Source organism: Comamonas sp., from assembly GCF_036643215.1.
In the GTDB taxonomy this organism is placed as follows: Bacteria; Pseudomonadota; Gammaproteobacteria; order Burkholderiales; family Burkholderiaceae_C; genus Comamonas.
The window spans coordinates 59,902-117,572 of record NZ_JAVXSJ010000013.1 but is presented as its reverse complement, the minus strand read 5'-3'; the positions used below and the strand labels follow the sequence as shown (position 1 = coordinate 117,572).

Genomic DNA, 57,671 nt, shown 5'->3' with positions numbered 1-57,671 from the left:
TCAGTACATAGAGCAAAGGCGCAAAGGTTTCGTGCTGGACGATGGCGGTTTGCGCGGGCATGTCCACAATGGCGGGCGCGGCGTAAAAGCCTTGGGGAAAGGTTTGCTCCAGCTGGCGCTGGCCGCCGACGAGCAACTGCCCGCCTTGCTGCTGGGCTTGCTCAATGGAATGCTGCATGGCTTCAAACGAAGCCCGGTCAATCAGCGGGCCGACCAGCGTGCCCGCCTGCAGCGGGTTGCCAATGCGCAGGCTGCGGTAGGCGGGCAGCAGTTTATCCAGTAGTGCCTGTTTGATATCACGGTGCACGATGAGCCGGCGCAGCGTCGTACAGCGCTGACCTGCCGTGCCCACGGCGCTGAAGACGATGGCGCGCACGGCCAGATCGAGATCAGCGGCGGGCGTGACCACCATGGCGTTGTTGCCGCCCAGCTCCAGAATGCGCTTGCCAAAGCGTGCCGCCACCTTGGGGCCAACGGTGCGGCCCATGCGGCTGGAGCCCGTGGCGGAAACCAGTGCGATTTGCGGACTGTCTACCAGAGCCTCGGCCACATCGCTGCCGCCTAGCACAATTTGAGCCAGCCCGTTGGGTGCGCGGTCGCCAAATTGCGCAATGGCACGCTCCAGCGCCTTGAAGGTGGAAAGGCCAGCCAGCGGCGCCTTTTCAGATGGCTTGAAGATCACCGGGTTGCCGCAGACCAGCGCAATGGCGGCATTCCAGGCAAACACGGCGCTGGGGAAGTTGAAGGCCGTGATGACCGCCACCGGCCCCAGCGGGTGGTACTGCTCCATGATGCGGTGGCCGGGCCGCTCTGAAACAATGGTCTTGCCATGCAGCTGGCGCGACAGGCCAACGGCGAATTCGCAGATGTCCACGCCTTCCTGTACCTCGCCCAGACCTTCCTGCACGATCTTGCCGACCTCGCAGGAGATCACATGGCCGATATCTGCCTTGGCGCGGCGCAGCTCCTCGCCCCACAGCCGCACCAGCTCGCCACGCACGGGCGCGGGCACCAGCCGCCATTGCTGAAAGGCCTGCGTGGCACGGTCAATCACCTGCGGCATTTGCGCCGTGGGCAAGGCAGCCAGTCTGGCAATCTCTGTGCCATCAATGGGCGAATGCACGGTGATGTCATTGCCGCTGTAGCGGGGCAGATCAATGCCGCAGCGGCTTAGTGCAGTCTGAAGGTCGGCGGTGGTGGTCATGGCTTTGAGATGTGAATGGTTTAACTGAGCAGGCTTTGAAAGTACGCGCCTGAGCGGGTGGCCAGCAGGGCGGGCAGCGTGCATTGCTCTTGCCGCACAAAGCCTTGCTGCGGCAGCTGGCCGGTGGCAAATAGCTCAACTGTGCCCAGCATTCCGGCGGCGGTGGTCAACTCAATCGCGGTGCGCTGCTTGCCGCGCAGCAGGCCGCCGAAGATGCGGGCGGTGTGGGTCAGCTGCTCCAGCCGACCGGCGCGCATGCCGTTGGCCATGGCGGCGATGATCACCATGTCGTCGCGGCTGTGGGGCACGGCACCCTCCAGCACTTCACGCAGCAGGTCGCGCCGCTCAATCAGGCGCAGGCCGTGCAGCAGCAGGTGCATGGCGTCGCGGTGGCCGGGGTGGCGTATGGTTTTGTAGTTGAGGTTGCGCACGCGGCCTTGCAGCGTCTCGCACAGCGTGCCAAGGCCGCCCGAGGTGTTGAAGGCCTCAAAGCTTTCTCCATCCAAAATCAGCGTTTCCACATTTTCAAGCGGCGGCACGGTGACCTGCTGGCCGTTGGCGATGGTGTTGCAGGGCTTGCAGTACTCGTTGATGACGCCATCCACACTCCAGGTGAAGTGGTAGCGCAGCGCATTGGTAGCGTGACGGGTGAGAGCGCCCACGCGCAGGTGCAGGTCGTACAGCTCATCAAACTGCTGGGCCAGATGGCCGCCCAGAATGCCGATCAGCCCCGGGGCCAGCCCGCACTGCGGCATCAGCACGGACGATGCCTGCGGCACCAGTGCCTGAATGGTGCGCATGGCGGCCACGTCTTCGGTCAGGTCAAAGTAGTGCACGCCTTGCTGCGCTGCAGCTTGAGCCACGCGCGCGGCGCAGAAAAAGGGCAGGGCGTTGATGACCAGAGTGTGTTTTTGCAGGGCAGCGGCCAGCGCTGCGTCATCTTGAATATCCAGCTGCAAGGGCTGAATCTGCGCATCACCGCTGGCAGGCGGGGGGCGCATATCCGCCAATGTGACGGTGGCGCCATGCAGCTCGGCGGCCATATCGGCAATGGTGGAGCCAATCTTGCCGGCGCCGAGGATGAGAATGTTCTGTTCGGTCAGCTTCATCATGGATAACTCCTTGAGAGCAACGCAACTGTCATTTCCTCTGCGACCATCTTAAACACAGGGCAGCGTTTTGCACCATGGAGACAAGCGTCAGCAGCAGCCGATTTGCAGGGGCGGACGAGAAGCCTGATGGCGACCGATATCTTCAAAAAGAATAGCTTTCAGCGCTTTATGAATAAGGGCTGGAAGCTGAAAAGACTGAAAATCAGAGAGTTGAGTCGTGCAGTGCTGCTAGTGACCGTGCAAAGCGATGGTGAGCAAGGCTGAGGAATCGAGCTCAGCCTCGACCTCATGCATAGTCCTGGCCGGCAGAAACAGCAACTGCCCTGCCGAAAGCGTCTGGCGCTTGTCGCCCACGCTGACAATGAGTCGGCCCTCCAGGCATTGAATCGTCATCTCGCCAGGGGTTTGATGCGCAGGCAGGCGCTTGCCTGCCATGAGCACCAGACGAATCACTTCCAGGGCTTCGGACTTGAAAAGCGCACAGGTCTTCTGGCTCCCCAGCAAAACGCCATGGGGTTGCACTTCGACAGGAACACCGGGTTGAGCGTGGGGCAGGGCCATGATTTCAGCCCTTTTTTTGCAGCATCTTGATGACGCTGGAGAAGTCTTCACCGCCATGACCGGCCAGACTGTGCGCAGCGTAGATGGAGCGGGCCATGCCGCCCAGCGGTGTGCTGGCGCGGTTGGCCGTGGCGTTGTCCTGTGCCAGGCCCAGGTCCTTGAGCATCAAATCCGTGCCAAAGCCGCCTGCATAGCCTTTGCTGGCCGGTGCATTCTCATGCACGCCGGGGTAGGGGTTGTATTTTTCCAGCGCCCAGTTGCCGCCAGAGCTGCGGCGCATGATTTCGCTCAGCACCTTGGGGTCCAGCCCGTTGGCCACGCCCAGCGCAATCGCTTCGCTGGTGCCCACCATCAAAATGCCCAGCAGCATGTTGTTGCAGATCTTGGCCGTCTGGCCTGCACCCACGCCGCCGGCGTGAAAGATGTTGGCCCCCATTTTCTCCAGCAGCGGCTGGGCACGTGCCAGTTGTGCGTCGCTGCCGCCGACCATAAAGGTCAACGTGCCCGCAATCGCGCCGCCTGTGCCGCCGGAGACGGGGGCGTCCATAAAGTCAATGCCCAAGGCCGTAGCCGCCTTGGCCACCTTCTGGCTGGTGGCTGCGGCGATGGTGGAGCTGTCTATCACCAGCGTGCCCTTGGTGATATGTGCCAGCAGACCTTGCTGATCGGCATTGCCCAGAAACAGCGATTCCACATGCTGGCTGGCGGGCAGCATGGTGATGACGACCTCTGCCCCCTGCACCGCAGTGGCTGCGCAGGATGCCGCCTGGCCGCCCGCTGCGACCACTTTGGCAATGGCGTCATGGCTCAGGTCAAAAGCTTTGACGCTGTGGCCGGCCTTGGCCAGATTGATGGCCATGGGCGCGCCCATATTGCCCAGACCGATAAAAGCGATTTGCATACTCTGTCTCCTTGTCGTTATGAATTTGATAGCTGCTTACGTTTGATCTGTATGCGTTTGCGGTGGTTTATCCTTGATTTTTCAGGCTGGCACCTTTGTCCACCAGCAGGCTGCGCAGAATGCTGCGATGGCATTGCGATTCGGCCTCGCAATAGCAGCCTATGGAAAACGCGCTGCTGTGCGACAGGGCCGCCAGCAGACCCAGTGTGCGGTCCGTTGCAGGTTCGGCCAGTTGCTTGCGAAACTGCTTTTCAAACAGCTTCCAGAGCTTGTCGGCCTCGGTCGTCTGGCCTGCGGCGCGCAGCTTGACGGATTCTTGCGCCTGCGCCATCAGCTCTGCTTCGGGCGAGAGTTCTGGCAACCAGCAGTCGTAATAGTTGCGGCTGGCAAATTCGGTCTTGGGCACGCCACGCGGCGGGCGGCGCACGGTGCCTATGCGCAGGCCTTCGTCGGGGGCGCGGTCGCTGCCTAGCTGAACAATGCGGATGGCCATGGCGTGCTTCCTTCAGGGCTTAGTCGCTGTCAAAAATGGGATGCTTCTTCGGGGTCTCGGCTGCATCTGCTACTTCAAGCGTTTTAGTGCTCTTGCGATTGCTGGATGTGCGCTGGCTGCTATCTTTTTCAGTAGCAGAAGCCTTTTTTCTGCGTGGTGATGCCTTGGCCTGCGGGTTGTAGGCCAGCGCTTCACGGAGCCAGAAATTCCAGTGTTCGCGGCTGGCATAGCCGTCGCTGCTGATCCAGAAGTAGCCCTGCATGCCGCCGCCCGGCGACAGCTCGCGCAGGCCTTGCATCTCCAGAAATTCGCTGTGCCGTACAGGTGGCAGCCGCACCAGCAGTTCTTCGTGCTTGACGCCGAGGCACAGCTTGCCATCCACAAAAAAGCAGTAGCTGCCAAACAGCGTGCGCTCTTCAAGCTGTTCAATGCCGCCCAGCGCCTGCTCCAGACTTTCACGCAGGGCGTGAATCAGCTGCAGGCTTTGGTCGGAGAGCGGGCGGGCGGGCATGGTGCGTTGTCTGGGTTAATTTTGTGGCTTAGCGAATCACATCAGGCGCATCGCCATCCAGCATGCGGCGGGCGATGATGACGCGCATGATCTCGTTCGTGCCTTCCAGAATCTGGTGCACGCGCGCGTCGCGCACCAGTCGCTCCAGCGGAAAGTCGCGCAGATAGCCGTAGCCGCCGTGCAGTTGCAGCGCCTCATTGCAGACCATAAAGCCAGCGTCTGTGGCAAAGCGCTTGGCCATGGCGCAATAGGTGGATGCATCGCGGGCCCCTGCGTCCAGCTTGGCTGCAGCCAGCCGCACCATTTGCCGCGCGGCCACCAGTTCGGTGGCCATATCGGCTAGCTTGAACTGCAGGGCCTGAAAGCTGGCGATGGGCTTGCCGAACTGTTTGCGCTCTTGCATATAGCTTTGCGCCTGGGTCAACGCGCCTTGCGCTGCGCCGACCGAGCAGGTAGCGATGTTGATGCGCCCGCCGTCCAGTCCCTTCATGGCGATCTTGAAGCCTTCGCCTTCCCGGCCCAGCAGATGATTGGCGGAAATGCGCACCTTGTCGAAGTTGATGACGCGCGTGGGTTGGCTGTTCCAGCCCATTTTTTCTTCTTTTTTGCCGTAGCTCACGCCTTCGGCATTGGCGGGCACGACAAAGGCAGAAATCCCGGACGCGCCAGAGCTTGCATCCCCGGTTCTGGCCATCAGCACCAGCACGTCGGTGCTGCCTGCGCCGCTGATAAAGGCTTTGCTGCCGTTGAGGATGTATTCGTTACCGACCAGCTCGGCCCGGGTCTTGAGCGATGCGGCGTCTGAGCCTGCTCCGGGCTCCGTCAAGGCGTAGCTGGCCAGTTTCTGACCGCTGGTGAGTGCCTCGCCCCATTGTTCGCGCACGGCATCTGTGGCCCAGGTGCCCAGCATCCAGGTCGCCATGTTGTGGATGGTGATGAAGGCGGTGGTGGATGGGTCAACGGCGGCCATTTCTTCAAACACTAGCGTCGCATCGAGCCGGGGCAGGGCCAGACCCCCCGCATTTTCAGGCGCATACAGGCCGCAAAAGCCCAGTTCGCCCGCCTTGGCAATGGCTTCGCGGGGGAAGATGCCTTCGGCATCCCACTGAGCGGCGTGCGGGGCCAGTTCAGCCTGCGCAAAGGCGCGGGCGGTATCGGCAAAGGCGCGCTGGTCTTGGCTGAGTTCAAAGTCCATGGAATGTCTCCTTTATTGTTTTATGTGTCTCTGGCGCTTGCTGGATATGCGCTGGCAGCTATCAAATTTGCATTCTTCAGTCAGGTGGCCCCAGATGCAGCCAGCGCTTGAGCACCGCATCGCGGGCCTTGATCTGCTGCACCAGACAGCCGTGATAGCGGCTGGGCCAGTCGGCCTGTGCTTCAAACGCCTTGGTGCTTTGCTTGCACTGGGTCACGCGCTGGCGGCTCCATTCGTTTTGTTCTTTGCGTAGGGCGGGGCGTTCATGGGCGGACAGGGATCGCATCACATCACCGTAGAGAATCTGACTGTCGGTATCGGCTTCTTGGAAATTTTTGATGGCGCAGGCATTGGTCTGCTGCACGGTTCCGCCTACCACGCAGTCACCGCCCGCCTGAGCGTTGGAGGTGCTTGGCAGCAGCAAAAAAGCGAGCGCGAGAGCATTAAACTGTATTGGTATCCATAGGTTTCTCATGCGCTCACTATGACATACGCAAAATGTGTTGCTCGCTTGGTTTAAGAGGCTGAAAACCGGCGCTCCCCCTCTCCCGCGAAGCGAGAGAGGGGGGAAGGCGTGCAACGCCTCAGGGGGTCACTTCAAGCTAATGGTGGTGTTCACACCGTGGCTGGTAGTCGAGTCATCAAACCAGCGCGCTGTAATCGTCTTGGTCTGCGTATAGAACATCACCACCTGCTTGCCGTAGGGGCCCAGATCGCCGAGCTTGGAAGCGCGGCTGCCGGTGAAGGAGAACAGGGGCACGGGCACAGGAATCGGCACATTGATGCCGACCTGGCCCACGTCGATATCTTCCTGGAAGCGGCGCGCAGCTGCGCCTGACTGCGTGAAGATGGCTGTGCCGTTGCCGTTAGGGTTGGCGTTGATGAACTCAATGGCCTGATCGATATCGTCTGCGGCTACAAGGCAGAGCACGGGGCCGAAGATTTCCTGCTCGTAGATGCTCATGCCGGGTTTGACGCCGCTGAAAACGGTGGGGCCGACAAAGTTGCCCTTGTCGTAACCGGTCACCTGGGGCTTGCGGCCATCCAGCTCCAGCACCGCGCCATCGGCAATGCCGCGCTCGATCAGGCTTTCTACACGCGACAGGGCTGCGCAGGAAACGACCGGGCCCACATCGGTGCCCGCCTCGGTGCCGCCGCTGACCTTGAGGGTCTTGGACTTGGCCACCAGATCGGGAATCCACTTCTGCGCATCGCCTACCAGCACGGCCACTGAAACTGCCATGCAGCGCTGGCCTGCCGCGCCAAACGCCGCGCCCAGCAGGGCGTTGAGCGACTGCTCTTTGTTCGCATCAGGCATGACGATTGCGTGGTTCTTGGCGCCCATCATGCATTGCACGCGCTTGCCGTTGAGCGAGGCGCGGTTGTAGACATGGGTGCCGACCTTGGTCGAACCCACAAAGCTGATGGCCTTGATATCAGGGTGATCGCAGATGGCGTTGACCACATCCTCGCCACCATGAATGACGTTGAGCACGCCGGGGGGCACGCCGGCCTCCAGCGCCAGCTCGCACAGGCGCATGGTGACCATGGGGTCTTGCTCGGAGGGCTTGAGCACAAAGGTGTTGCCCGTGGCGATGGCCATGGGGAACATCCACAGCGGAATCATCGCCGGGAAGTTGAAGGGGGTGATGCCCGCGCACACGCCCAGCGGCTGGTTCAGCGTATAGGTGTCGACGCCATTGGCCACGTTGTTGGCCAGCTCGCCCAGTTGCAGGTTGCCTATGCTGGCGGCGTGCTCCACCACTTCCAGGCCGCGGAAGACATCGCCCTCTGCATCGGGCAGGGTCTTGCCTTGCTCGGCAGTCAGGATGGCGGCCAGTTCCTTCATGTTTTCACGAATCAGCTGCTGCAGCTTCAAGAAGACGCGGGCACGTGCACCGATAGGTGTCTTGCGCCAGGTTTTGAAGGCCTGCTTGGCATTGGCTACAGCAGCGTTGACTTCATCGGGCGTGGCAAACGGCACACGCGCCAGCACTTCCTGCGTTGCAGGGTTGACCACATCGCGCCACTGGGTGGTTTTGGATTCGACCATCTGCCCATTGATGAGCAGCTTGACCGTAGGCGCCAATACCTTGGCGGAAGTGGGTGCGTTCATGAAATGTCTCCGTTGGTGGTGAATTTGCTCCCCATGGTATGTGTGCGGTTTTGCTCAGGCAATAGGATTTGGTGCACATAGGGTGTGCAAATGTGCACAATCATCCGCTACGTTCGCCAGCCCGCTCCAGCCCGCTCCAGCCCGCTCCAGCCCGCTCCAGCCCGCTCCAGTCGGCCTGCGGCATACTGCCTGCGTCACGGTTTCAAGGATTGAACATGGGTCTGATGAACTGGATTCGGCAAAAGCTGGGTACTGTTGCTCCGCAATCCACAAGCGCCGGTGCATTGGTGGCTACGCCCCTCACACAGCTGGCAGAAGCTCCTATGCCTGCACGGCCAGGCGACTGGAAGGCGCTCAGCGATGCTTTGGCCCAGATCCTCATGCCCGAGCAAATGGACAGGCTTGGTGCCGAGGTACAACTGGCGCTGATTCAGTCCGACCAGTATTTCTCGCGCTTTGCCAACGATTTGACGCAGCGGGGCATCGATTCGCCGCAGGAAGTCAGCGCTTGGCTGGCGCTGGTCGATGGTCTGCAGCGGCGTGAACAGAATGTTGAGCTGGACTGGCGCCTAGACCTGGATGAGCTGATTTCCAGTCTGTCACAGCTGCGCACCGTCAAGGAGCTGGGCCTGGTCTTTGACGACCTGATGGCAGATGACGCCGCCAGCGAGATGGCAGGTGAGGATGCGCTGGGCAAAGCAGCTATCTGGCTGCGCAGCAAGGGACTCGCCTTGGTGTGCATGGACATCGATAGTGACAGCTACCCGCTAATGCTGCTACCGCTGGAGCGAGTGGATGCCATCAAGGTGCTGGCTGAGCGCGTGGGTCAGAAACTGATGCAGTTTGATGTCGCGTAAAACACCAAAACGACAAGGCCAGCAGACTCACAGCAGCCCCCAGCTGGCACACGCCTTGCCAGCCCGCGCGGGCGTAAGCCATGGTGCTGGCGATGGCCCCCAGACCGCTGCCTGCAGCGTAAAACAGCATATAGAGGCCGATCAGGCGGCCACTGGCCTCGGGCCGGGCTCGCAAAATCATGCTCTGGTTGGTCACATGCAAGGCTTGGCCGCCCAGGTCCAGCAAAACAATGCCCAGCATCAAGGCACCCAGCGAGGTGTGCAGCAGCGATAGCGGCCCCCAGGCCAGCAGCAACAAAATCAGTGCGGCGCAACTGGTGCGCTGGGCATGACCGCGATCAGCCCAGTGCCCGGCGCGCGCAGCCATCAGTGCGCCGATCACGCCCACCAGCCCGAATGCACCGACGGCCGTGCGCGAAAAGTGAAACGGCGCGGCACTCAGCGGTAGTACCAGGGCGCTCCAGAAGATGTTGAAGGCCGCAAACATCAGCAGAGCCAGCAGACCACGTATCTGCAGCAGGCGCTCCTGGCGCAGCAGCGTGAACATGGATGCGATCAAGTCGCGATAACGCAGCCCGCTGGCGGCGGTGGGCGAGGGTGGTAGTACTGGCAAACGCTTCCATAACAATAGCGCCATGCACAGCATCAGAAAGGCGGAGCACTGATAAACACCGCGCCATCCAGCCATGTCGCTCACGGCCCCGGCAAAGACCCGCGCCAGCAGCAGGCCGACAAAGACGCCGCTTTGCGCAGCCCCCACAACGCGGCCTTGTTCATGGGGCGCTGCGGCGCTGGCGGCATAGGCAATCAGCCCTTGTGTCATGGCTGTGCCCAGCAGGCCGACCAGCAGCATGCCCGTCAGCAGTGCAGAAGGCGCTGCAGCCTCCGACACCAGTAGCAGCGCTGCCACCAGCGCTAGCAGTTGCAGCTGCATCAGACGTCGCCGCTCCAGCAGATCACCCAGAGGCACCAGCAGCAACAGCGCCAGTGCACAGCCGATTTGTGCGGCGCTGACCACGCCGCCCACGGTGGCCAGCGGTATCTGAAAGTCGCTGGCCAGCGCCTCCAGCAAAGGCTGGGCGTAATAGACATTGGCCACGCTCAGCCCGCTGGCGGTGGCAAACAGCAGCATCAGGCCAGAAGGCAGCTCGGGGGCGGGGCTTGCTGAAGCAGAGCAAGTGTTGGCGGGCATGGCGTGGTCTTTCTGGTTTTAAAACAAAACCAGATAAATGTTAATTTATTTGGTTTTGAAATGAAACTAGAATGACTTGCCAGCGCTTTCAAGGAGAACCATGACCACTGCTGAACCCGTGAATGACCAGCCTTGTCCTGTGGCACGGTCGGTCGATCTGATTGGCGACCGCTGGTCTCTGCTCATCGTGCGCGATGCTTTTGACGGCATGCGCCGCTTCAGTGACTTTCAGCGCAGCCTGGGCGTGGCGCGCAACATCCTCTCGGACCGCCTGAAAAAGCTGGTGGATGCTGGCGTTCTGCAAACCGAAGCCGCTGCCGAAGGCTCGGCCTATCAGGCCTATGTGCTCACGCCGCGCGGCGAAAGCCTGTTCCCCGTGGTGCTGGCATTGCGCCAGTGGGGCGAAGGAAATCTGTTCAAACCGGGCGAGGCGCATTCGCTGCTGCTGGACAAAGCCACCGGCCAGCCCGTGCCGCCCCTGCGCGTGCTGGATACGCAAGGCCATGAGTTACGTCCCGCTCAGACGTGGGTGCGCAAGCTGGATTCAGCCGATGAAACCTGACTTGAGGGCTGACTCGGGCGCTGTCGCTAGCAATGTTTCCCTCGTTATGCGCGTGGTGGTCATCGGCACCAGTGGCGCGGGCAAAACCACGTTTGCGTCGGATCTGGCTGAGGTTTTGGGGCTGAACCATACCGAGCTGGATCAACTGCACTGGGGGCCTGGCTGGAAGCCTGCGCCGACCGAACAGTTTGTCCGTGGCGCTGCACAGGCTGCAGCAGGCCAGCGCTGGGTGATGGATGGCAATTACAGCGTGGTGCGCGATCAGCTGTGGCCGCGTGCCACGCATGTCGTGTGGCTTAACTACGGGCGCTGGACGGTATTTTCACGCGTGCTGTGGCGCACCATTCGCCGCGCCGTGCTGGGCACGCAGCTGTTTCACGGCAACCGCGAGAGCTGGCGCAGCGCGTTTTTCTCCAGAGACTCCATCTTGCTGTGGTCGTGCCAGACCTTTGCCAAAAACCAGCGCAAATACCGCGACTTGCGCGCCAGTGGGCAGTTTGCGCAGGCGCAGTGGCTGGAGTTCCGCACGCCGCAGCAGACCCGGCAATGGCTGGAATCACAGAGGCCCGCAGCAGGTGCGAAGAACAAGCCCGAATGCTGATCGGGGCAGGGCGGACTGCGTATGGCTGTGTCGCCTTGGGTTGTCTCTTTAAAATGCGGCAATGCACTATCAAAAGTGATAGCTGTTAACGCTTTTCAGATAGCGGGTTGAGCGCTGTTGAGTGCATAAACAAGAAAGGCGATGCCAGTGGATTGGGACCACCTGCGTTTTTTTGGGGAACTGGCCCGCAGCGGCAGCATGGCAGCGGCTGCGCGCAAGCTGGGGGTGGAGCACACTACGGTGTCGCGCCGCATTCAGGCGCTGGAAAAGCAGCTGGGAGCCGTGCTGTTTGCCCGCGAAGCCGGGCAATGGCGGCTGACAGAAGCCGGGCGCCAGTTGCTGGCCGTGAGCAACGCCATGCAAAGCGCTGTGGATGGGCTGGAGCACGGGCCGCTGGCGCAGGCTGCGACCAGCGAAGGCCCGGCGGGCCTGGTACGCGTGGGCGCGACCGAAGGCTTTGGCACGCAGATGCTGGCGTCTGAGCTGGCCAAGCTCACGCTGCGCTATCCGCTGCTCAGTGTGGATTTGCTGGCGCTGCCGCGCATGCTGCATCTCTCAAGCCGCGAGGCTGATATCGTTATCTCGCTAGAGCGGCCCAAACGGGGCTCAGTCATCGTCACCAAACTCACGGACTACCGGCTCTACCTTTATGGCCAGCGCGAATACCTGGCGCGCAAGCCGCTGGTGGCGCGCACCGAAGACCTGCGTCACCACAGCTTTGTGCACTACGTGGACGATTTGCTGTTTACGCGAGAGCTGCAGTTGCTGGACACTTTGCATAGGCCCGAGCGCTTTGCGCTGCGCAGCACCAGCATCACCGCCCAGTACGAAGCGGTGCGCGCCGGTGCGGGTCTGGCCGTGCTACCGGCCTTTGTGGCAGACAAAGATCCCATTTTGAGCCGAGTGCTGCCTGATCAGGCCTGCTTTACCCGGACCTTCTGGATGAGCATGCCCGTTGAGTCTCGCCAGATTCCGCGTATCTCAACCACCTGGAGCTTTTTGCGCGATGCAGTGCAGGGCATGCAGCCCTTGCTGTGCCCGCCGCAATAGTCGGGTGCTGCGGTATTGATAGCTGTAAGCGCATGTTTAATAAGCGCTGGAGCCTGTTTTTTACGAAGTTCACCTGCGCGCTTGGCCTACCATGGCAGCTTGTTGAACTCAGAGGACTGCCATGATTGTGACAACGACTCCCAACATCGAAGGCAAGCGCATCATCCGCTACTGCGGCGTGGTGGCGGGCGAGGCGATTCTGGGCGCCAATGTGTTCAAAGACTTCTTTGCGGGCATTCGCGACATCGTCGGCGGCCGTTCGGGCACCTATGAGCGAGAGCTGCAAAAGGCCCGCGAAATAGCGCTCAAGGAGTTAGAGCAGCGCGCAGCAGAAGCCGGGGCCAATGCCGTGGTGGGTGTGGACCTGGACTTTGAAGTGCTGGGGCAGGGCAATGGCATGCTGATGGTGTCAGCCAGCGGGACCGCCGTAGTGGTCGAATGAACGACTGAACCCTGAGTACCTTTGTGCAAATGCACATTTTTAGCCAACTTCGAAATTGGGCATAAAAAGTCGTTGTACAATTCGATCCATCGTAGGGGAGTCGCCAAGTTGGTTAAGGCACTGGATTTTGATTCCAGCATGCGAAGGTTCGAGTCCTTCTTCCCCTGCCACGATTTAAAGCCCTGATCATGAAAATGATCAGGGCTTTTCTATGTTTGCGCTTTTTCTGACTCAATCACGGGCAAGATGAGTGAGCCATGTTTGCTGAAACTAAGCCCCTTCCCCTTTTTGCAGAAACTTGAGCCAAACGCGGCGACATGCCTGATGGTTCAACATCCATGCAAGCGATCCTGAGGATCGGAGTTGCCCTTTCGAGTCAATCAGGCTTGCTGGCTTGACTTAGCCAGAATTACGGGGTCTTTGGTCGTTTCGTCAGCAATGGTTTATGGCGCAAGAGAGCTGGGTCGGTTATTGTGCAAGGCGCTGGTTTTGCCGAAATTCTCGGTGACCTCCCTGCATTGAAGACGTTGCAGAGGCCCCGCGAGAGGGCAGCATGCAGAGCATGACAAGATTTGGATAGACAAGGTATGGAATATCGACTGGATGAAACGGACCGCCAACTGCTGCGCTTGCTGCAGACCAACGCGCGTGCCTCTACTGCGCATTTGGCCCGTCAGATGAATCTGGCGCGCACGACCGTGGTCGCGCGAATCGCCAAGCTGGAGCAAGAAGGTGTGATCGCCGGTTATGGCGTCCGTTTGGGCTCGCGTATGGAGCAGTCAGCGGTACGTGCCTATTGCGGTATTCGTGTACTTCCCAAGACAGCGACTTCGGTCATGCAGGCGCTCAACCGTTTTACCGAGGTGGAAGAGGTTTCTGCCGTCAGCGGCCAGTACGACTACATGGTGTTTGTGCGCTGTGAGAGCAATGAAAAGCTGGATGCGCTGCTCGACCGTATTGGTTTGATTGATGGCATTCAGCAAACCTACACCTCGGTGGTGCTGAGCCGCAAGATTGATCGCCGGACCACGGCCGAAGTGGTGGGCGAGACCCCTGCTTCCTGAATTCAGTGAATTGGCTGCCTGTAAAGGTAAAACGCCCGGTCTGTGTCGGGCGTTTTGCATTGTGGGATTGTAAAAACGGGAGCCAATGATCCCGTTTTGATAGCTGGATGCGATTAATCTACAAAGACTTTCGCTTCTCCAGATTCCATATGGCCAATCACTGCAGCGTCGGCAAAGCCGCTGTCTGCAAAGACTTGCAGCACTTGCTCCACGGAGTCGAGGGAGCAGGAGACCAGCAGGCCTCCCGAAGTTTGAGGGTCGGTCAGCAACGCTTGCTGAGCGCTACTCACGGAAGAAGCCAGCTGAATATGCTCGCCATAAGAGGCCCAGTTGCGGCCCGATGCGCCAGTGATAACGCCTTGGTCGGCAAAAGCCTGTACGCCGGGCAAGACAGGTAGCTTGCTGCTATCAATATGCGCGCTGAGCTGGGCACCGCGTGCCAGCTCCAGTCCGTGGCCAAGCAGGCCAAAACCGGTCACATCGGTCAGTGCATGCACGCCTTCCAGCTTGGCAAGCTCAGCGCCAGGGCGGTTGAGCTTGGTGGTGGCATCGACCATGGCGCGATAGCCCGCATCGTCGAGCAGATTTTTCTTGAGTGCAGCAGAGAGAATGCCCACGCCAAGGGGTTTGCCCAGAACCAGCACGTCACCTGCCTTGGCATCGGCGTTGCGTTTCATCTGCTTGGGGTTGACGATGCCAATGCCCACTAGGCCGTAGATGGGTTCGACCGAGTCAATCGAGTGGCCGCCTGCCAGCGGAATACCGGCATCGCGGCAGACGGACTCTCCGCCTTCCAGAATCTTGGCAATCACATCGTGGGATAGCACATTGATAGGCATACCCACAATGGCCAGCGCCATCAGCGGTGTGCCTCCCATGGCGTAAATGTCAGACAGAGCGTTGGTTGCTGCGATGCGGCCAAAGTCATACGGGTCATCAACGATGGGCATGAAAAAGTCCGTCGTCGCCACAATTGCCTGCTCGTCATTGATCTTGTAGACGGCAGCATCGTCAGCAGTTTCGGTACCGACCAGCAGATCAGGAAAGAACTGCTTGGGCAGATTGCTCTTGGCCAGCAACTCAGACAGTACACCTGGCGCAATCTTGCAGCCGCAACCGCCGCCGTGGGAGAGAGAGGTCAGGCGGGGCGTTGCCGCTGCGGTGATGTTGGAGTTAGAGGTCATGGAGTTTCTATTATCCGTATTCAAGGTGCATGCCTTTGATGACTTCTGTGTGGCATGCAAGGCCTTCTATTATCGATCTACAGGGTGCTGTCAATACGGTGATATGAAGAGATAGCCTTCACTTTTTTGCTATTTTATTGATTTCTTAGTTAATTTGTTAATTATTAAAAATTAATATTTGATAGATTCCGTCAATTAAAATGTAATAAATTGTGCTGTATAGTCTAAGGTCTTCATCTGTGAATTCCATAATTTATGGATGCTAGCCAACCTATAATTGGCAGCAGAAAGTTGGATTTCAGTGTGTTGAGTCCAAAATTTTTTAGGATTGATTTTGGGCTCAGAATCCTCTTTAAGCGAACCAGCAGGGCCTCGTGGATCGCTCTCTGTGACATTGGCGGTCTGGAATGCCTTGTTTCTGCGCGAGGCGGTGGCTCGTCTGAGCTCGGCTCGTGGGGCTTGGGTGCTGATCGTTCTGGAGCCCGTTCTGCATGCGTGCTTCATGCTACTGCTTTACACGGTGTTACGTACGCGTTCAGTTGCTGGAGCTGATGTGGCCGTGTGGCTGGTGCTAGGGCTTACTGGCTATTTCACGGTTCAGAATATTTTTCAGCGCGCGATGGGGGCTGTGGGCGCGAATAAAGCCCTTTTTGCATACCGGCAGGTGCGCCCCATAGATACGGTTATTGTGCGGGCCGGCCTTGAAGCGTTACTTGGGACTGTCATTCTCATTGTACTTCTGGCTATTTTGGCCTTCTTTGGCCGTTCGGTTATTCCCGACGCTCCTATGGAGACAATGCTTTCCTTTATTGGGCTCATGCTTTGCGCCTTGGGAATCGGACTAATTCTTTCAGTAGTTGGCGATTTGGTTCCTGAAGCGGGGAATTTGGCTAATTTTTTATTTAGGCCACTCTATTTTTTATCAGGGGCTATTTTTCCATTGGCCGCAATCCCTGTGAAATACAGGGACTGGGTATTTCTTAACCCCTTTGCACATGGCCTGGAGTTACTGAGAAGCAGTTTTTTTCCTGTGTATCACGCTGCTCCTGAAGCTAATTTCAAATATCTTTTCGGATTTTCAGTCGTGTCAATATTCATTGGGCTGGCATTGCAGATTCGTTTTGCACGGAAATTGAGGGCGCAATGATTATTGTTAATGACGTGCATAAACGCTATCAAACCCCAAATGGTGCAGGGCGCTGGATTCTGAAAGGTGTCAGCTTGACGATACCGAGCAAAGTCAGTGTTGGACTGGTCGGGCGTAATGGTGCGGGCAAATCGACATTGCTGAATCTTATCGGAGGCATTGACGCTCCTACCCGTGGCAGTGTGGAGCGCCGCTGCCGTGTGTCCTGGCCTATGGGTTACGGCGGTGGGTTACAAGGCTCTCTCACAGGTAGGCAAAATGCCAAATTTGTCTCTCGATTGCACGGTTTTGATTCACCGGATGCGATGTCAGAAAAAATTGCCTTTATTGAAGAATTTGCGGAGCTAGGAGCATCATTTGATCAGCCGGTTCGCACCTATTCATCGGGTATGAAGTCACGGCTCCAATTCGGCCTTTCTTTGGCATTTGATTTTGATGTTTATATTTCGGATGAAGCCACTTCTGCGGGAGATGCATCATTCAAAAAGAAAGCATCGGATGCCTTCAAACGCATTGCAGACCGCTCGGGACTGATTATGGTATCGCACAGCGATGGAACGCTACGTCAGTTTTGTCAGGCTGGAATATGGCTGCATGATGGGCAGGCACATTGGTTTGATGACATTGAAGATGCCTTGAAAAATTATAAAGATAGTATCCCCAAATGAATGATTCCAGCAAAAAAGAAGAATTTAGCAGTTTATGTCGAAAAATATGGCGTATGAAGATATTCGCCATTGCAATTTTTGCATCTTTGTTTGCTATTTTATATTGGGGATTTGTTGCCTCCGATCGTTATGTCTCTGAGGCCCGTGTCATTATTCAGCGCACTGATATGGCAGCATCTCAGGCGATGGATTTTGGCTCATTGCTGGCGGGTGGGGATGGAGCGTCACGTACCGATCAAATGCTTTTGCGAGATCGCCTGCTTTCCCTGGATATGCTGCAAAAGCTCAATCAAGAGCTTCATCTGAGAGAGCATTACAGCAGTCACGATCACGATATTCTGACTCGCATGTTCTTCAAAGATGCCTCGCTGGAGTTCTTTCATAGGCACTTTCTTTCGCGTGTCAGTGTTGAATACGATGAATATGCAGGCGTTTTAGTCATTCAGGCCCAAGCCTACGATGCAGAAATGGCGCAAAAAATTGCGCAGGCGCTGGTGCGCGAAGGCGAGCACTATATGAACGTCTTAGGTCATCAACTGGCACAGGAGCAGGTTGGCTTTCTGGAAAAGCAGATTAAAGAGCGTAGTGTGCTGGCGCTGGATGCACGGCAGCGTGTGTTGGCCTTTCAGAATGCCAAAGGCTTGATCTCTCCACAGTCTGCTGCTGAAAACCTGGCTGGCGTTGTTAACAAGCTGGAAGAGCAGATGACGGAGCTCAGCGCCCGCAAGACGGCATTGCTGGGTTACCTGGCTGCAACGGCTCCAGCTGTTGTTGAAGTTGACCTGCAGATTCAGGCCGTCGAAAAGCAGATCAAAACAGAAAAGGCACGCCTGACCAGCGCCAAAGGGCAGTCTTTAAATAAAACAGTTGAGGAATATCAGCGCCTGGAGTTGGAAGCCCAGTTTCTGCAGGATGCTTACAAGAGCGCTTTGGTGGCTCTGGAAAAAGGTCGTATTGAAGCGACCCGAACGCTGAAAAAAGTACAGGTACTGCAGAGTGCTCCACTGCCTGAATACCCCATGCGCCCCCGGCGCCTTTACAACATCGCGACCTTCATTCTTGGGGCGTTCTTGCTGGCTGGCTTGGCGCAATTGCTGGCATCCATCGTGCGCGACCATCGCGATTGATCTTTTCAGAATTTTTCCCATTCATCATGCAACGTTTTTTTGCCCCATCCTGGGCGGCCTCTGCGGTCGCGCTTTTTTTAATGAGTCTTGTGCCTGCTCAGGCCCAGGTCAACAAGACCAGCTTGCAGTCTCAGCAGCCGGCCCAGGCCTCCTCTGGTAATTGGAGTAATACCGATCCGCTTCAGATTAATCAGGCGTTGGGACTTTCGGCGACCAGCGATGCATTGAGTGCTTCAGGAAACCGAGTCAATGCAGGAGCGGCATCTGTACCCATGCAGACACCGCTGCTGCCACAGGCTCCGCAAACGGCAGACTACACCGCCAACCTGAATAGTGACGTTTTTGGAGCCAACCTTTTCACAGGCAACTTTGCAAGAGCCGGAGCGACCCAGTTCAACCCGGACTACCTCGTTGCAGTGGGGGACCGTATCCATCTGCGTCTGTGGGGGGGCTTCACTTTTGAAAATGTCGTAACAGTAGATCCTCAGGGCAATATCTTTTTGCCCCAGGTCGGGCCTGTAAAGGTCATGGGCGCTGCCAATAAAAACCTGCAGGAGCAGGTGGAGGCTGCAGTCCGCCGTGTATTCCGTGCCAATGTTTATAGCTATGCCAGCCTCGCGGCAGCGCAGCCGGTGCGTATTTTTGTGGGTGGCAATGTCATGCGTCCGGGCCTGTACAACGGCACCAGCATGGACAGCCTGCTCAACTACCTGGATCAAGCCGGAGGCATCGACCCAGAGCGTGGCAGCTTTTTGACCGTGCAGGTCAAGCGCGGAAGCACCGTGCGCGCCAGCTTCAACCTGTATGACTTTCTGCTCAAAGGCCAGTTGCCACTGCTGCAACTCAGTGATGGCGATGTGATCTTTGTGCCAGCAATCGCTAACCGGGTGAGTGTCAAGGGGTTGGTTAATAACGCCAAACGGTTTGAGTTCAAGAGCGACAAAGCTACGGTGGCCAAGCTCATGCAACTGGCTAAACCCCAGGCGCAGGCAACCCATGTGCGTATTGCGCGTAATACAGGTACCGTCAAAAATACCGAGTACTACCCGCTGGAGCAGGCGAATGCGCTGATGCTCCAAAACGGGGATGAACTGGAATTCACCGCCGATAAAAAGCCCGGCACCATTAGCGTGCGCGTGGAAGGCGAGCACATGAATCCGCAGGAATATGTGGTGCCCTATGGCACTCGCCTGGGCTCATTGATGCAGACGATTGAAACCTTGCCGGACTCCGAGCCTGAAAGCATTCAGCTGTTTCGCCAAAGCGTGAAGCAGCGCCAAAAAGAAATGCTGGTTACCAGTTTGCGCAGTCTGGAAACGGCCTTGCTGACAGCACGTAGTGGTAGCAGCGAAGAAGCACGTTTGCGCAAGGAAGAGGCTGACTTGACCCTGCAATGGGTAGAGAGGGCCAAGCAAATTGAGCCTACTGGCCAGGTTCAGATTGCCCAGGCGCAGCAGCGCAACAGCATGCTGCTGGAAAACGGAGACGTCATTCGAATTCCTCGTAAGGATGGCTTGGTCCTGGTCAGTGGCGAAGTGCTGTTTCCGAATGCCGTGGCATTCGATGGACAGCTCAGCCTCAAGGACTATATCGATCGCGCGGGCGGATTTACCCAGACTGCGGATGCTGCTCGCGTTGTCGTAGCACGTCGCGATGGCGCATTTGAGCAGGTCGATACAAGCAAGCTCTTTGACGCAACCCGCATCAAGGCGGGAGACCAAGTGCTGGTATTGCCTAAGGTTGATGAGAAAAAGCGCCAGTTCTGGAAAGACATAACACAAATCATGTACCAAATCGCTATTGGTGCGAAGGTGGTGTTTGGCCTGTGAGTGAAGTAACTCTTACGGAAAATGCCGAACTACAGAAAATAACGCTGCTCTCATTGGTCGATTTTTCAAGGCGACCCCAGCAAATTTTGACGAGGGCAATGAATTGGGCAGAATTTTCTGTCCAGCATCAATTACCTTTGGTCATCGGTCACAGTCATAGAAAATCAAAGGCAGATCAGAAGTTTTTGCAGAAGATTCAAGAGTATCAGCCTTTGGTCAGAGTGGTTAGTGTAGAGGCTGAGAGTCCTCTTCCCAACTTGGCGGGATTGAGAAATGCAGGCTTCAGTTTGGTGAATACACCACTGCTAGCTTTGATGGATATTGATATCTATCCTGATTTGGCACTTGTGCAAGGACTGCTCTTTCTGATGAAAAGGCAAGGCGCACGATGCGCAATGGCGCCTTGCCTCTACCTTTCGGAGAAAGGCAGCAAGGAAATCAGAAAATATGCAGACAGCAAAGTGCTGTGGAAAAAATATTTGAATTTTCACAGCGCTCAATTTATGCATTTGGCGATGCCATCTTCTGTCATTCTCTTGCATGCAGAAGATTATTCAAAAATTGGCGGGTTTGATGAAGAGTATCAAGGTCATGGCTTTGAGGACTTTGATTTCATGGTGCGTTTGTGGAGCGGGAGCATTGAATTGAGTAAGTCGGATATTTCAACGAATGACCCATACAGGGCACCTATGTTGGGATATGGATTTAGAGGAAGGCTGGCACGTTTGTGCTATCAGTCTCTTATCAATGATGTGATTGCCATGCATATTTATCACCCATCAGAGAAAAAAGAAAAATATTATCAGGCTCGAATAAATAATTTTGACCTGTTCAAAAAAAAGGTGGATGAGTTTTCTGAAGTTTGCGGTACTTTGGCATTTCATCAGATACCTGAGAATCTGAAAAACTTCATACAATGTTGTGATGAAAATAAGGTAAATCCAGAAAAATTTCAAAAGCTTTTTGATGCAACACCTGCGCATATGCGCGATAAATACAGCTTTCATAGAATTTTAAAAAAGCTGAAGAATAAATTTTCTATCTGAGGTTGATGATGAATCCCAAAAAAATGAGAAAACTGCTGCGTGATCCTAAGCTTTTTTTCAAGGATATGTTGCATAAGAGGCTGCCTAAAAAATCTAATACTGTCCCAACCTTGGTGAAGAAAAAAGGTAATTACAGCTATTCTGTGGTTGCTGCGGTGTATGGGGTGGAAAAATATCTAGATGATTTTTTTAAATCGCTGGTTAATCAGTCGTTAGACTTTAAATCTCATATTCAACTAATTATGGTGGATGACGGATCTCTCGATGGATCTGCTGAGATTGTAAAAAAGTGGCAAAAAAAATATCCAGATAATATTGTTTATCTAAAAAAAGAAAATGGGGGGCAGGCATCTGCTAGAAATTTAGGAATGAACTATGCTTCGGGAGAATGGATATCATTCATTGACCCGGATGACTTCGTTGATGCTGAATATTTTTTCGAAGTTGATAAGCACATTTCCCGCCAAAAGAAAGAATTGCTTTTTGTAAGTTGTAATTTTATTTTTTTCCACGAAGATAAAAATCAATTTTCTGATTCTCATCCGCTGAATTATAGGTTCAAGAAAGAAGAGTTGGTTGAGGTAAATGATGGAAATGTTTTTCATCAGTTAACGGTTAATTCTGTATTTTTTAATGCAATTACATTGCAGGAGTCAGGCGTTAGGTTTCATGAAGATATAAAGCCGAATTTTGAGGATGGAGATTTTGTATCCAGAATTCTGTTGAAGAGTAAGCACAGTTGGATTTCTTTTCTTCCATCTGCAAAGTATTTTTACCGAAAGAGGTCGGATGGAACTTCTACATTAGATAATTCATTTTTTGATGAGCGCCGTTATACACAGCTCATTGAGAATGGATACTTGCGATTGTTGTTGATCTTCAATGAAAATAACGGATCTATTCCGAAATGGTTGCAAAGTACTATTCTTTATGATTTGGTTTGGATGGTTAAATCGGTATTGAATAATGGTCATAATTTGGTTTTCATGGATGAAAACCTCAAGGCTTTATATATAAATAACCTAAGAAAAATAGCTTCATTTATTGATGATCAGACTATTTTGGAATTCTCATTGGCTGGATGTTGGCTTTTTCATAAAGTTGGTATTCTTGGGTTTCTTAAAAATTCTAAGCCTGATTTTTCAATGGTATATGCTGATTCTTGGGATGAATCAAAAAAATTACTTTGTATAAAATATTTTTGGCATAGCGAGTTACCTAGTGAGGATATTTTTATCGGGGGTAATAAGATTTTTCCTATTTTTGAAAAAAATAGGAAACATGATTTTTTGGGGCGTGAATTTGTTTGTGAGCGAATTATTTGGGTATCTGTGCCGCAAGCAGAAGATAATTTCATTGTGGAAATAGATGGAAAATTGTCACGAATCTCATTAAGGGGTAAACAGTTTAAATCGGGGGTTTCATGCAATAAACTTCTGGAAATATTGGCGTTGCCGGTTTTTGATCCAAAAAAAGTTAGTGCTTTGGCAAAGCCATTGCGCGATAAAGCGTTAAATTTTCAAACTCGTAAGATCTATAAAAATGCATGGATTTTTATGGATAGAGATACCATGGCTGATGATAATGCAGAGCATTTATATCGGTATGTGAGAAATAATCATCCGGAAATTAATGCATTTTTTGTACTAAGAAAGGCATCGCCTCACTGGAAGCGTCTTGCGAAGGAAGGATTTAATATGCTGGATTTCGATTCAGAAGAGCATCGCTTAGCTACAGTGAATGCAAAGCTTATTATATCTAGTCATGCTGATGGGTATGTAATGAATCCGCTGCCTATAAAGGATTATGGCGATATTATTGACTTCAAGCATGTTTTTTTACAACATGGTGTGACCAAAGATAATCTTTCAAAGTGGCTTAATAGTAAGCCAATAGATTTTTTTGTGACGGCAACACATGATGAGTATGAAAGCATTGTTTCTGATTTTAATCAGTATAAATTTTCTGGTAAAGAAGTTGTGCTGACAGGATTTCCTCGACATGATAGTTTGTTGAAGCTTAATGAAATTCGTCCAGAGTGTAAAAGAAGGAACATTGTTATTATGCCTACTTGGCGTAATAATTTAATGGGTGAGCAACTAGGGACACCGAATCAAAGGGCAATAAATAAAGATTTTTTTGATTCGTTATATGCTGTTTCTTGGAAATCTCTGTTGCATTCTGAAAAATTAAAAAATATTTCTGAGAGATTAAATGCTAATATAATATTTTATCCTCATGCGAATATAGATTTGTATATTGAAGGGTTTGATGTTCCTAAATATATTGAGGTAAAGAGGGGCTCTGACGCTGAGAGCATGCAAGGAACCTTTGTTGAGACAGATGTATTGATTACAGATTATTCTTCTGTTGCATTTGAGGTCGCTTATCTGAAGAAGCCTGTTATATATTATCAGTTTGATCGAGATGAGTTTTTTTCCGGTGCTCATACTTATCAAAAAGGATATTTTGACTATGATCTGAATGGTTTTGGGCCGGTTTGCCTGGAGCTCGAAGAAGTCGTTTCAAATTTGGAAAAATATCTGCTTCAACCTGACTGTGAAATTTGGAAAAATTATCAGAGGATTGCGGATGAAACCTTTGCATTCCGCGATGGAAAATGCTGCGAACGGACTTATGAAGCAATCAAGCGTCTGCAAGAGCCTGTGGTTATGTCAAAAGAGGAGCAAGTAAATCGTCTGCGCTTAGCCGCAACCGAGGCCGAACAAAAGAACTTTATACAGACTGCGATAAAATATTACCAGCAATGCTTTGAACTGACAGATGAAGAGGAGTATGTTAGGCCACTTATTGTGCTTCTTTCAAAGGATAAGCAGTACGACAGAGTTTTAGAGCTCTATGAAGCATATGGTCAACAGTGGAGCGTAGATACGATTACACAATGCTTGGATACTTTTGTGGCATTGGGATGTTATAGATATGTCAAGGAAGTGCTTGACCGCAACCCTGATGACGAGGCTCTGCTCGATTACTCTGAAAGCTTGCTGAAGTATGCTGCCAGTAACAAGAATACTCAGATGTTTGATGAGATTAAGAAGAGTCTCAAGCCCGTTAGAAAGCAGTCCATGGATATCCTGAGTCACTATCTCCAGCGAGACTGGGATGGACTGCGTGCAAGTATGCAGTTTGCTTCTTGTGAGTCATCTTTGGATCATTTCGATCTGTTTCTGCAGGCCTGCTTTAGAACCCACTGTGTGGCATATGCTGAGCAGGTATTTGAAGCTATCTCAGGCCGACTGCAACCAGCGGTAGCAAAAAATTTTGCAACGCGTATTAAAATCGGACTTGGTGATTTCGATGGGGCTATCGTAGATTATGAATCGATTGCTCAGTCATCAGTCGAATCTTTGTGCGGGGAGGATATTGATAACTGGATGAAACTTCGCCAATATAAGAAAATAAAGGCACTGATTTCTCCTGTGATTGGCATAAAACTTCTGAATAGATTTTTAGATGACCCAGAAATTTCAGATTTGATCGTTAAACATACTGATTTTAAGGAGTCAGAAAGCTTTAATTCTCTTGTTGATATTTTCTCAGATTCTCCGGATAGTGCGTCTCCTGCAATTTCATTGTTTATTTTCAAGAGCCTGATTTCTCAGAATAGATTTGATAGAGCAAATGATTTTGTTTTGCATGCTGAATCTGCCGCATCTGATGTGAGTGATTTTGCACTGATTGCAGATTTCAAAAAAATTAATGTAAGATAATATAGGGAGTATATAAACTATTAGTACTGAATAATAGCTCAATAATTTTATTGGGCTATGATATTGAAAATATGGTTTAAAAATTTTCGCGTAAGCTAAGTCGCTATTTTTGAGAAAGAAATCAATGTTGAAATTATCCGAAAAAATAGAAAAATAGAAAAATAGAAAAATAGAAAAATAGAAAAATATTAAATTAATATTTAGTTTATTTTGAAAATCGAATCGGAGCTTTTTATAAATAGATGGTATTTGTGAACCATCATCTACATAAGAAAAAAATGCGTAAAAATATATTTTTTATCGTCGAAGGCCTATATTCAAAGGCTGGTGGATTAACTAGCTCTATATATAAGAAAGCTAGCTTTCTTGCGGAGTTTCACTGCGTAACCATATTGGTAATAAATTACCAATTACATTTGGAACAAATCCTCGAGGAGCTAATTTTAGTAGGTAAAATTAGTAAAAAAGTTAACGTAATAAATATATTTTCAGATGTTGGTGAAAAAAATATTAAAAAAAATAAAAAACCTTTTGTCCTCGAGTATCAATATTTGTTGGACAATATTGATTACTTTAATTTTCAAAAGAAAGATAATTCATTAAGAGTTTTTGATGAAAATGGGGTTTATAATAAATTTATTTCATATAGGGGAAATGGAAATATCGGTTTTATAGACTGTATGAATAGTCTAGATCATTCAATCCTTGAAAAAAGGTATGGTTTTTATAAAAATTCATTAATCTCTCTAGAATGTTTTAACAATGGAGAGAAAAAGCAGCAAGTTATTTTCAATAAAAATAAATGCCCTATTTTAAATTTTTGGTTCAAAGATAATAAAATAACTAGAATATTTGATATGCAAACCGAGGAGGTAATCGACTCCAATGAAATGCATTTTAAAAAACAATGGATTTCCTCTGTAATAAGCACAGATGATATTGTATTTGTTGATAGCCACTTTTCTAGAACTGCCGAACTCTTGAAGAATATTGAATGCAAGAAGATTGCATTTATTCATAGCCATCAAAATTATTGCAATGACACAAAGCATTTAATAAAAAATAGTGATTTTGAAAAATATGTATTTTTAACAAATCTCCAGCGAGAAGATTTTAAAACTTTTAATTTGGATATTTATAGCAAAAGTATTATAATTCCTCATCCTTATGTGGATAGTAAATCCAATCTAGGTAGAATAAAAAAAATAGTTACCGTAACTCGACTCGTTCACAATAAGCCGGTAATTCCAGTAATTTATGCTTTTTCTAAAATAATTAATAATTTTCCAGATTATATTTATGAAATTTATGGAGTTGGGCCAGAAAAAGATAATATTGAAAAAATTATTATAGATCTAAATCTAAAAGATAAAGTAATTCTTCGTGGGTATACTAATGAGGCATTGAAAATATTTGAAGAAGCAGAATTAAGTATTAGTTTGACAAAGTTTGAAGGTTTTGGTCTTTCAATTCTCGAGTCTTTGAGTATGGGTTGTCCTGTCATTACATCAAATGTAAACTATGGGCCAAATGAAATGGTTAAAAACCAGATCAATGGACATTTGGTGAATAATGATGATGTGGATGGAATTTCAGATGCTATTTCAAAAATTCTATCTTCTCCAAAAGAATATCAAGATAATTGTCTGCCTAGTATAAAAGACCATGAAATAAATTCATGGAAAGAAAGAATAATCTCTCTGATTAATTAATGTGGAAATAAATTTATTTAGTCAAGGGTTTGATTAATTGACGTGTCCTCTAGAAAAAAAAGCCAAATCCTCTTTAAATTAAATTTTTTGATTAACCTAATAAGATAAATGGCTATGGTTCCATGCGATGGGGTTTTTAGAGTTTCCAAGAATTAATAATTATGTATGGAGTTATTATTGGGCTCAGATTGGTTGTCTCTGGTCACGAAAGTCCCAGCATTTCAAGTTGAGTCTGAGAAGAATAAAGATTTTTTGATTTTTAACGTAAGATTGTTTCAGTTTTATTGAAATTTAAAGATGAAAGTTACAAAAGCAGTATTTCCTGTAGCAGGAATGGGGACCCGTTTTTTACCTGCCACCAAAGCTAGCCCGAAAGAGATGTTGCCAGTGGTGGATAAGCCGCTTATTCAGTATGCGGTGGAAGAGGCTCTGGCAGCAGGCATCAAGGAAATGGTGTTTGTGACGGGACGCAGCAAGCGCAGTATTGAAGACCACTTTGACAAGGCATACGAACTCGAAAACGAGCTGGAGTTGCGTGGCAAGACCGAGATGCTCAGTTATGTGCGGAGCCTGATGCCTGCGGATATGAAGTGTGTCTATATCCGCCAACCTGAAGCTTTGGGGCTGGGCCATGCAGTGTTGTGTGCCCAGCCTGTGGTGGGTAATGAGCCTTTTGCCGTGTTGCTGGCTGACGATCTGCTGGATGGTGAGCCCGCAGTGATGCGTCAGATGGTGGATGTTTACGATTACTACAAATGCTCGGTATTGGGTGTGCAGCAGGTGCCGCGGGAGGATACGCGCAGCTACGGCATTGTGGATAGCAAGCCGATCAAAGATGACTTGGAAGCGGTGCATGCCATTGTGGAGAAGCCTAAGCCTGAAGAAGCCCCCTCGACATTGGCTGTGGTTGGTCGTTATGTGCTGACGCCGCGCATCTTCCACCACTTGGCTCGTTTGGGTAAAGGGGCCGGCGGGGAAATTCAGCTGACGGATGGTATTGCGGCTTTGATGGCGGAGGAGCAGGTGCTGGCTTATCGCTTCCAGGGAACGCGCTATGACTGTGGCTCCAAGATTGGCTATCTGGAAGCGACCTTGGCCATGGCGCGTAAGCATCCCGAGGTAGGTGGACAGTTCGAGGCATTGCTCCAGTCGATGTCCTCATAAAACAATAGCTGCTAGCGCTTGTCTGGCTTGATTTTTCAATAAAAAATACTTGAATTCAATGCTTGTAAAGCGCTGGCAGCTCTTGTTTCAGGAGTGAGTGTGCTACAGGTGCAGGCGGGGCCTGCAGAGTGTGAGTTGTCGAGGATGATGTTTTGAGTGTGGATACACCTATTTGGCGGGCACTGGCGTCTAAGGCTGCTGCCTGTAGGCAGACGTTGAATTTGTCTGAGGCTTTGAGTAGCCCAGATCGGTTTGAGAATTTGAGCCTGCATGCACCCCATGTTTTGCTGGATTGCTCCAAATCTCTGTGGGATGAAGCAGTGCTGCAGGACTTGCTTCAATTGGCGCGACAGGCTGGTGTTGAGCAAAGGCGGGATGCGCTGTATGCAGGCACTGTGGTGAATGAGACAGAACAGCGCCCTGCTTTGCATGTGCGCTTGCGCGCACCTTTTTCGGCTCAGGGCGGTTTCCAGAACGATGAAGAATGCCATGCAGGCCTGAGCGCCATGTTGACCATGGCGCAGCAGGTGCGTGAGCAAGCACGTTTCACCGATGTAGTTCACATCGGTATTGGTGGGTCGGGCTTGGGGCCGGAGTTGGTGCTGCAGGCGCTGCATCCTTGGTGCTTGGGGGGACCGCGTGTTCACGTTGTGTCCAATATGGATGGCCATGATCTGCATCAGGCGCTGCAGGGGCTGGAGCCAGCTCGGACTTTGTTCATTGTGGCTTCCAAGTCTTGGTCTACGGCAGAAACGCAGCGCAACATGGCTTCTGCCCAGGTTTGGGTGTCCGCAGCGGCTGGTCTGCATTGGCCAGATCACTTTGTTGCAGTTTCTTCGCGCGAAGATATTGCCCGTCAGAATGGTTTTACGCAGACGCTACATATCCCAGAGGGGATTGGCGGACGCTTTTCCATTTGGTCTGCGGTGGGGCTACCGGTTGCGTTAGCTGTCGGTGCAGAAGTTTTTGAGCGCTTGCTGGCTGGCGCTGCGCAGATGGATATTCATTTTGCTCAGCAGCCACTGGAGCGCAATGCACCGGTTTGGCTTGGTTTGCTGGATGTGTGGTACGGCAGCTTTTTGGAGATGCCGGGACGCTGCGTGGCTCCATACCACCATGGCCTGCGCAGGTTGCCTGCCTATCTGCAACAACTGGAGATGGAAAGTAATGGAAAGCAGGTGATGGCGAACGGCAAGCCAGTCGGTTGTTTGACGACGGGCATGGTGTGGGGTGAGCCAGGCAGTAACGGTCAGCATGCTTTCTTTCAGTGGCTGCATCAAGGCACGCAACGTATTCCTGTTGAGTTTATTGCCGCCCGAGAGGCGGATCATGACTTGCCGGAGCATCAGGAAGCGTTGCTAGCCAATGCGTTGGCGCAGGCGCAGGCGTTAATGCAGGGAAGTAAGGCCGGGCCGGAGCAATTGCTTGGACATCAAGACTTTCCAGGAAACAGGCCCAGCACCTTCATGCTGTTGGATGCTTTGACACCTGAATCTTTGGGGGCGTTGCTTGCGTTACAAGAACACCGCGTGTTTGTGGCTGGAACGGTGTGGGGTATTAACAGCTTTGACCAATGGGGGGTCGAACTTGGCAAGACTTTGGCTAAGGATTTACGCAAGCGCCTGGACTCGGGCGATGTCTCAGGGCTGGATGCTTCAACGGCAGGGCTGCTGGCATGCTGTGCGTTGGCATAGTCGTGAGCGCGCTTTACTGCGACATCTGGTGTATTGATGAGCGGCAAGTCGGGACGTAATGCCTTGACCTTGAGATATTTGGAGTTGTGTGATTCATAGCGTAGGTATTTTTTCGCGTGGCATTTGGCGTTTGCCGCTGCTGGTGCAGTGCTTGGAAGCTAAACCCGTACGCATGGGCTTTGGCACACGCGTGGATGCGGTAGCCGGCTGGGGACAGCGACCTAGTACACGTAAGCCCATGGCGTATGCAAGCAAGCATGGGTTGCCTTATGTGGCACTGGAGGATGGCTTTCTACGCTCCTTCGGCACAGGCGAGCATTTCCCGCCGCTGTCGCTGGTGGTCGATGACGCAGGCATTTACTACGACTGCACCCGCTCCAGCGCGTTGGAGCTATTGCTGTGCAGCGGCGCTGATGTGCTCGCGCCTGATGCAGCGCTGGTGCAGCAGGCACGCAAACAATTATTGTCCGCAGACTTGAGCAAGTACAACCACGCTCCTGACCTGCCTGATGGCATGCTGCGCAGCGGTGATGTTCTGCGGGTGCTGGTGGTGGACCAGACTGCGGGCGATATGAGTGTGGCCAAGGGTGGGGCGGATGCCGCTACTTTTGACGCCATGCTTGCCGCTGCGCTGGCAGAGAATCCTCAGGCCACGGTTTATGTCAAGACCCATCCCGAGGTGACTTCGGGCCGCAAGGGCGGCTATCTGACGGGGGTGCAGCCCGATGCCCGCACGGTGGTGCTGCGCGATGCGGTCAATCCCATTAGCCTGATTGCTCAAATGGACAAGGTCTATGTGGTCAGCTCGACCATGGGGTTCGAGGCCTTGCTTGCCGACAAGTCGGTCATCTGCTTTGGAGTGCCCTGGTATGCGGGCTGGGGTGTGACGGATGATCGCCAGCCGCAGCATCCGGCCATGTTGCGCCGTGCCGGTCGCCGACGCTCGGTGGATGAGTTGTTTGCGGCTGGGTATATGCATTACAGCCGATACCTCAATCCGGAAACCAGACAGCGCGGTAATGTCATGGATGTCATTCATTGGCTGGAGCGTCAGAGAGAGATTGCCAAGCGTTTTCCCGGTCGAATGATTGTGGTGGGCTTTCGTCGATGGAAAGCGGCCAATGTCAAGTCCATGCTTTCTTTGCATGCTGATAAGGTTGTCTTCGTCAAAGATGCCAAGGCTGCAGCTGCATTGAAACCTGTGGATCAAGATTGCCTGGTTTGCTGGGGGCGCGTGCCGCCAACGGGCCTGCAGGAGCTGGCGCTTTCAGCTGGCGTGCGCCTGTTGCATATGGAGGATGGCTTTGTCCGCTCTGTAGGGCTGGGCTCAGATTTGATCCCGCCGCAGTCCTTTGTGCTAGATGCCAAGGGCATTTACTTTGATCCCGCTCGACCTTCTGAGCTGGAGGACTTGCTCAATACGCAAAACTTCAGTGAGCAGGATCTGGGGCGTGCGCAAAACGTCCGTAGCTTTATCGTTGAGCATGGCATCACCAAATACAACTTGGAACCTAATCAGGCAGTCCGCTGGCCTGTGGATGGGTGCAAAGTCATTTTGGTGCCAGGTCAAGTGGAGGATGACGCTTCCATTCGGTTTGGTTGCGACACGAATGGCGTGTGCACCAATTTGGGCTTGCTACAAGCTGCGCGCGAAGCTTTTCCTCAGGCGTTCATTGTTTTCAAGCCCCATCCGGATGTGAGCAGTGGCAATCGCAAAGGACGTTTGGATTCTGCGGCTGCTCTGAAGTATGCGAATCACATAGAGCAAGGTGCGTCGGTGGTGAGTTGTATCGACGCTTGTGATGTCGTGGTGACGATGACCTCATTGACTGGCTTTGATGCGTTGCTACGCAACAAGCAGGTCGTTGTGCATGGCCGACCTTTTTATGCGGGTTGGGGCCTGACAACGGATTTATTGCCTGTTCCTCGCCGAAACCGCTTGCTTTCATTGGATGAGCTGGTTGCCGGAGCATTGCTCCACTATCCGCTGTACTGGGACCCCGTATTGAAAGGGTATACCACCTGTGAGGCGGTGCTGAGGCGCTTGTTGGAGCAGCGTTCTTCGCTTGAGAAGAACGGTGGTTTGATTACTTTGAGGCTTGGATGGCTGAGGCGGCAATTGCGTAAATGCCATGTTTTGCTTCGTTCCTGGGTGCTTTCCCGTTGACTCGCTGTGTGTCGAGGCGTTTCTTTTGCCATTGCCTAGCTCTGGCATAAATAGTGGCTTGTACGACCTTAAGATGCGAGGCTGGTTATTGTGTTTTTATTAATTGAATCAATGAATTTATTTTGTTGATTGTTTCTTTATATGGGGTGGCGAGGGCATCAATTGAGCGGGTTCGAATCATTTTTATCCATCAAATGAGTTGGCGTGAGAGCCATTCTGAGAATGTAGAGCTGCTAAGCAGTCGTTAAATTTTTCCACATGAATAAAAAAAATGGATTTTCATCCAAGCGTGTACTTTTATTGCAAGGGCCTGTAGGGCCATTTTTCTGGAATCTGGCCAAGGACTTGCGCGCGGTAGGAGCAACCGTTTTCAAGTTCAATTTTAATGCGGGTGACTGGATTTTTTATCCGTCAAGGGCACATTCATTTCGTGGAGAACTGTCTCAGTGGCCAGACATACTGGAGCAGTTTATTGTCAGGCATCAAATTGATGCGGTTATTTTGTTTGGAGACTGTCGCCCAGTGCATGCTTGCGTTCGTTCCTTGACAGAGCGATATGGCTGTGCCTTGGGTGTGTTCGAAGAAGGCTATTTAAGGCCTGATCACATTACTTTTGAGCCATTGGGCGTCAATGGGCATTCAAATTTTGATGAGAAACTTGCATTTTGGTTAAAGCAACGTAGCAAACCTCCTGTTGATGTATTCAATAATTCTGAATTTCTTCATGTCTCGAAAGAAGTGAAGAGAGTGGGTAACTCCTATTGGCATGCAGCCATGTGGGGAATGATATATTTTTTTATTGCTTGGCTGGGGCAGTTATTCTGGAATAACGCATTGCATCACAGAAAAATGACGGTGAGGGATTCACCTTGGTGGTGGTTGAGCTATTTGAGAAAATTTTGGTATAGGCGTTCTGAGAAAGGCGTGGAAAGCCTTTTGCACGGTGCAAAGCGGAAAAAATTTTTTCTGGCACCTTTGCAAGTTTATAACGATGCTCAAATACTGGTTCATTCTGATTATGAATTTGTGACAGATTTCATCAATCATGTGCTTCATTCATTTTCAAGAGCACTGCGCGCAGAGAAGATAAATGGTGTTCCAGATGATGGCGAATCTATTTTTGAAGACATTATTGTCTTCAAGCATCACCCAATGGATAGAGGGCATAGAGATTACTCAAACATAATTAACCTCCTTGCCAAAAGACATGGATTGCAAGGCCGCGTTTTATACATTCATGATCAGCATTTACCCACTTTGTTGAAAGATGCTAAAGGGGTGGTACTCGTCAACAGCACAACTGGGTTGTCTGCATTGAGCCATGGAGCACCGGTTCGGGTTTGTGGTAACGCTCTTTATGATATGGAGGGGCTGACTTTTCAGGGGCGTATGAGAGATTTTTGGTTTTATGCTAACAAATCAAATCCCGACCCCGCTATGCTTTCTCGGTTTCGCAAGGCTCTGATTGAGTTGACCCAGATTAATGGGAGCTTCTATAGAAAGCTTCCAGATGTTTCCTGGAAGTGTGGTGTTGCGCTGGATGGTCAAATGGCGCAACGGTTATGGGGTGGAGGGGCTTCAGTGGATCCATTCCAGTGGCCTGAAGATATAGATCATATTGATGGAGAAGAGCCTCTGCATTTTAAGTCAAGTTCGGCGCGTTCAAGCAAGAGCGTTGAAGATGTATTTTGAAAAAATCGATATTTGAACTTTTTAAATAATTTCAATGAATTCAAGTATTGAAAATAATTTTTTTGCAACCGAAGATGAACTAAATCGATTGGTGGTTTTTATTGGTGGTTTCGATCCCCGCGGAGCGCGGTATTATCATCAGTTGATGCGATCAGAGTCTGATAAGCAGAGTGGATTTTTGGAAAAAATATTCTACAAGGTCGGGAAAAGAAACAAAATCGCAAAGACTGAAGGTATGGGTGGGGGGCATTCTCAATGGATTATTGAAAGCTCATCATCGCTAAAAAAATCCAGCTCAGATTTTATTTTTTTTGATTGGCATGATGAAGTCCAGAAGAACTGGACTGAAAAACGATGGTCTGTATTTTTTCAGGCAATTTATACCTACGCTGCCATTTTTAAATTGAAAGAGTGGCTGGCTCCTATTCGCCTGCAAGCACGGTATACCTTGTGGGCTTTGATGTATCCGCTGGCGTATGTATTACTGGTAATTTTGCTGGGATTGGGGCTTGGTTTGCTCTTTTCCACCAATACAGAAAGTGCTTCGGGTGCAGTGGCCGTCGCTCTGTGTTTTTTAGGACTGGCCTTGTGGGGTGGGCTGGCTCTGGATCGCTATATCCATGTGAGCTGGCTTTTGAGAATTTTGAATTTTGCCCATTCCTCATCCCTCAAAAAATCTCCTGTGCTTGATGAGCGCATTGATGCAATGGCTCAAGAACTGGCACAAGGCATGCAGCAGGCTCGGTGGCGCGAGGTGGTGATTGTGGGCTTTAGCGTGGGTAGTGTGCAGGCCGTGAAACTGACCGCCGCACTGCGAGGCAAATTGGCGGAGGTCCAATCATCGCCCCATTCCAGTGGTCTAGGCTCACAAGGAGAGGTGAATCTCCTGACTCTGGGTAACTGCATTCCGCTTTTTGCTCTTTTTCCCGGAGCAGGTGATTTCCGTCGCAGCTTGCGGGATGTTGCGCAGGATCGGCAGGTCTATTGGGCGGATATTTCCTCGCCCAGCGACAGCGTTTGCTTTGGCATGTGTGATGTGGTGGGGCTTTCACTGCGGGAAGATGGTGTTAAGTTGGCCAGCGAACCCTCTGGGCCTGAATCAGCTGCCTCAGGAGTGGGTAAGAAAGTAGGGCAATGGGGCTTGAACCCCCAGGTCATGTGCTCGCCACGCTTTCACAAGCTATTTTTGCCTGAAACTTACCGCTGGTTGCGCAGAAACAAGATGCGCATGCATTTCCAGTATTTGATGGCTGGTGAAGTTGCCGGTGCCTACGATTATTTTGAGCTGCTCACCTGCCCGGGTTCGCTGCGAGATTACATAGAAAAGAAATTAGTGCGATGAGTCGTTTCTGTCCTGCTTATCCCAAGCCGCATCCTGAGAAGGCATCGAAGTTGCGCATGTTCTGGCATGCGCGGCGCTCCTGGATGGATGCTTTGTTTGAGCGCAGCTACACCATGCAAATGGGTGAGGTGCACCTGCCTGGCGTGGATCTCTACATGCTCAATGACATCAAAGAGGTCAAGCGAGTGATGCAGACTGAGGCGCAGCAATTTCCCAAGAGCCATTTGTTGCATGAGTCGCTTGAGCCCCTGCTGGGTGAAAGCATTTTTACGACCAATGGAGAGCAATGGCAGCGCCAACGCACGATGATGAACCCCGCGTTTGCCCAGGCGAGGGTGAACGTCGCTTTTCCGCGCATGCTGGGTGCGGCGCAATCCATGCTGGAGCGCCTGGATGCCGTCGATGAGGCGCAGCCCTACGATATTGAGATAGAGATGACCCATGTCACTGCGGACATCATCTTTCGCACGATTTTTTCCACGCCCATGCAGGGCCCTGATGCGCATCGTATTTTCGAGGCGTTTGCCCGCTACCAGGCTCTTGCCCCCAAGCTCATGCTGCCAGCATTGTTTGGCGCTCGCTGGCTGACCATGCCTTGGTATCGCTGGCAGAGCAACAAGGCGTCCAAGGAGATTCGCGGCTTGCTGCAAGCCATGATCAAGCCGCGCTATGAAGCGCATCTGAAAGGGGAGGCCGAGGAGCAGGAAGATATTCTGGCGGCCTTCATGCAGGCCAAGGATCCGCGCACGGGTGAGCCTTTCAACGAAGAAGAGCTGGTCAATCAGGTCGCCATGCTTTTCCTGGCCGGCCATGAAACCTCCGCGAGTGCACTGACTTGGGCCAGCTATCTGCTGGCGCAATCGCCGGACATACAGCTGCGTGCCTACGCCCAGGTGGCGGAAGTGGCTGGCGATCGCTTGCCACAGCAGGAAGATATGAAAAGCTTTTCGCAGGTCTGGAATATTTTTCGGGAAACCTTGCGTCTGTTTCCACCCGTGGGCTTTTTCGCCCGTGAGAACGAGAAGTCCTGTCCCATCCGAGGCAAGCAATTGAAGGAGAGAAGCACGGTGGTAGTGGCCCCATGGCTGCTGCAGCGCCACCGCAAATGGTGGAAGAACCCCGATGCGTTTGACCCTGATCGCTTTGATCGTGAAGAAGACAAAGAGGCCATCAAGCATGCCTATATGCCTTTCAGCATGGGGCCGCGCGTTTGCCTTGGGGCCGCGTTTGCCTTGCAGGAGGCGGTGCTGATCCTGAGCTGTCTGCTGCAGCGCTATGAGATCCTTCCGGTAGACGGGCATGTGCCGCAGCCGGTCGGGCGACTGACGATTCGCTCCGAAAACGGTGTTCGCATCAAGCTGCGCAGGAGAGCGGCTGCATGAAGGAGCGTTTTGCCGGTTTTTTGCTGATGTGCGCAGTGGTGCCACTGGCCGTGCTGGGTTACCTGATTTTGTGGTGGGTTGGTTTGTTTGGGCGAGTGGACAGAGGGCGTGCAGGGGTGCGAGCGCTGGATCATTTTGTGAATGCCACTGTTCTCAATGGCTATGCTTGGGAGAGCGTTTCATCGCATGCATGGCGCGAGCGTGACCACAAGCGTTGGGCTCGTCTGGTGATCAAGGTCACAGACTGGTTTCAGCTCGATCACTGCAAGCGCGCCAACAAGCGTGAACAGCCGGTAGTGGATTTGATCCTGAAGAAGGGCTTGCACAGTCAAACGATTAAATGAGTGGTGCGTTCGTGCATGGGGCCTCTCCGCTTCAATTACGCCTCATTACGCTTGAAGCCGCTCGCAGGTCAGCCAAACCGGTGCGTCATGCGTTGACTGTGCAAGCGTTTCCGAGTTGAGGCGCGATGAAGCTTCGCTCTGGCGATCTGTATAAAGTTGGGAGACACATGTTCAATCGCACTTCACTCACCCGTGGACTGGCGGCTCTGGCGCTGGTTTGCGCTGCTGGCGCGGCCCAGGCGCAGGCCTATATCAGCAGCACTATCTCCGGGCAGTTGGCGCCCGGTGTTTACGGGCAGGTCAATATTGGCAATGCTGCACCGCCGCCGCTTGTGTATGCGCAGCCCATGTGGGGCAACCAGGGCGCGGTGATGCAGCAGGCGCAGCCGATGTATATGTGGGTGCCGCCCGACCACTCGCGTAACTGGCGTCGTTATTGCTATCAGTACCAGGCCTGCGGCCGACCTGTGTACTTCCTGCGGAGCGCGCCACCCCGCTGGCGTGCGGAGGCGCCTCATCATCACCATGACAGGGACTGGAATGATGATCGCCGGGATGAGCGTCGCTGGCACCGTGACGAGCGACGAGATGAGCGCCGCTATGGCCGGGATGATCGCCATGACCGACGCGACTGGGACCGACACGATCATGATGACCGAGGGCGTGGTCATGGGCGCGGCCACGGACGTCACGATGACTGATTAGGGGTTAACCACTAATTATCCTGTTGCTTATGCACATCTGTTAAGGCTGGATGCTATTGAAAAAATAGCGTCTAGCCTTTTCTGTTTATGGGTTTATTTGTGTTTTTATAGGTATTTATTTTCAGAATAAGCGAGTACTTTGCTATGTTGTTTTGGCATAGCTGCTAGCGGGGTGTCTGGCTGGTGGGGGTGGGAAAGCTTGCCGACAATAGTCTCATTCATTTTGACTGGATGGTTGCTGCCGCAGATGCAGGCGATCTCCCTGAGACAAGGGGCGCGAGATGCACGCAGCGAGACTGGCCTCGATAGCGCACAAGTCGTGCAGAGCGCGGGCAGGGCAACCATGCAAAGACACCCCAGGAGACATCAGGCATGAGCGCAGCTCTCAAAGGCATTTCGTCCATGGCTACACGCCAGGTTCTGGCAGACCTGTCCGAAGCATGGCAGGCGCAGGGCGGCGAGCCGGTACAGATCGAGTCTGTGGGCGGTGTCGATGCCGCGCAGCGCGTGCAAAGCGGCGGTGAAGCTTTTGACGTGGTGTTTCTGGCCTCAGATGCTATCGATAAGTTGCAGGCGGCTGGCCGTGTGCTGCCCGGTAGCAAGGTGGATCTGATGCTCTCCAGCACCGCCGTGGCCGTGCCTGCCGCAGCGCAGTTGCCCGATATCAGCACGGAAGACGCTGTGCGCGCAGCCGTGCTGGCTGCGCCCAGCATTGGTTACTCCACCGGCCCTAGCGGCGTTGTGCTGCAAAAGCTTTTTGAGCGCTGGGGTATTGCTGATGAAATCAAACCCCGCATTGTTCAGGCCCGCCCCGGTGTGCCTGTGGGCTCTCTGGTCGCTTCGGGGGAAGTGGCGCTGGGCTTTCAGCAACTGAGCGAGCTGATTCATGTGGCAGGCATTCAGATTGTGGGCACTTTGCCTTCAGCGATTGCGATTGACACGGTTTTTTCCGCAGGCGTGGTGACTGGATCGGCGAATGCCGAGGCGGTGCAGCGTCTGCTGGCCTTCATGGCTTCGCCCGAAGCGGCAGCGGCCAAGCGCCGCCAAGGCATGGAGCCCGCGTGAATGAAAGAAATGATCAGGGCAGCGCCAGGCAAAGGCCTGGATGCTGACCTGAATCAGGAAAAGGGCAGCCATAGCCCTTTCGTGACAGACGTACAGGAGCCGCAAGGCTTTGGCGTCAGCCGCGAGACCGGAATGAGACCGGAGATAGAGGCGACAAAGAGAGGCAACTGAGATACCAATATGACTTCGCAAACAACCAAGCAGAACACTGACCCCAAGGTCGTCAACGTACAGACTGTGCTGAACGAGAATCCGTTTTCGGGCTATCAATGGGTGATTTTCGCCCTGTGCTTTCTGATCGTTTTGCTCGATGGCTTTGATACCGCCGCCATCGGCTTTATTGCTCCTTCGCTGCTCAACGAGTGGAGCCTGGATAAATCCCATCTGGGCCCGGTGCTGAGCGCGGCCTTGTTTGGTCTGGCGTTTGGCGCGCTGTCCGCAGGCCCGCTGGCTGACCGCATCGGTCGCAAGACGGTGCTGATCATTGCTGCGGTGGTGATGGGCGGCGCATCCATTACCTCCGGTCTGGTGCATGACCTGCAGGGTCTGACCATCTGGCGCTTTATCACCGGTCTGGGACTTGGCGCTGCCATGCCCAATGCCATCACGCTGATGAACGAGTACTGCCCTGATAAAAAGCGCTCCTTCATCACCAACTGCATGTTTTGCGGCTTTCCCATTGGCTCGGCTTTGGGTGGCTTTATCGCCGCGTGGATGATTCCCCATTTCGGCTGGCGCAGCCTGCTGATTGTGGGTGGTGTGGTGCCCTTGATTCTGGCCGTCATCATGGTGGTGATGCTGCCTGAGTCGGTGCGCTTCATGGTGCTCAAGAACTACTCGGCCGATCGCGTGCGCAAGATCATGGTGCGCATTGCCGCCAGCACACGCAACGCTACGAGCTTTGTGCTGGACGATAACGCCCAGCGCGCTGCGCAAGTGCAGCAGGGCCCGCAGGGTCTGCGTCTGGTGTTCTCGCAGAAGTATCTGGTGGGTACGCTGTCGCTGTGGGTGACGTACTTCATGGGCCTGGTCATTGTGTATGGCCTGGTCAACTGGATGCCTGTGCTGTTCAAAGAAGCGGGCGTGCCTGCTGGCCAGGCAGCCGTGATCGCAGCGCTGTTCCAGCTCGGCGGTGTGGGCGCGATTTTTGTCGGCTTGCTGATGGACCGCTGGAATGCCAATCTGATCATTGCGGCAGGCTACTTTTTGACGAGCCTGGGCGTGGCCTTTATCGGTCAGGTTTTGGGTGGTGGTGTGGGCATGCTGGTGGCCTCGGTCTTTGTGGCCGGTCTGCTGATGAATGCTGCACAGTCCTCCATGCAGGCATTGGCCGCTGAGTACTACCCCACCGAATGCCGCGCCAGTGGCGTGTCGTGGATGCTGGGTATTGGCCGTTTTGGCGGTATTGCGGGCTCCTTCCTGGTGGCAGAGCTGTCGCGTCGCCATCTGGAGCTGCCACAGGTCTTCATGGTCGTGGCCATTCCCGGCGTGATTGCGGCTTTGGCTTTGCTGGTCAAGAACCGTTATGCCGGCGGCGCGCCCAGCAAGTCCATGCTGGGTCTGGGCGGCGCCCACTGAGTCCCGTTTCAATCCTTTTGTTTTATTGACGCATTATTTTTAACGGAGCTTAAAGATGATCATTGACGTACACGGTCACTACACCACGGCCCCAGCCGCTTTAGGCGCATGGCGTGATCTGCAGATCGCCGGCCTCAAGGACCCAGGCCAGGCCCCTTCGGTGGCTTCCCTGAAGATCAGCGACGACGAAATCCGCGAGACCATCGAGACCAACCAGCTTCGCCTGATGAAGGAACGCGGCTCGGACCTGACCATCTTCAGCCCCCGCGCCTCCTTTATGGCGCACCACATCGGTGACTTCCAGACATCAAGCACTTGGGCTGCCATCTGCAACGAGCTGTGCTTCCGTGTCAGCGAGTTGTTCCCCGACTACTTCATCCCCGCAGCCATGCTGCCCCAGTCGCCCGGCGTGGACCCCGCGACCTGCATACCCGAGCTGGTCAAGTGCGTTGAGCAGTACGGCAACGTCGGCATCAACCTCAACCCCGATCCATCGGGTGGCCACTGGACTTCGCCCCCGCTGTCTGACAAGAGCTGGTACCCCATCTACGAAAAGATGGTGGAGTACGACATCCCCGCGATGATCCACGTGTCGACCAGCTGCAACAGCTGTTTCCACACCACCGGCTCGCACTATCTGAATGCGGACACCACCGCCTTCATGCAGTGCCTGACCAGCGATATCTTCAAGGACTTCCCCACACTGAAGTTCCTGATTCCCCATGGCGGCGGCGCTGTGCCTTACCACTGGGGCCGTTTCCGCGGTCTGGCGCAGGAGATGAAGAAGCCGCTGCTGGAAGAGCACCTGCTCAACAACATCTACTTCGACACCTGCGTCTACCATCAGCCCGGCATCAACTTGCTGACCGAAGTGATTCCGACCAAGAACATTCTGTTTGCCAGCGAGATGATTGGCGCCGTGCGCGGCATCGACCCGCAGACCGGCCATTACTACGACGACACCAAGCGCTACATCGAAGCCACGCAGAACCTGACCGCTGACGAAAAGCATGCCGTCTACGAAGGCAATGCGCGCCGCGTGTTCTCGCGTCTGGATTCGGCACTGAAGGCCAAGGGTCTGTAATTCTTAAAAAGAGGAGCGGCTAGCGCTGACTCGATAAGCTTTCAAGCGTTAAATCATTTTGGATTTTATGCAACGCAAGCGCTAGCAGCTCTCTTTTTTGATTCAATAACGTCTAAGCAAAGAGGTATTTCATGTACGAACTCGGCGTCGTTTACCGCAATATCCAGCGCGCTGATCGCGCGGCTGCCGATGGTCTGGCCGCTCTGGGCTCTGCCACCGTGCACGAAGCCATGGGCCGCGTCGGCCTGCTCAAGCCCTATATGCGCCCCATTTTTGCGGGCAAGCAAGTGTCTGGCACTGCCATCACCGTGCTGCTGCAGCCCGGCGACAACTGGATGATGCACGTCGCTGCCGAGCAGATTCAGCCCGGCGACATCGTTGTCGCTGCCGTCACAGCCGAGTGCACCGATGGCTACTTTGGCGACCTGCTGGCCACCAGCTTTCAGGCCCGTGGCGCGCGTGCGCTGATCATCGACGCCGGTGTGCGCGATGTGAAGACGCTGCAAGAGATGGACTTTCCCGTGTGGAGCAAAGCCATTTCCTCCAAGGGAACCATCAAGGCGACCCTGGGCTCGGTCAACATCCCCATCGTCTGCGCCGGCATGCTGGTCACGCCCGGTGATGTGATCGTGGCCGACGACGACGGCGTGGTCTGCGTGCCCGCTGCCCGTGCTGCACAAGTGCTGGAAGCCGCCCAGAAGCGCGAAAGCTTTGAAGGCGAAAAGCGCGCCAAGCTGGCCTCGGGCATTCTGGGCCTGGATATGTACAAGATGCGCGAGCCCTTGGCGGCTGCGGGCCTCAAGTACATCGACTAATCAGAACAAACGCACCCAAAAAACACTACAACAGGAGCCGCCGTATGTTCTCTTCCATCAAATCCTCTTCCTCTTCTTCCTCCAACGCCGATCAGTCGGTGAACGTCTCGCGCCGCCAATGCCTGGCCGCTGCGGCCAGTCTGGCTGGCGTCGGTGCACTGGGTCTGGGCGTTTCCAGCAATGCCCTGGCACAGGCCGTCAAGGCTGCTGCCGGGCAAAAGGGCACACAACTCATTTTGCTGGGCACCAAAGGTGGCCCGCGCGTGGGCGGTGAGCGCTCCAACCCGGCCAGCGTGCTGCTGATCGATGGCGAGCCCTTTGTTGTCGATTGCGCCTATGGCGTGGCGGCACAGCTGGTCAAGGCCGGTATTGCCCTGCCGCGACTGAGCAAGGTGTTCATCACCCACATGCACTCGGACCACAACCTCGAATACGGCCCCATGCTGTACTCGGCCTGGGCTGCTGGACTGCGCAACCAGGTCGATGTCTGGGGCCCGCCCACGCTGGAGGCGATGACCAAGGCCTTCATGGAGTCCATGAAGTTCGACATCGATATCCGCATGGGTGACGAAGGCAAGCCTGACCTGCGCAAGATGGTGAACACGCACGAGTTCTCCAAGCCCGGCGTGATTCTGGAAAACGACAAGGTCAAGGTCACGGCGGTGCGCAATATTCACCCGCCCATCACCGATTCGTTTGCGCTGCGCTTTGACACCAAGGATCGCTCCGTCGTCTTCTCGGGCGACACGACCTATTGCCCGGCTGTGGCCGAGCTGGCCAAGGGTGCCGACGTGCTGGTGCATGAGGTGATTTATGTGCCCGGCGTGGATGCCATGGTCAAGCGCGTGCCCAATGCGGCCTCGCTCAAGGAGCATCTGCTGGCCAGCCACACCATGACCGATGATGTGGGCCGCATTGCCGCCGCCGCAGGCGTCAAGAAACTGGTGCTCTCGCATATCGTGCCGGGCGACGACCCCAGCATCACCGATGCGATGCTGCTCGAAGGCGTACGCAAGCACTTCAAGGGCGATGCCGTGGTGGGCAAGGATTTGATGGTGATCTGATCACTCTTTGACGATAAAGACTGGACTGACATGAGCCAATTTGAAAAAACCCCCGGCTGGATGGACTGGTACGCCAACCCCAGCAAGCCCCGCTTCACGCTGCCTGCAGGCGCTGTGGATGCGCATTGCCATGTCTTCGGCCCGGGCCATGAATTCCCCTTTGCGCCCGAGCGCAAGTACACGCCCTGCGACGCCAGCAAGGCGCAGCTGTTTGCACTGCGTGACCACCTGGGCTTTGCCCGCAACGTGGTGGTGCAGGCCACTTGCCACGGTGCGGACAATCGGGCCATGGTCGATGCCTGCAAGGCTTCGGGCGGCATGGCCCGTGGTGTGGCCACCATCAAGCGCAGCATTTCTGATGCCGAGCTGCAAGAGCTGCACGACGCCGGTGTGCGCGGCGTGCGCTTTAACTTCGTCAAGCGTCTGGTGGACTTCACGCCCAAGGACGAACTGATGGAGATTGCCGCCCGCATCCACAAGCTGGGCTGGCATGTGGTCATCTACTTTGAAGCCGTGGACCTGCCCGAGCTGTGGGACTTTTTCACCGCGCTGCCCACCACCGTGGTGGTCGATCACATGGGTCGCCCCGATGTGGCTAAGGGCGTGGACAGCGAAGAGTTCGCTCTGTTCCTCAAGTTCATGCGCGAGCACAAGAATGTGTGGAGCAAAGTGTCTTGCCCCGAGCGTTTGTCCGTCTCCGGTCCCAAGGCGCTGGATGGTGAGCAGAACGCTTATCAGGATGTGGTGCCGTTTGCCCGCCGCGTGGTGGAAGAATTCCCCGATCGCGTGCTGTGGGGCACCGACTGGCCGCACCCCAATTTGAAGGACCATATGCCTGACGACGGCCTGCTGGTGGACTTCATTCCCCATATCGCACCGACCGCTGAGCTGCAGCAAAAGCTGCTGGTGGGCAACCCCATGCGTCTGTACTGGCCGGAACTGGCTTGACCCCCTGAGGCGCTTTGCGCCTTCCCCCTCTCTGGCGCTTTGCGTTGGAGGGGGACGACAGCCTCGCTGCGGGGCGGCCCTTGCTGGCTGTCTCTGGCTTGGATTGCGTCAGTTTGTGCATCGCTGCAACTGACAAGAGATTGAGAGGAGAATTTATGGCATTGGAAAAACCCTATCTGGACGTGCCCGGCACCATCATTTTTGATGCCGAGCAGGCGCGTCGGGGCTACTGGCTCAACCAGTTTTGCATGTCGCTGATGAAGCCGGAAAACCGTGATCGTTTCCGTGCCAATGAGCGCGCTTATCTCGACGAGTGGGCCATGAGCGAAGAGCAAAAGCAGGCCGTGCTGGCCCGCGACCTGAACTGGTGCATGCGTACCGGCGGCAATATCTACTTTCTGGCCAAGATCGGCTCCACCGATGGCAAGAGCTTTCAGCAGATGGCGGGCTCCATGACGGGCATGACCGAAGACGAGTACCGCGCAATGATGGTCGCCGGCGGCCGCTCGGTTGAGGGCAACCGCTATGTGGGCGAAGAGGGCGATGCACAGGCTCACCGCCAGCCTCAGGGTAGCGCCGGTGGCACAGGTACAGCGAACAAGGAAAGCAACTAAGACATGGCACGCATTACCGCATCCGTTTTCACCTCGCACGTGCCTGCCATTGGTGCTGCCATGGACATGGGCAAGACGCAGGAAGCCTACTGGGCGCCTCTGTTCAAGGGCTATGACTTTTCCCGCCAGTGGATGAAGGACAACAAGCCCGACGTGATCTTCCTGGTCTACAACGACCACGCCACGGCTTTCAGCTCGGACATCATCCCGACCTTTGCCATTGGCACCTCGGCTGAGTACCAGCCCGCCGATGAAGGCTGGGGTCCACGCCCTGTGCCCGTCGTCAAGGGTCACCCCGAGCTGGCCGCGCACATCGCGCAGTCGGTCATTCAGCAGGACTTTGACCTGACCATCGTCAACAACATCGCAGTGGACCACGGCCTGACCGTGCCTCTGTCGCTGATGTGCGGCGAGCAGGACCCCGAGACCGGTTCCTGGCCCTGCCCGGTGATTCCCTTTGCCGTGAACGTGGTGCAGTACCCCGTGCCATCAGGCCAGCGCTGCTTCAACATCGGCCGCGCCATCCGCAAGGCCATCGAGAGCTACGATCAGGACATCAATGTCCACATCTGGGGCACAGGCGGCATGAGCCACCAGCTGCAAGGCGCGCGCGCCGGTCTGATCAATCAGGAATGGGACAACAAGTTCCTGGACCTGCTGATTGAGAACCCGCACGGTCTGGCTAAGACGCCTCACATCGACTACGTGCGCGAAGCCGGCTCCGAAGGCATCGAGCTGGTGATGTGGCTGATTGCGCGTGGCGCAATGTCCGACGTGGACGGCCCGGCACCGCTGCCCAAGGTGGCGCACCGCTTCTACCATGTGCCTGCATCCAACACGGCTGTGGGTCACCTCATCTTGGAGAATCAATAATGAGCAAGACCATCAAAGTTGCGCTGGCTGGCGCGGGTGCCTTCGGCATCAAGCACCTGGACGGCATCAAGAACATCGAAGGCGTGGAAGTTGTTTCGCTGGTCGGTCGTCGTCTGGATCAAACCCAGGAAGTGGCCGACAAATACGGCATCAAGCATGTCTGCACCGATCTGGCTGACGCGCTGGCGCTGCCTGAAGTCGATGCCGTCATTCTGTGCACGCCTACGCAAATGCACGCCGAGCAGTCCATTGCCTGCCTGAAGGCCGGCAAGCATGTGCAAGTGGAAATCCCTCTGGCGGACGCCCTGAAGGATGCGCAGGAAGTGGCCGAGCTGCAAAAGCAGACCGGTCTGGTCGCCATGGTTGGCCACACCCGCCGTTTCAACCCCAGCCACCAGTGGGTGCACAAGAAAATTGAAGCCGGTGAGTTCAACATCCAGCAGATGGATGTGCAAACCTACTTCTTCCGCCGCACCAACATGAACGCGCTGGGCCAGGCCCGTAGCTGGACCGACCACCTGCTGTGGCACCACGCTGCTCACACCGTGGACCTGTTTGCGTATCAAGCTGGCAGCCCCATCGTCAAGGCCAACGCCGTGCAAGGCCCGATCCACAAGGATCTGGGCATTGCCATGGATATGAGCATTCAGCTCAAGGCCGCCAACGGTGCCATCTGCACACTGAGCCTGTCGTTCAACAACGATGGCCCTCTGGGTACTTTCTTCCGCTACATCGGCGACACCGGCACCTATCTGGCCCGTTACGACGATCTGTACACCGGCAAGGAAGAGAAGATTGACGTCTCCAACGTCGACGTCTCCATGAATGGCATCGAGCTGCAGGACCGCGAATTCTTCGCCGCCATCCGCGAAGGCCGCGAGCCCAACTCCAGCGTGCAGCAAGTGTTCAACTGCTACAAGGTTCTGCATGACCTGGAGCAGCAACTGAACGCCGAGTAAGCTCTGGTGATGGATTGATGCAGACAAAGGCCGGGGCTCGCTCCGGCCTTTTTTGCTTCCATGTTGATAGCTGTCAGCGCTTTATCCCATTGGGCTATCGGCTATAAATGCTTTAAGTTTGTAATTTCCAAGGAGCATCCGTGCAAAACCGAGCACTAGGCCCATTCAGCGTGGCGAACGTCGCGCTGGGCTGCATGAATTTCTGCCACGCCTATGGCAGCCCTGTCTCCACTGAGCAGTCTCACTCTGTGCTGCACGCCGCCCTTGATGCGGGCGTGACGATGTTCGACACCGCTGCGCTTTATGGCTTTGGCGCCAGCGAATCGCTGATCGGGCCCGTGCTCAAGCCCCATCGCAATCACATCACCTTGGCCAGCAAATGCGGCATGGCCGGCGTGCGCGGTGAAGACGGCGTCATGCGCCGCGTCATCGACGGCCGCCCCAAAACCCTGCGCCAGAACTGCGAAGACAGTCTGCAGCGTCTGGGTACGGACGTCATCGACCTTTACTACCTGCATCGCTGGGACAAGAACGTGCCCATCGAGGAATCGGTGGGCGAGATGGCGCGCCTGAAGGACGAGGGGAAGATTCGTGCACTGGGCTTGTCCGAAGTCGGTGTCGATGCTTTGCGCCGCGCCCATAAGGAACACCCGATTGCGGCCCTGCAAAGCGAATATTCACTGTGGTCGCGCAATGCAGAGCTGGGCACGCTAGCCGCCTGCAAAGAGCTAGGCATTGCCTATGTGGCCTTCAGCCCCATGGGCCGCGCCTTTTTTGGTGGCAAGTTGCAGCAGGTCGATAACTTCGTCAAAGGCGATATCCGCGCCACCATGCCGCGTTTTGCGGCAGATGCCTATGCACAAAACCTGCGCCTGCTGGCCCCCATGCAGGCGGTGGCTGAAAAAGCTGATTGCACGCTGGCCGAGCTGGCCATTGCCTGGGTGCTGGCGCAGGGCGAGCATGTGATCGCGCTGCCCGGCACCACCAAGGTGGAGCACCTGCACGAAGATGTGCGTGGCGGCAGCGTGAAGCTGAGCGCTGAGTTGCTGGCCGAGCTGGATGACATCTTCAAGCCTGAAGCCATTGCCGGTGACCGCTATGCGCTGCAAGGCCAGGGCGAGGTGGATACTGAAAAGTATGCGTTTGAAAAACGCCCCAGCTGATTGTGCAGAGCGGGCCTGATGCAAGAGGCTAATGGGGCAGGGCGTGCAGCGGTATGTCCTTTTCCTGTGCCAGTTGCATCAGTTGGGCGCAGCGGAGCGGGGCTAGAAACTGCGCCACGCCCACATGGATTTCAGGTTTGCGCATATCGGTAGGGTGGCTGAAGGGTAGGCCAGCGGCTTCGCACAGGCGCTGCGAAAAGTGCGGCTCCAGCGCGGCCACGGCCACAATGCCGTCCGCGCAGGGGTAAATCTGGTAGCCCGCATGGGCGCCGCCTACGTCGCCGTCGGGCTGGGTCAGCCCCCAGTGCCAAGGCAGAGACAGCCATTGCGCGGCCTGCGCCAGGCCAATTTCCTGAAAAACGCCGCGTCCGCTGCGGCTACTGATCAGCATGGCTTTCAGCACCGCTTCGCTGGCCATGAGTGCACCTGCCATGTCGGCAAACAGGCTGGGTGGCAGCTGGGTGCTGTGTACCAGCCCGGCTTCGGCCTGATAGGTGAGGTCATGGCCGGGCACATCGGCCAGCTCGCCTGCGCTGCCGACTACGCGCACCAGCGAGAGTTGGGGGTAGCGCTGCTGCAAAGCTTCCCAGCCCAGACCCAGCTTGGTCAAAGCAGAGGGGCGAAACGAGGTCAGCAGCACATCGGTTTCTGCCAGTAGCGCATGCAGCGCACGCTGGCCCGCTTCGGTTTTGAGGTCGGCCTGCAGGGTCTGTACGCGCTCATGCATTTGCGCATAGGCGCTAGGGCAATACAGGCCCATGGGGTCGGCGCCACCGCCGCTGGGGGCCAGTGGCTCGAGCTTTTTGCAGTCAGCCCCCATATCGGCGCAGCGCCACAGGGCGGCGGGGCCGGGCAGGTTGAGGGCAAGGCTGAGAATGCGAACCCCTTGCAGGGGCTGAATGGCGGCAGTGGACATGGCTTGCAAATTTCCTTGTGTTTTGAGTCGCTTACATCGCCCCTGATACGTCGTTATTTAGCCTTGGCGTACGCTTGTACTGCCTGCGGCTTCACGCATCGTCTCAACCGAAATCTTCGATTTTCTGAATGGTGTTCGCGATTCTTGTTCCGTTGTAGTGCATGCGCGGCTCAAGCGCTGGCACTTTCAGGACAGTCTGTTGCGGAATTGGCGCTGTAAAAGGCTTTTGCGCTGTGGCAAGCTCGACTTATCTGTAAAAAAGCGCCGGTATTGGGCGCGATCGATTGACTGTGATGCGTAGACGTACGCTTTTGTCCCTAGGCGCTGCCGCTGCGGTGGTGACTGCCGGGAGCTGGAAGGCTTATTCCATGAATTCTGTTTCCTCTTCGGTGCTGCCAGAGCATTTGCTGCAGCAACTCAAACCTTCGCCCCGCATGCCGGTGATGTTCATCGGCCATGGGAGCCCCATGAATGTGATTGAGGACACGCACTGGCGTCAGAGCTGGAAGGCGCTGGGTCAAGAGCTGGGTGCCAAGGGCATTGCGCCGCAACTGATTCTTTGCGTATCGGCCCATTGGCTGACTGAGTCCGACTGGTCGTTGACCGGCATGGCTCAGCCGCGCACCATTCATGACTTTGGCGGCTTTCCGCAAGAGCTGTTTGACCAGCAATATCCAGCCCCCGGTGCACCCGAGGTGGCTAAGCAACTTGCGGCCGAGCTGCATTCGCCGCTCGATGGATCGGCCTTGCTGGTCGATCACAAATGGGGCTTTGACCATGGCACCTGGTCGGTGTTGCTGCCCATGTTCCCCGAGGCGAAGATTCCGGTGATGCAACTAAGCATGCCCTATGGCCTGCCGCCTGATAAGCACTTCGAGATGGGTCGCCAGCTGCGCGCGCTGCGCGAGCGCGGCGTGCTGATTGTGGGCAGTGGCAATGTGGTGCACAACCTGCGTGCCATGCAGCGCGGTGCGGCGGACAATCAGGCGTATGACTGGACGGTTCAGTTCGACACCGAGGTACAGCAGCGCTTTGACAGCGGTAATCTGGCGGACCTGAGTACGTTTCTGGACTGGGGCCCGCAGGCACTACTGGCCCATCCCACGCATGACCACTACCTGCCCTTGCTCTACGCCGCTGGTGCGGTGCAGGAAGGCGAGGTGCCGCGTATCTTTAACGATTCATACCAGTACGCAGCACTTTCTATGCGCTCTGCTATCTGGGGTTTGAATACCTGATGCTTAGAAATTGATAGCTGTTAGCGTATGAATCGATATGGTTTCATAGGCTTAATGGCTTGGAAGCAAGGCAGATAAGGCGCAAGCAGCTATCAAAATAAATAGCCTGAACATTGAGCAGAGCACAAAAAAAGAGCAGCGGGTTAAAAATCCGTTGCTCTTCGTTTTTCAGGGCTGCCGAAGCAGCCCTGGGGTGTGACTTTAGATCACAGCGGCAATGGCCTTGCAGACATAGTCGATGTTCTTGCTGTTCAGCGCAGCCACGCACATACGGCCGGTGTCAGTGCCGTACACGCCGAATTCGGAGCGCAGGCGAATCATCTGTTCCTTGGACAGGCCGGAGTACGAGAACATGCCGATCTGGGTGGTGATGAAAGACATGTCTTGCTGAACGCCAGCAGCCTTCAGGCCATCCACCAGCTTCTGGCGCATGGCCTTGATGCGCACGCGCATCTCGCCCAGTTCCTTTTCCCACAGAGCGTGCAGCTCGGGGTTGTTCAGAACTGCAGCCACCACAGCGCCACCGTGTGTAGGTGGGTTGGAGTAGTTGGTGCGGATGACGATCTTCAGCTGCGACAGCACGCGAGCCGCTTCGTCCTTGTCGGCAGCGACCACGGACAGGGCGCCCACGCGCTCGCCATACAGGCTGAAGCTCTTGGAGAAGGAGGTGGACACAAAAATGTCCAGACCAGCGGCCACGAACTTGCCGATCACGGCGCCGTCTTCGGCGATACCGTGGCCAAAGCCTTGGTAGGCCATGTCCAGGAAGGGAATCAGACCCTTGGCCTTGACGACCGCAATCACTTCATCCCACTGAGCGGCAGTGATGTCATAGCCGGTGGGGTTGTGGCAGCAGGCGTGCAGCACGACCACGGTGCCAGCAGGGGCAGCGTTCAGGTCGGCCAGCATGCCGGCGAAGTCGATGGAGCGAGTGGCTGCATCGTAGTAAGAATAAGTGCCGACTTCAAAACCAGCGTTGGTGAAGATGGCCTTGTGGTTTTCCCAGCTGGGGTTAGAGATCAGAACCTTGGCATTGGGGTTGAGCTTCTTGAGGAAGTCAGCACCAATCTTCAGGCCACCGGTGCCGCCAATGGCTTGCACGGTTGCCACGCGACCGGACTTGACCACGTCGGACTCAGCACCGAACACCAGCGCCTTGACGCCGTTGTCATAAGCAGCGATACCGTCGATGGGCAGGTAGCCGCGGGCGCTGGGCTTTTCCATCATGGCCTTTTCAGCGGCCTGCACGCACTGCAGCAAAGGCAGCTTGCCGTTGTCGTCAAAATACACGCCCACGCCCAGGTTCACTTTGCTGGGGTTGGTGTCAGCATTGAATTGCTCGTTCAGACCCAGGATGGGGTCGCGGGGGGCCATTTCGACGGCGGTAAACAGAGACATGAAAAAATCCTTGAGGGATAGAAATAAGTCAGGTTACCCCCAGCTACTGTCTGCGGTAGCGTGTTGACGAGTACGGCAAGCGCGAACCTCGAAAAACGCATCAGCCTAGGTTAGGCTTGAGGGTTGGTCTGCCATTCTACTCCGCGCTAACCCTATGCGCCATGGACATGACATCATGCAAGAAGAAAATATGACAGCTGAGCCACAAGGCCGTTTTGTGCAATATCCAGACTCGCCGTTTGAGCTGTTCCAGCCTTATCCGCCTGCGGGAGATCAGCCGACGGCGATTGAGCAATTGGTGGAAGGCGTCAATGACGGTGAAACCTACCAGACGCTGCTGGGGGTGACCGGCTCGGGCAAGACCTTCACCATGGCCAATGTGATTGCGCGGCTGGGCCGTCCGGCCATTGTGTTTGCGCCTAACAAGACGCTGGCCGCGCAGCTGTACTCTGAGTTCAGAGAGTTTTTCCCAAAAAATGCGGTCGAGTACTTTGTCAGCTACTACGACTACTACCAGCCCGAAGCCTATGTGCCCCAGCGCGATCTGTTCATTGAAAAGGACAGTGCGATCAATGAGCACATCGAGCAGATGCGCCTGTCATGCACAAAAAGCATCATGGAGCGGCGCGATGTGATCATCGTGGCCACGGTCTCGGCCATTTACGGCATTGGTGAGCCCGAGAGCTACCACCGCATGATCATGACGCTGCGCACCGGCGACACGCTGAACCAGCGCGATGCGATTGCGCAGCTGATTCGCATGCAATATCAGCGCAACGATCAGGATTTCTCGCGCGGCACCTTTCGGGTGCGTGGCGACACGATTGATGTCTTCCCGGCCGAGCATTCGGAGCTGGCCGTGCGCATTGAGCTGTTTGACGATGAGGTCGAAAGCCTGCAGCTGTTTGACCCTCTGACGGGCCGTGTGCGTCAGAGCATTCCGCGCTTTACCGTCTACCCCAGCAGCCATTACGTCACGCCGCGTGACAAGGTGCTAGCAGCGGTGGAAACCATCAAGGAAGAACTGTCTGAGCGCTTGAAGCAACTGGTGGGCATGGGCAAGCTGGTCGAAGCCCAGCGGCTTGAGCAGCGCACTCGGTTTGATCTGGAAATGCTCAGCGAAGTAGGGCATTGCAAGGGTATTGAGAACTACACCCGCCATCTCTCCGCATCCAACCCCGGTGATCCGCCCAGCACGCTGACGGACTACATGCCGCGTGACTCCATCATGTTTCTGGACGAAAGCCATCAGATGATTGGTCAGCTCAACGCCATGTACAACGGCGACCGGGCGCGCAAGACCACGCTGGTGGAGTATGGCTTTCGTCTGCCTTCGGCGCTGGATAACCGCCCGCTCAAGTTTGAAGAGTTTGAGCAGCGAATGCGCCAGGTGGTGTTTGTGTCCGCCACGCCGGCTGATTATGAAAAGACCCATGCCGGTCAGGTGGTAGAGCAAGTGGTGCGACCTACGGGCTTGCTGGATCCTCTGATCGAAGTGCGCCCAGCCACCCATCAGGTGGACGATGTGCTGCAGGAAATTCGCCTGCGCGTAGAAAAAGAAGAGCGCGTGCTCATCACCACGCTGACCAAACGCATGGCCGAGCAGTTGACGGAATATCTGACGGACAACGGCGTCAAAGTGCGTTATCTGCACTCCGATGTGGATACGGTGGAGCGCGTGGAAATCATTCGCGACCTGCGTCTGGGCACTTTTGATGTGCTGGTCGGCATCAATCTGCTGCGTGAGGGGCTGGATATTCCCGAAGTGTCACTGGTTGCGATTCTGGATGCTGATAAAGAAGGCTTTTTGCGGGCTGAGCGCAGCCTGATTCAGACCATAGGCCGTGCGGCGCGTAACGTGAATGGCAAGGCGATTTTGTATGGCGACCGCATTACGGAATCGATGAAAAAAGCCATTGGAGAGACGGAGCGGCGCCGGGAAAAGCAGAAGCTTTTCAATGAGGTGAACGGAATTGAGCCAAAACAGATTGTCAAGAGGGTAAAAGACCTGATTGATGGTGTTTACAGTGAAAAAAGTGGCAAAGAGGCTGAGCGTTTGCAGGATCAAGCTCTGCAAAAGGCACGTGTCGAGGACATGTCTGAAAAAGATATCGCCAAAGAAATCAAACACTTGGAGAAGCAAATGCTTGAACACGCCAAGAATCTGGAGTTCGAACAGGCGGCCCGGGTGCGAGATCAGTTATCACTGCTCAAACAGCAGTTGTTTGGGGCAACTCCGTAGGACGGAGTCTTCGGTTTTGTCAGGGTTATTACGTGAGTGCGCGCCGTTACCCGACAAAATTGATGGGGAATGTGATATACTTCGATCAAATACTCAACAACAAACTTCCCTCACAGAAGGGCTCTGAACCTAATTGCAGGACGGAGTAAGGGCGGAGACTGTGCTCGTCTAGGTAGCTGTGACCAGGCGGGCGTTTCTGTAGCTAACAATCCTGACTGAAGGAGTTCATATGCGTCTCACGACCAAAGGCCGCTTTGCGGTCACCGCGATGATCGACCTGGCCCTGCGCCAGAACAACGGCCCTGTCACGCTGGCCGCCATCAGCCAGCGTCAGCAGATTTCGCTGTCCTATCTGGAACAGTTGTTCGGCAAGCTGCGTCGTCACGAACTGGTGGAATCCACCCGTGGCCCCGGCGGCGGCTACACACTGGCCCGCAAGGCAACAGACATCACTGTGGCAGACATCATCGTTTCGGTGGATGAGCCTATTGATGCCACGCAATGCGGCGGCAAAGAAAACTGTCTGGGCGAAGCAGGTCGCTGCATGACCCATGAACTGTGGGCAGCACTGAACCAGCGCATGGTGGAGTTCCTTGATTCTGTCACGCTGCAAAAGCTGGTGGACGAGCAACTGGCCAAGGGCATCCAGATTGAGGATAAGCCCGTGGTTCGCCGTGCCATCTCCACTGCCCCAGTGGTCAAGCCTATCCGCGTGAATGCACCGAACTCGGTGTTTGCGCTGGGTAACGCCTTCGCTAAATCCTGATTCGGGCGCCGCACAAGCCAGGCTTGTGCGGCAACTTGATCGGCATGAAGCCTGATTCCGATTGTCAGGGCGGAGAGGCATGCATGGCTGTGCGGCATGTTCTCTCGCTCGGATGGCACCTTTGGGTGCATCGATTTCCTCACGATTTGTCAGCCAAAAACAAGACGAGCCAGTCATGGACATGACCCCGCACTTTCCCATTTATCTCGATTACGGCGCAACGACTCCCATGGACCCCCGCGTGGTAGACGCGATGATTCCTTGGTTGCGTGAGCATTTTGGTAATGCTGCCTCGCGTAGTCATGCCTGGGGTTGGGAAGCTGAAGAAGCTATCGAGAATGCCCGCAAGCAAGTGGCCGAGCTGATCAATGCTGACCCCCGTGAAATCGTGTGGACCAGCGGTGCGACCGAGTCCGACAACCTGGCGATCAAGGGTGCTGCGCACTTCTACCAGGGTAAGGGCAAGCACCTGATCACTGTGAAGACAGAGCACAAGGCTGTGCTGGATACCATGCGTGAGCTGGAGCGTCAGGGCTTTGAAGTCTCTTATCTGGACGTCAATGAAAACGGTCTGCTGGATCTGGAAGTGTTCAAGGCGGCAATTCGCCCTGACACCATCCTCGCCAGCGTGATGGCTGTGAACAATGAAATCGGTGTGGTTCAGGACCTGAACGCCATCGGTGCTCTGTGCCGTGAAAAGGGCATCATCTTCCACGTGGATGCCGCTCAGGCCTCTGGCAAGATGGTTCTGGACATGCAGAGCATGCCCATCGATCTGATGAGCCTGGCTTCGCACAAGACTTATGGCCCCAAGGGCATTGGTGCTCTGTACGTGCGCCGCAAGCCACGCGTGCGCCTTGAGGCGCAAATGCACGGCGGTGGCCACGAGCGTGGTATGCGCTCGGGCACGCTGGCTACCCACCAGATCGTGGGCATGGGCGAAGCCTTCCGCATTGCCAAAGAAGAGATGGCTAAGGACATGGACCACGCACGTGGCCTGCGTCAGCGCCTGCTCGACGGCCTCAAGGATCTGGAACAAGTTTTTGTGAACGGCGACATGGAAAATGGCGTCCCCCATTACCTGAACATGAGCTTCAACTACGTCGAAGGCGAGTCGTTGATCATGGGTATCAAGGGTCTTGCTGTGTCCTCTGGCTCTGCCTGCACGTCTGCCAGCCTAGAGCCCAGCTACGTGCTGCGCGCCCTGGGCCGTAGCGACGAGCTGGCTCACAGCTCGCTGCGCATGACTTTTGGTCGCTTTACGACCGAAGAAGAAATTGACTACGCGATCAAGACAATTCGTGAAAACGTATTGAAGCTGCGCGAGCTGAGCCCTCTGTGGGAGATGTACAAAGACGGCATCGACCTCAGCACTATTCAATGGGCTGCACACTAAGTACAGATTACAAAGAGTTCAAGAGGTAGACACCATGGCTTACTCCGAAAAAGTTGTTGATCACTATGAAAACCCCCGCAACGTAGGTTCGTTCGACAAGAGCGATGACTCCGTGGGCACGGGCATGGTGGGTGCGCCCGCTTGCGGCGACGTGATGAAATTGCAGATCAAGGTCAACCCCGCCACTGGCGTGATTGAAGATGCGCGTTTCAAGACCTATGGCTGTGGCTCTGCCATCGCTTCGTCTTCTCTGGTGACCGAATGGGTCAAGGGCAAGACGCTGGATGAGGCAGCGGCCCTGAAGAACAGCCAGATCGCTGAAGAGTTGGCACTGCCACCTGTCAAGGTTCACTGCTCCATCCTGGCTGAAGACGCCATCAAGGCTGCGGTGAACGACTACCGCGCAAAGCGCACCACGACGGAAGCTTGAGGCCATGGCTATTTCAATGACCGAGGCGGCCGCCCGTCATGTGAATCGCTACCTCTCGCGTCGAGGTAAGGGTGTTGGCGTTCGTCTGGGCGTCAAGACCACAGGCTGCTCCGGCTTGGCTTACAAGTTGGAATATGTGGACGAGATACTGCCCGATGACGTGGTGTTTGAAGACCACGGCATCAAGGTGCTGGTTGATCCCAAGAGCCTGGCTTATATCGACGGCACCGTGCTCGACTTTGTGCGTGAAGGCCTGAACGAAGGCTTTAAGTTCGGTAACCCCAACGAGCGTGATCGTTGCGGTTGCGGCGAGAGTTTTAGAATCTAAGCTCCCCCTGAGCCGCTTTGCGGCTTCTCCCCGAGGGGGATGACACCTTCGCCGCAAGGCGGCTTTTGTTTGGTGTTTCTGGCCTTGGTCCGCTCCCTGGTTTTGAGTAAAGGAAGCCGCCTCAGCCCTGCTGAAGGCGGTTTTTTAATGCCATGAATCTGCAATCTGACGACTTTGAATTGTTTGGTCTGCCGCGCAAGTTTGCCCAAGAGCGCAGCCAGATTGATGCACGCTGGAAAGAGCTTCAGCGCGAAGCGCATCCTGACCGCTTTGCTGCGCAGGGCGCCGCCGCGCAGCGCGTGGCCATGCAGTGGTCTGTGCGCATCAACGAGGCCTATCAACGCCTGAAGGACCCGCTCAAGCGCGCGGCGTACTTGTGCGAGTTGCTGGGTGCACCCGTGCGGGCTGAAGACAACACCGCCATGCCCACCGCATTTCTGATGCAGCAGATGGAGTGGCGCGAGTCTCTGGACGACGCTTCTTCTGAGTCAGCGCTTGATGCGCTGGATGACGAAGTGCTGAGTGCCCAAAAGCAGATGCTGGCTGAATGCGGCCGTTTGCTGGATGAGGCGAATGACCCTGCCGCAGCTGTTCAGCAGGTAAGAGCCCTCATGTTTGTTGCGCGATTTGCGCAGGATGTGGAGCGCCGCCGCGAGCAACTGGGACAATAAGACCCAGAGCACCGTTCGCGGCATTGTCCAGAGGACGTATCCATCTTGAAAAGGCCAGCCCTGCTGGCCTCTGACATTTCAAAAGAAGAATTTCATGGCGCTTTTGCAGATTTCCGAGCCCGGCCAATCACCCGATCCCCATCAGCGACGCATTGCCGTAGGTATCGACCTTGGCACCACGCATTCTCTGGTCGCTTCCGTGCGCAATGGCGTGGCCGAGTGCTTGCCCGACGATCAGGGCCGCGTGCTGCTGCCATCTGTGGTGCGCTACATGGAAATGGGCCGCCGCCAGATCGGTTTTGACGCCAAGGCCGCGCAGGCTGCGGATGCCGCCAACACGATCAGTTCTGCCAAGCGCTTCATGGGCCGCAGTCTGGCCGATATCGAATCGCCTGAAAACCTGCCCTACCACTTCAAGACGGATGGCGACGGCAGCGTTATCTCCATCGAGACGGTGGATGGCGCTAAGACGCCCATCGAAATCAGCGCTGAGATTCTGGCTACCTTGCGTTTCCGCGCCGAAGACACGTTTGATGACGAGCTCTACGGCGCTGTCATCACCGTGCCTGCGTACTTTGATGATGCCCAGCGTCAAGCCACAAAAGATGCGGCCAAGCTGGCCGGTATCAACCTGCTGCGCTTGATTAACGAGCCCACTGCGGCTGCCATTGCCTACGGTCTGGACAACGCCGCAGAGGGCGTTTACGCCGTGTACGACCTGGGTGGTGGGACGTTTGATATCTCCGTGCTGCGCCTGTCGCAGGGCGTGTTTGAAGTCATCGCCACTGGCGGTGACTCGGCGCTGGGCGGCGATGACTACGACGATGCCTTGGCCGTGTGGGTGGCCGAAAAAACCGGCACGCAACTGCAAAGCGCCGAAGACAAAACCATCTGGCGCATTGCTGCTCGTAACTGCAAGCAGGCTTTGACTGATGCAGAAATCGTAGCGTTTACCGCTGATCTATCCTCGGGTTCAGTCACTTTTGATGTTAAACGTGAGGAATTCAGTGCGCTGACTGCTCACTTAACCAATAAGAGCCTGTCTGCCGTTCGCCGTGCGCTCAAAGATGCAGAGCTGAGCCGCGACGAAGTGCAGGGCGTGGTTCTGGTCGGCGGCTCCACCCGCATGCCGCAGATCCGTCAGGCCGTGGCCGACTTCTTTGGCAGCGAGCCACTGACCAATCTCAACCCCGATGAAGTGGTGGCGCTGGGTGCTGCCATTCAGGCCAATCAGCTGGCTGGCAACAGCACCGCTGGTGATTTGCTGCTGTTGGACGTGATTCCGCTCTCGCTGGGCGTGGAAACCATGGGTGGCCTGGTCGAGCGCAT

53 protein-coding genes and 1 tRNA gene (2 of these 54 only partly in view) are annotated in these 57,671 nt (G+C 54.6%); 41 read left to right on the top strand and 13 right to left on the bottom strand.

Annotation, left to right across the window (positions count from 1 at the left end):
- The 9 genes from amaB to RSF91_RS11080 form a co-directional block, all read right to left on the bottom strand.
- Nucleotides 1-1,204, bottom strand: partial view of an L-piperidine-6-carboxylate dehydrogenase gene (gene amaB, locus RSF91_RS11120; protein WP_332568475.1) — the 5' portion only. The gene continues 311 nt to the left of window position 1, outside the view; only the first 1,204 of its 1,515 coding nucleotides appear in the window; it begins with the start codon at nt 1,202-1,204; its stop codon lies off the left edge, out of view.
- Between the two features lie 20 nt (nt 1,205-1,224).
- The gene (locus tag RSF91_RS11115) at nt 1,225-2,316 is read right to left on the bottom strand and encodes a saccharopine dehydrogenase family protein (RefSeq protein ID WP_332568474.1); all 1,092 of its coding nucleotides are present in this window, start codon (nt 2,314-2,316) and stop codon (nt 1,225-1,227) included.
- Nucleotides 2,317-2,544: 228 nt separating this feature from the next.
- Nucleotides 2,545-2,877, bottom strand: coding sequence for a cupin domain-containing protein (locus RSF91_RS11110; RefSeq protein WP_332568473.1), 333 nt, complete (start codon nt 2,875-2,877; stop codon nt 2,545-2,547).
- A 4-nt stretch (nt 2,878-2,881) separates the two neighbouring features.
- Nucleotides 2,882-3,778: a 3-hydroxyisobutyrate dehydrogenase gene (mmsB, locus tag RSF91_RS11105; RefSeq protein WP_332568472.1), complete on the bottom strand. Its 897-nt coding sequence runs from the start codon at nt 3,776-3,778 to the stop codon at nt 2,882-2,884.
- Nucleotides 3,779-3,845: 67 nt separating this feature from the next.
- Nucleotides 3,846-4,271 (bottom strand): DUF488 domain-containing protein, encoded by a 426-nt coding sequence (locus RSF91_RS11100; RefSeq protein ID WP_332568471.1) that lies wholly within the window; start codon nt 4,269-4,271, stop codon nt 3,846-3,848.
- A gap of 19 nt (nt 4,272-4,290) precedes the next feature.
- Complete coding sequence (locus RSF91_RS11095) at nt 4,291-4,782, bottom strand: TfoX/Sxy family protein (RefSeq protein ID WP_332568470.1); 492 nt, start codon at nt 4,780-4,782, stop codon at nt 4,291-4,293.
- A 28-nt stretch (nt 4,783-4,810) separates the two neighbouring features.
- Nucleotides 4,811-5,977: an acyl-CoA dehydrogenase family protein gene (locus tag RSF91_RS11090; protein ID WP_332568469.1), complete on the bottom strand. Its 1,167-nt coding sequence runs from the start codon at nt 5,975-5,977 to the stop codon at nt 4,811-4,813.
- 76 nt (nt 5,978-6,053) lie between these two features.
- Nucleotides 6,054-6,452 (bottom strand): lysozyme inhibitor LprI family protein, encoded by a 399-nt coding sequence (locus tag RSF91_RS11085; RefSeq protein WP_332568468.1) that lies wholly within the window; start codon nt 6,450-6,452, stop codon nt 6,054-6,056.
- A 117-nt stretch (nt 6,453-6,569) separates the two neighbouring features.
- The gene (locus tag RSF91_RS11080; protein WP_332568467.1) at nt 6,570-8,093 is read right to left on the bottom strand and encodes a CoA-acylating methylmalonate-semialdehyde dehydrogenase; all 1,524 of its coding nucleotides are present in this window, start codon (nt 8,091-8,093) and stop codon (nt 6,570-6,572) included.
- Nucleotides 8,094-8,308: 215 nt separating this feature from the next.
- Between RSF91_RS11080 and RSF91_RS11075 the strand changes: the two genes are divergently transcribed.
- Nucleotides 8,309-8,950 (top strand): DUF6630 family protein, encoded by a 642-nt coding sequence (locus RSF91_RS11075; RefSeq protein ID WP_332568466.1) that lies wholly within the window; start codon nt 8,309-8,311, stop codon nt 8,948-8,950.
- Here RSF91_RS11075 and RSF91_RS11070 read toward each other — a convergent pair.
- Nucleotides 8,895-10,142: an MFS transporter gene (locus RSF91_RS11070; RefSeq protein WP_332568465.1), complete on the bottom strand. Its 1,248-nt coding sequence runs from the start codon at nt 10,140-10,142 to the stop codon at nt 8,895-8,897. The genes RSF91_RS11075 and RSF91_RS11070 overlap by 56 nt on opposite strands.
- 100 nt (nt 10,143-10,242) lie before the next feature.
- Here RSF91_RS11070 and RSF91_RS11065 point away from each other — a divergent pair, with 100 nt between their 5' ends.
- From RSF91_RS11065 to RSF91_RS11040, 6 genes are all read left to right on the top strand, one after another.
- Nucleotides 10,243-10,704, top strand: a complete 462-nt coding sequence (locus RSF91_RS11065) for a winged helix-turn-helix transcriptional regulator (RefSeq protein WP_332568464.1) — start codon at nt 10,243-10,245, stop codon at nt 10,702-10,704.
- Nucleotides 10,694-11,305 (top strand): toxin, encoded by a 612-nt coding sequence (locus RSF91_RS11060; RefSeq protein ID WP_332568463.1) that lies wholly within the window; start codon nt 10,694-10,696, stop codon nt 11,303-11,305. Before RSF91_RS11065 ends, RSF91_RS11060 begins: the two co-directional genes overlap by 11 nt.
- A 147-nt stretch (nt 11,306-11,452) precedes the next feature.
- Nucleotides 11,453-12,355 (top strand): LysR family transcriptional regulator, encoded by a 903-nt coding sequence (locus tag RSF91_RS11055; protein WP_332568462.1) that lies wholly within the window; start codon nt 11,453-11,455, stop codon nt 12,353-12,355.
- A gap of 121 nt (nt 12,356-12,476) precedes the next feature.
- Nucleotides 12,477-12,797 (top strand): heavy metal-binding domain-containing protein, encoded by a 321-nt coding sequence (locus RSF91_RS11050; protein WP_332568461.1) that lies wholly within the window; start codon nt 12,477-12,479, stop codon nt 12,795-12,797.
- 93 nt (nt 12,798-12,890) lie between these two features.
- Nucleotides 12,891-12,967: transfer RNA gene (locus RSF91_RS11045), tRNA-Gln, on the top strand.
- Between the two features lie 417 nt (nt 12,968-13,384).
- Nucleotides 13,385-13,861: an Lrp/AsnC family transcriptional regulator gene (locus RSF91_RS11040; protein ID WP_099736667.1), complete on the top strand. Its 477-nt coding sequence runs from the start codon at nt 13,385-13,387 to the stop codon at nt 13,859-13,861.
- A gap of 113 nt (nt 13,862-13,974) precedes the next feature.
- On the opposite strand, the gene selD is transcribed toward RSF91_RS11040, so the two are convergent.
- Nucleotides 13,975-15,045 (bottom strand): selenide, water dikinase SelD, encoded by a 1,071-nt coding sequence (selD, locus tag RSF91_RS11035; RefSeq protein ID WP_332568460.1) that lies wholly within the window; start codon nt 15,043-15,045, stop codon nt 13,975-13,977.
- Between the two features lie 388 nt (nt 15,046-15,433).
- Between selD and RSF91_RS11030 the strand changes: the two genes are divergently transcribed.
- The 26 genes from RSF91_RS11030 to RSF91_RS10905 all read left to right on the top strand — a co-directional run bounded on the left by RSF91_RS11030 (nt 15,434) and on the right by RSF91_RS10905 (nt 46,957).
- Nucleotides 15,434-16,192 (top strand): ABC transporter permease, encoded by a 759-nt coding sequence (locus tag RSF91_RS11030; RefSeq protein WP_332568459.1) that lies wholly within the window; start codon nt 15,434-15,436, stop codon nt 16,190-16,192.
- Nucleotides 16,189-16,860, top strand: coding sequence for an ABC transporter ATP-binding protein (locus RSF91_RS11025; RefSeq protein WP_332568458.1), 672 nt, complete (start codon nt 16,189-16,191; stop codon nt 16,858-16,860). The genes RSF91_RS11030 and RSF91_RS11025 overlap by 4 nt, the downstream gene beginning before the upstream one ends.
- Nucleotides 16,857-17,987 (top strand): chain-length determining protein, encoded by a 1,131-nt coding sequence (locus RSF91_RS11020; protein WP_332568457.1) that lies wholly within the window; start codon nt 16,857-16,859, stop codon nt 17,985-17,987. The genes RSF91_RS11025 and RSF91_RS11020 overlap by 4 nt, the downstream gene beginning before the upstream one ends.
- A gap of 26 nt (nt 17,988-18,013) precedes the next feature.
- Complete coding sequence (locus RSF91_RS11015; RefSeq protein ID WP_332568456.1) at nt 18,014-19,816, top strand: polysaccharide biosynthesis/export family protein; 1,803 nt, start codon at nt 18,014-18,016, stop codon at nt 19,814-19,816.
- Nucleotides 19,813-20,862: a galactosyltransferase-related protein gene (locus RSF91_RS11010; protein WP_332568455.1), complete on the top strand. Its 1,050-nt coding sequence runs from the start codon at nt 19,813-19,815 to the stop codon at nt 20,860-20,862. Before RSF91_RS11015 ends, RSF91_RS11010 begins: the two co-directional genes overlap by 4 nt.
- An 8-nt stretch (nt 20,863-20,870) precedes the next feature.
- Entirely contained in the window at nt 20,871-24,593 is a 3,723-nt protein-coding gene (locus tag RSF91_RS11005; RefSeq protein WP_332568454.1) for a CDP-glycerol:glycerophosphate glycerophosphotransferase, read from the top strand.
- A gap of 251 nt (nt 24,594-24,844) precedes the next feature.
- Nucleotides 24,845-26,305 (top strand): glycosyltransferase, encoded by a 1,461-nt coding sequence (locus RSF91_RS11000; protein ID WP_332568453.1) that lies wholly within the window; start codon nt 24,845-24,847, stop codon nt 26,303-26,305.
- Between the two features lie 297 nt (nt 26,306-26,602).
- Nucleotides 26,603-27,469: a UTP--glucose-1-phosphate uridylyltransferase GalU gene (gene galU, locus RSF91_RS10995; RefSeq protein WP_332568452.1), complete on the top strand. Its 867-nt coding sequence runs from the start codon at nt 26,603-26,605 to the stop codon at nt 27,467-27,469.
- A gap of 158 nt (nt 27,470-27,627) precedes the next feature.
- Nucleotides 27,628-29,163 (top strand): glucose-6-phosphate isomerase, encoded by a 1,536-nt coding sequence (pgi, locus tag RSF91_RS10990; protein ID WP_332568451.1) that lies wholly within the window; start codon nt 27,628-27,630, stop codon nt 29,161-29,163.
- Between the two features lie 88 nt (nt 29,164-29,251).
- Nucleotides 29,252-31,330, top strand: coding sequence for a capsular polysaccharide biosynthesis protein (locus RSF91_RS10985; RefSeq protein WP_332568450.1), 2,079 nt, complete (start codon nt 29,252-29,254; stop codon nt 31,328-31,330).
- A 258-nt stretch (nt 31,331-31,588) separates the two neighbouring features.
- Entirely contained in the window at nt 31,589-33,022 is a 1,434-nt protein-coding gene (locus tag RSF91_RS10980) for a capsule biosynthesis protein (RefSeq protein WP_332568449.1), read from the top strand.
- Between the two features lie 34 nt (nt 33,023-33,056).
- Nucleotides 33,057-34,364: a hypothetical protein gene (locus tag RSF91_RS10975; protein WP_332568448.1), complete on the top strand. Its 1,308-nt coding sequence runs from the start codon at nt 33,057-33,059 to the stop codon at nt 34,362-34,364.
- Nucleotides 34,361-35,746 (top strand): cytochrome P450, encoded by a 1,386-nt coding sequence (locus RSF91_RS10970; protein ID WP_332568447.1) that lies wholly within the window; start codon nt 34,361-34,363, stop codon nt 35,744-35,746. The genes RSF91_RS10975 and RSF91_RS10970 overlap by 4 nt, the downstream gene beginning before the upstream one ends.
- A complete protein-coding gene (locus RSF91_RS10965) occupies nt 35,743-36,090 on the top strand; it encodes a hypothetical protein (RefSeq protein WP_332568446.1) in 348 nt (115 codons plus the stop codon). The genes RSF91_RS10970 and RSF91_RS10965 overlap by 4 nt, the downstream gene beginning before the upstream one ends.
- Nucleotides 36,091-36,257: 167 nt before the next feature.
- A complete protein-coding gene (locus RSF91_RS10960) occupies nt 36,258-36,791 on the top strand; it encodes a hypothetical protein (RefSeq protein WP_332568445.1) in 534 nt (177 codons plus the stop codon).
- Between the two features lie 375 nt (nt 36,792-37,166).
- On the top strand, nt 37,167-37,859 hold the full coding sequence (locus RSF91_RS10955; protein WP_332568444.1) for a substrate-binding domain-containing protein: 693 nt from the start codon (nt 37,167-37,169) through the stop codon (nt 37,857-37,859).
- Nucleotides 37,860-38,030 (top strand): hypothetical protein, encoded by a 171-nt coding sequence (locus RSF91_RS10950; protein WP_332568443.1) that lies wholly within the window; start codon nt 37,860-37,862, stop codon nt 38,028-38,030.
- Nucleotides 38,031-38,039: 9 nt separating this feature from the next.
- A complete protein-coding gene (locus RSF91_RS10945) occupies nt 38,040-39,437 on the top strand; it encodes an MFS transporter (protein WP_332568442.1) in 1,398 nt (465 codons plus the stop codon).
- A 55-nt stretch (nt 39,438-39,492) separates the two neighbouring features.
- Nucleotides 39,493-40,521 carry an amidohydrolase family protein gene (locus RSF91_RS10940; RefSeq protein ID WP_332568441.1) on the top strand — a complete coding sequence of 343 codons (1,029 nt, stop codon included), beginning with the start codon at nt 39,493-39,495 and terminating at the stop codon, nt 40,519-40,521.
- A gap of 131 nt (nt 40,522-40,652) precedes the next feature.
- On the top strand, nt 40,653-41,336 hold the full coding sequence (gene ligK, locus RSF91_RS10935) for a 4-carboxy-4-hydroxy-2-oxoadipate aldolase/oxaloacetate decarboxylase (RefSeq protein ID WP_099736684.1): 684 nt from the start codon (nt 40,653-40,655) through the stop codon (nt 41,334-41,336).
- Between the two features lie 44 nt (nt 41,337-41,380).
- Nucleotides 41,381-42,400, top strand: a complete 1,020-nt coding sequence (locus RSF91_RS10930; RefSeq protein ID WP_332568440.1) for an MBL fold metallo-hydrolase — start codon at nt 41,381-41,383, stop codon at nt 42,398-42,400.
- Between the two features lie 30 nt (nt 42,401-42,430).
- Nucleotides 42,431-43,348, top strand: coding sequence for an amidohydrolase family protein (locus RSF91_RS10925; RefSeq protein ID WP_332568439.1), 918 nt, complete (start codon nt 42,431-42,433; stop codon nt 43,346-43,348).
- 155 nt (nt 43,349-43,503) lie between these two features.
- Nucleotides 43,504-43,962 carry a protocatechuate 4,5-dioxygenase subunit alpha gene (gene ligA / locus RSF91_RS10920; RefSeq protein WP_099736687.1) on the top strand — a complete coding sequence of 153 codons (459 nt, stop codon included), beginning with the start codon at nt 43,504-43,506 and terminating at the stop codon, nt 43,960-43,962.
- 3 nt (nt 43,963-43,965) lie between these two features.
- Nucleotides 43,966-44,835: a class III extradiol dioxygenase subunit beta gene (locus tag RSF91_RS10915; protein ID WP_332568438.1), complete on the top strand. Its 870-nt coding sequence runs from the start codon at nt 43,966-43,968 to the stop codon at nt 44,833-44,835.
- Nucleotides 44,835-45,794 (top strand): Gfo/Idh/MocA family oxidoreductase, encoded by a 960-nt coding sequence (locus RSF91_RS10910; protein ID WP_332568437.1) that lies wholly within the window; start codon nt 44,835-44,837, stop codon nt 45,792-45,794. The genes RSF91_RS10915 and RSF91_RS10910 overlap by 1 nt, the downstream gene beginning before the upstream one ends.
- A 140-nt stretch (nt 45,795-45,934) precedes the next feature.
- Nucleotides 45,935-46,957, top strand: coding sequence for an aldo/keto reductase (locus RSF91_RS10905; RefSeq protein ID WP_332568436.1), 1,023 nt, complete (start codon nt 45,935-45,937; stop codon nt 46,955-46,957).
- A gap of 28 nt (nt 46,958-46,985) precedes the next feature.
- Here the strand turns inward: RSF91_RS10905 and RSF91_RS10900 are convergent, their stop codons facing one another.
- On the bottom strand, nt 46,986-47,873 hold the full coding sequence (locus tag RSF91_RS10900) for a CaiB/BaiF CoA-transferase family protein (RefSeq protein WP_332568435.1): 888 nt from the start codon (nt 47,871-47,873) through the stop codon (nt 46,986-46,988).
- A gap of 368 nt (nt 47,874-48,241) precedes the next feature.
- On the opposite strand from RSF91_RS10900, the gene ygiD reads away from it, so the two are divergent.
- The gene (ygiD, locus tag RSF91_RS10895; protein ID WP_442878840.1) at nt 48,242-49,111 is read left to right on the top strand and encodes a 4,5-DOPA dioxygenase extradiol; all 870 of its coding nucleotides are present in this window, start codon (nt 48,242-48,244) and stop codon (nt 49,109-49,111) included.
- A 201-nt stretch (nt 49,112-49,312) separates the two neighbouring features.
- On the opposite strand, the gene RSF91_RS10890 is transcribed toward ygiD, so the two are convergent.
- Nucleotides 49,313-50,509: an amino acid aminotransferase gene (locus RSF91_RS10890; RefSeq protein WP_332568434.1), complete on the bottom strand. Its 1,197-nt coding sequence runs from the start codon at nt 50,507-50,509 to the stop codon at nt 49,313-49,315.
- A 175-nt stretch (nt 50,510-50,684) separates the two neighbouring features.
- Between RSF91_RS10890 and uvrB the strand changes: the two genes are divergently transcribed.
- The 7 genes from uvrB to hscA form a co-directional block, all read left to right on the top strand.
- A complete protein-coding gene (gene uvrB / locus RSF91_RS10885; protein WP_332568433.1) occupies nt 50,685-52,751 on the top strand; it encodes an excinuclease ABC subunit UvrB in 2,067 nt (688 codons plus the stop codon).
- A 229-nt stretch (nt 52,752-52,980) separates the two neighbouring features.
- Entirely contained in the window at nt 52,981-53,517 is a 537-nt protein-coding gene (gene iscR / locus RSF91_RS10880) for a Fe-S cluster assembly transcriptional regulator IscR (RefSeq protein ID WP_003054211.1), read from the top strand.
- A 175-nt stretch (nt 53,518-53,692) separates the two neighbouring features.
- On the top strand, nt 53,693-54,913 hold the full coding sequence (locus RSF91_RS10875) for an IscS subfamily cysteine desulfurase (protein WP_332568432.1): 1,221 nt from the start codon (nt 53,693-53,695) through the stop codon (nt 54,911-54,913).
- A gap of 34 nt (nt 54,914-54,947) precedes the next feature.
- Complete coding sequence (gene iscU, locus RSF91_RS10870) at nt 54,948-55,343, top strand: Fe-S cluster assembly scaffold IscU (RefSeq protein ID WP_099736699.1); 396 nt, start codon at nt 54,948-54,950, stop codon at nt 55,341-55,343.
- A gap of 4 nt (nt 55,344-55,347) precedes the next feature.
- Nucleotides 55,348-55,671, top strand: a complete 324-nt coding sequence (gene iscA / locus RSF91_RS10865; protein ID WP_099736700.1) for an iron-sulfur cluster assembly protein IscA — start codon at nt 55,348-55,350, stop codon at nt 55,669-55,671.
- 152 nt (nt 55,672-55,823) lie between these two features.
- Complete coding sequence (hscB, locus tag RSF91_RS10860; protein WP_332568431.1) at nt 55,824-56,342, top strand: Fe-S protein assembly co-chaperone HscB; 519 nt, start codon at nt 55,824-55,826, stop codon at nt 56,340-56,342.
- Between the two features lie 94 nt (nt 56,343-56,436).
- On the top strand, nt 56,437-57,671 hold the 5' portion of the coding sequence (gene hscA, locus RSF91_RS10855) for a Fe-S protein assembly chaperone HscA (protein WP_332568430.1). Its footprint extends 628 nt past the window's final position; only the first 1,235 of its 1,863 coding nucleotides appear in the window; it begins with the start codon at nt 56,437-56,439; its stop codon lies off the right edge, out of view.

Excerpts from the sequence above, each read along its gene's own strand:
- RSF91_RS11115 (WP_332568474.1), bottom strand. The coding sequence starts at position 2,316 with ATGATGAAGCTGACCGAACAGAACATTCTCATCCTCGGCGCCGGCAAG.
- RSF91_RS11110 (WP_332568473.1), bottom strand. The coding sequence starts at position 2,877 with ATGGCCCTGCCCCACGCTCAACCCGGTGTTCCTGTCGAAGTGCAACCC.
- mmsB (WP_332568472.1), bottom strand. The coding sequence starts at position 3,778 with ATGCAAATCGCTTTTATCGGTCTGGGCAATATGGGCGCGCCCATGGCC.
- RSF91_RS11100 (WP_332568471.1), bottom strand. The coding sequence starts at position 4,271 with ATGGCCATCCGCATTGTTCAGCTAGGCAGCGACCGCGCCCCCGACGAA.
- RSF91_RS11095 (WP_332568470.1), bottom strand. The coding sequence starts at position 4,782 with ATGCCCGCCCGCCCGCTCTCCGACCAAAGCCTGCAGCTGATTCACGCC.
- RSF91_RS11090 (WP_332568469.1), bottom strand. The coding sequence starts at position 5,977 with ATGGACTTTGAACTCAGCCAAGACCAGCGCGCCTTTGCCGATACCGCC.
- RSF91_RS11085 (WP_332568468.1), bottom strand. The coding sequence starts at position 6,452 with ATGAGAAACCTATGGATACCAATACAGTTTAATGCTCTCGCGCTCGCT.
- RSF91_RS11080 (WP_332568467.1), bottom strand. The coding sequence starts at position 8,093 with ATGAACGCACCCACTTCCGCCAAGGTATTGGCGCCTACGGTCAAGCTG.
- RSF91_RS11075 (WP_332568466.1), top strand. The coding sequence starts at position 8,309 with ATGGGTCTGATGAACTGGATTCGGCAAAAGCTGGGTACTGTTGCTCCG.
- RSF91_RS11070 (WP_332568465.1), bottom strand. The coding sequence starts at position 10,142 with ATGCCCGCCAACACTTGCTCTGCTTCAGCAAGCCCCGCCCCCGAGCTG.
- RSF91_RS11065 (WP_332568464.1), top strand. The coding sequence starts at position 10,243 with ATGACCACTGCTGAACCCGTGAATGACCAGCCTTGTCCTGTGGCACGG.
- RSF91_RS11060 (WP_332568463.1), top strand. The coding sequence starts at position 10,694 with ATGAAACCTGACTTGAGGGCTGACTCGGGCGCTGTCGCTAGCAATGTT.
- RSF91_RS11050 (WP_332568461.1), top strand. The coding sequence starts at position 12,477 with ATGATTGTGACAACGACTCCCAACATCGAAGGCAAGCGCATCATCCGC.
- RSF91_RS11040 (WP_099736667.1), top strand. The coding sequence starts at position 13,385 with ATGGAATATCGACTGGATGAAACGGACCGCCAACTGCTGCGCTTGCTG.
- selD (WP_332568460.1), bottom strand. The coding sequence starts at position 15,045 with ATGACCTCTAACTCCAACATCACCGCAGCGGCAACGCCCCGCCTGACC.
- RSF91_RS11025 (WP_332568458.1), top strand. The coding sequence starts at position 16,189 with ATGATTATTGTTAATGACGTGCATAAACGCTATCAAACCCCAAATGGT.
- RSF91_RS11020 (WP_332568457.1), top strand. The coding sequence starts at position 16,857 with ATGAATGATTCCAGCAAAAAAGAAGAATTTAGCAGTTTATGTCGAAAA.
- RSF91_RS11015 (WP_332568456.1), top strand. The coding sequence starts at position 18,014 with ATGCAACGTTTTTTTGCCCCATCCTGGGCGGCCTCTGCGGTCGCGCTT.
- RSF91_RS11005 (WP_332568454.1), top strand. The coding sequence starts at position 20,871 with ATGAATCCCAAAAAAATGAGAAAACTGCTGCGTGATCCTAAGCTTTTT.
- galU (WP_332568452.1), top strand. The coding sequence starts at position 26,603 with ATGAAAGTTACAAAAGCAGTATTTCCTGTAGCAGGAATGGGGACCCGT.
- RSF91_RS10980 (WP_332568449.1), top strand. The coding sequence starts at position 31,589 with ATGAATAAAAAAAATGGATTTTCATCCAAGCGTGTACTTTTATTGCAA.
- RSF91_RS10975 (WP_332568448.1), top strand. The coding sequence starts at position 33,057 with ATGAATTCAAGTATTGAAAATAATTTTTTTGCAACCGAAGATGAACTA.
- RSF91_RS10970 (WP_332568447.1), top strand. The coding sequence starts at position 34,361 with ATGAGTCGTTTCTGTCCTGCTTATCCCAAGCCGCATCCTGAGAAGGCA.
- RSF91_RS10965 (WP_332568446.1), top strand. The coding sequence starts at position 35,743 with ATGAAGGAGCGTTTTGCCGGTTTTTTGCTGATGTGCGCAGTGGTGCCA.
- RSF91_RS10960 (WP_332568445.1), top strand. The coding sequence starts at position 36,258 with ATGTTCAATCGCACTTCACTCACCCGTGGACTGGCGGCTCTGGCGCTG.
- RSF91_RS10955 (WP_332568444.1), top strand. The coding sequence starts at position 37,167 with ATGAGCGCAGCTCTCAAAGGCATTTCGTCCATGGCTACACGCCAGGTT.
- RSF91_RS10950 (WP_332568443.1), top strand. The coding sequence starts at position 37,860 with ATGAAAGAAATGATCAGGGCAGCGCCAGGCAAAGGCCTGGATGCTGAC.
- RSF91_RS10945 (WP_332568442.1), top strand. The coding sequence starts at position 38,040 with ATGACTTCGCAAACAACCAAGCAGAACACTGACCCCAAGGTCGTCAAC.
- RSF91_RS10940 (WP_332568441.1), top strand. The coding sequence starts at position 39,493 with ATGATCATTGACGTACACGGTCACTACACCACGGCCCCAGCCGCTTTA.
- ligK (WP_099736684.1), top strand. The coding sequence starts at position 40,653 with ATGTACGAACTCGGCGTCGTTTACCGCAATATCCAGCGCGCTGATCGC.
- RSF91_RS10930 (WP_332568440.1), top strand. The coding sequence starts at position 41,381 with ATGTTCTCTTCCATCAAATCCTCTTCCTCTTCTTCCTCCAACGCCGAT.
- RSF91_RS10925 (WP_332568439.1), top strand. The coding sequence starts at position 42,431 with ATGAGCCAATTTGAAAAAACCCCCGGCTGGATGGACTGGTACGCCAAC.
- ligA (WP_099736687.1), top strand. The coding sequence starts at position 43,504 with ATGGCATTGGAAAAACCCTATCTGGACGTGCCCGGCACCATCATTTTT.
- RSF91_RS10915 (WP_332568438.1), top strand. The coding sequence starts at position 43,966 with ATGGCACGCATTACCGCATCCGTTTTCACCTCGCACGTGCCTGCCATT.
- RSF91_RS10910 (WP_332568437.1), top strand. The coding sequence starts at position 44,835 with ATGAGCAAGACCATCAAAGTTGCGCTGGCTGGCGCGGGTGCCTTCGGC.
- RSF91_RS10900 (WP_332568435.1), bottom strand. The coding sequence starts at position 47,873 with ATGTCCACTGCCGCCATTCAGCCCCTGCAAGGGGTTCGCATTCTCAGC.
- ygiD (WP_442878840.1), top strand. The coding sequence starts at position 48,242 with ATGAATTCTGTTTCCTCTTCGGTGCTGCCAGAGCATTTGCTGCAGCAA.
- RSF91_RS10890 (WP_332568434.1), bottom strand. The coding sequence starts at position 50,509 with ATGTCTCTGTTTACCGCCGTCGAAATGGCCCCCCGCGACCCCATCCTG.
- uvrB (WP_332568433.1), top strand. The coding sequence starts at position 50,685 with ATGCAAGAAGAAAATATGACAGCTGAGCCACAAGGCCGTTTTGTGCAA.
- iscR (WP_003054211.1), top strand. The coding sequence starts at position 52,981 with ATGCGTCTCACGACCAAAGGCCGCTTTGCGGTCACCGCGATGATCGAC.
- RSF91_RS10875 (WP_332568432.1), top strand. The coding sequence starts at position 53,693 with ATGGACATGACCCCGCACTTTCCCATTTATCTCGATTACGGCGCAACG.
- iscU (WP_099736699.1), top strand. The coding sequence starts at position 54,948 with ATGGCTTACTCCGAAAAAGTTGTTGATCACTATGAAAACCCCCGCAAC.
- iscA (WP_099736700.1), top strand. The coding sequence starts at position 55,348 with ATGGCTATTTCAATGACCGAGGCGGCCGCCCGTCATGTGAATCGCTAC.
- hscB (WP_332568431.1), top strand. The coding sequence starts at position 55,824 with ATGAATCTGCAATCTGACGACTTTGAATTGTTTGGTCTGCCGCGCAAG.